General features: G+C 49.4%; 52 protein-coding genes and 1 tRNA gene (2 of these 53 only partly in view). 19 read left to right on the top strand and 34 right to left on the bottom strand.

Annotation, left to right across the window (positions count from 1 at the left end; genetic code table 11):
• The 19 genes from fusA to ACXAGC_RS18710 form a co-directional block, all read right to left on the bottom strand.
• Positions 1-597 carry the 5' portion of an elongation factor G gene (gene fusA, locus ACXAGC_RS18620; protein WP_474846208.1) on the bottom strand. The gene continues 1,506 nt to the left of window position 1, outside the view, so the window shows 597 of its 2,103 coding nt (coding positions 1-597); its start codon is at positions 595-597; its stop codon lies beyond the left edge, outside the window.
• 25 nt (positions 598-622) lie between these two features.
• Positions 623-1,093, bottom strand: a complete 471-nt coding sequence (gene rpsG, locus ACXAGC_RS18625) for a 30S ribosomal protein S7 (RefSeq protein WP_070123208.1) — start codon at positions 1,091-1,093, stop codon at positions 623-625.
• Between the two features lie 77 nt (positions 1,094-1,170).
• Positions 1,171-1,545, bottom strand: a complete 375-nt coding sequence (gene rpsL / locus ACXAGC_RS18630; RefSeq protein WP_070123207.1) for a 30S ribosomal protein S12 — start codon at positions 1,543-1,545, stop codon at positions 1,171-1,173.
• Between the two features lie 303 nt (positions 1,546-1,848).
• Positions 1,849-6,030: a DNA-directed RNA polymerase subunit beta' gene (rpoC, locus tag ACXAGC_RS18635; RefSeq protein WP_119502614.1), complete on the bottom strand. Its 4,182-nt coding sequence runs from the start codon at positions 6,028-6,030 to the stop codon at positions 1,849-1,851.
• 75 nt (positions 6,031-6,105) lie between these two features.
• Complete coding sequence (gene rpoB, locus ACXAGC_RS18640) at positions 6,106-10,134, bottom strand: DNA-directed RNA polymerase subunit beta (protein WP_474846211.1); 4,029 nt, start codon at positions 10,132-10,134, stop codon at positions 6,106-6,108.
• A 281-nt stretch (positions 10,135-10,415) separates the two neighbouring features.
• Entirely contained in the window at positions 10,416-10,790 is a 375-nt protein-coding gene (gene rplL, locus ACXAGC_RS18645; RefSeq protein ID WP_474846213.1) for a 50S ribosomal protein L7/L12, read from the bottom strand.
• Between the two features lie 56 nt (positions 10,791-10,846).
• Positions 10,847-11,365, bottom strand: coding sequence for a 50S ribosomal protein L10 (gene rplJ, locus ACXAGC_RS18650; protein WP_474846215.1), 519 nt, complete (start codon positions 11,363-11,365; stop codon positions 10,847-10,849).
• Between the two features lie 315 nt (positions 11,366-11,680).
• Entirely contained in the window at positions 11,681-12,376 is a 696-nt protein-coding gene (gene rplA, locus ACXAGC_RS18655; RefSeq protein WP_119502618.1) for a 50S ribosomal protein L1, read from the bottom strand.
• A gap of 4 nt (positions 12,377-12,380) precedes the next feature.
• Positions 12,381-12,809 (bottom strand): 50S ribosomal protein L11, encoded by a 429-nt coding sequence (rplK, locus tag ACXAGC_RS18660; RefSeq protein ID WP_070123202.1) that lies wholly within the window; start codon positions 12,807-12,809, stop codon positions 12,381-12,383.
• A 204-nt stretch (positions 12,810-13,013) separates the two neighbouring features.
• Positions 13,014-13,610, bottom strand: coding sequence for a transcription termination/antitermination protein NusG (nusG, locus tag ACXAGC_RS18665; protein WP_119502619.1), 597 nt, complete (start codon positions 13,608-13,610; stop codon positions 13,014-13,016).
• Between the two features lies 1 nt (position 13,611).
• On the bottom strand, positions 13,612-13,989 hold the full coding sequence (secE, locus tag ACXAGC_RS18670) for a preprotein translocase subunit SecE (RefSeq protein WP_119502620.1): 378 nt from the start codon (positions 13,987-13,989) through the stop codon (positions 13,612-13,614).
• 62 nt (positions 13,990-14,051) lie between these two features.
• Positions 14,052-14,128 (bottom strand) — tRNA-Trp (locus ACXAGC_RS18675).
• 242 nt (positions 14,129-14,370) lie between these two features.
• Positions 14,371-16,212 (bottom strand): ABC transporter ATP-binding protein, encoded by a 1,842-nt coding sequence (locus ACXAGC_RS18680; RefSeq protein ID WP_474846217.1) that lies wholly within the window; start codon positions 16,210-16,212, stop codon positions 14,371-14,373.
• Between the two features lie 13 nt (positions 16,213-16,225).
• Positions 16,226-16,840 (bottom strand): RraA family protein, encoded by a 615-nt coding sequence (locus tag ACXAGC_RS18685; protein ID WP_474846219.1) that lies wholly within the window; start codon positions 16,838-16,840, stop codon positions 16,226-16,228.
• A gap of 122 nt (positions 16,841-16,962) precedes the next feature.
• Complete coding sequence (gene dbpA, locus ACXAGC_RS18690; protein WP_474846221.1) at positions 16,963-18,345, bottom strand: ATP-dependent RNA helicase DbpA; 1,383 nt, start codon at positions 18,343-18,345, stop codon at positions 16,963-16,965.
• Entirely contained in the window at positions 18,342-19,916 is a 1,575-nt protein-coding gene (locus ACXAGC_RS18695; RefSeq protein WP_474846223.1) for a substrate-binding periplasmic protein, read from the bottom strand. The genes dbpA and ACXAGC_RS18695 overlap by 4 nt, the downstream gene beginning before the upstream one ends.
• Positions 19,889-20,932, bottom strand: a complete 1,044-nt coding sequence (gene pyrC, locus ACXAGC_RS18700; protein ID WP_119502625.1) for a dihydroorotase — start codon at positions 20,930-20,932, stop codon at positions 19,889-19,891. Before pyrC ends, ACXAGC_RS18695 begins: the two co-directional genes overlap by 28 nt.
• Before the next feature lie 118 nt (positions 20,933-21,050).
• Positions 21,051-21,614, bottom strand: coding sequence for a PhnA domain-containing protein (locus ACXAGC_RS18705; protein ID WP_349591049.1), 564 nt, complete (start codon positions 21,612-21,614; stop codon positions 21,051-21,053).
• A 54-nt stretch (positions 21,615-21,668) separates the two neighbouring features.
• Complete coding sequence (locus ACXAGC_RS18710) at positions 21,669-22,199, bottom strand: lipocalin family protein (RefSeq protein WP_474846225.1); 531 nt, start codon at positions 22,197-22,199, stop codon at positions 21,669-21,671.
• Between the two features lie 120 nt (positions 22,200-22,319).
• Here ACXAGC_RS18710 and ACXAGC_RS18715 point away from each other — a divergent pair, with 120 nt between their 5' ends.
• Positions 22,320-23,273, top strand: coding sequence for an aldo/keto reductase (locus ACXAGC_RS18715; RefSeq protein WP_474846227.1), 954 nt, complete (start codon positions 22,320-22,322; stop codon positions 23,271-23,273).
• Positions 23,274-23,350: 77 nt separating this feature from the next.
• Positions 23,351-23,737 carry an SMU1112c/YaeR family gloxylase I-like metalloprotein gene (gloA2, locus tag ACXAGC_RS18720; protein ID WP_303575512.1) on the top strand — a complete coding sequence of 129 codons (387 nt, stop codon included), beginning with the start codon at positions 23,351-23,353 and terminating at the stop codon, positions 23,735-23,737.
• Between the two features lie 4 nt (positions 23,738-23,741).
• Here gloA2 and ACXAGC_RS18725 read toward each other — a convergent pair whose 3' ends face one another.
• Both ACXAGC_RS18725 and ACXAGC_RS18730 read right to left on the bottom strand, forming a co-directional pair.
• Positions 23,742-24,632 (bottom strand): ROK family protein, encoded by an 891-nt coding sequence (locus tag ACXAGC_RS18725; RefSeq protein WP_474846229.1) that lies wholly within the window; start codon positions 24,630-24,632, stop codon positions 23,742-23,744.
• On the bottom strand, positions 24,619-25,839 hold the full coding sequence (locus ACXAGC_RS18730; RefSeq protein ID WP_474846309.1) for an MFS transporter: 1,221 nt from the start codon (positions 25,837-25,839) through the stop codon (positions 24,619-24,621). The genes ACXAGC_RS18725 and ACXAGC_RS18730 overlap by 14 nt, the downstream gene beginning before the upstream one ends.
• A 357-nt stretch (positions 25,840-26,196) precedes the next feature.
• Here ACXAGC_RS18730 and ACXAGC_RS18735 point away from each other — a divergent pair, with 357 nt between their 5' ends.
• Positions 26,197-28,146, top strand: a complete 1,950-nt coding sequence (locus ACXAGC_RS18735) for an alpha-amylase family protein (protein ID WP_474846231.1) — start codon at positions 26,197-26,199, stop codon at positions 28,144-28,146.
• A 291-nt stretch (positions 28,147-28,437) separates the two neighbouring features.
• Positions 28,438-28,647: a hypothetical protein gene (locus ACXAGC_RS18740; RefSeq protein WP_303575518.1), complete on the top strand. Its 210-nt coding sequence runs from the start codon at positions 28,438-28,440 to the stop codon at positions 28,645-28,647.
• A 53-nt stretch (positions 28,648-28,700) separates the two neighbouring features.
• Here the strand turns inward: ACXAGC_RS18740 and folE are convergent, their stop codons facing one another.
• Positions 28,701-29,387 carry a GTP cyclohydrolase I FolE gene (folE, locus tag ACXAGC_RS18745; RefSeq protein WP_474846233.1) on the bottom strand — a complete coding sequence of 229 codons (687 nt, stop codon included), beginning with the start codon at positions 29,385-29,387 and terminating at the stop codon, positions 28,701-28,703.
• Between the two features lie 131 nt (positions 29,388-29,518).
• Between folE and folM the strand changes: the two genes are divergently transcribed.
• The 3 genes from folM to ACXAGC_RS18760 all read left to right on the top strand — a co-directional run bounded on the left by folM (position 29,519) and on the right by ACXAGC_RS18760 (position 32,267).
• Entirely contained in the window at positions 29,519-30,232 is a 714-nt protein-coding gene (gene folM / locus ACXAGC_RS18750) for a dihydromonapterin reductase (RefSeq protein ID WP_303575522.1), read from the top strand.
• A 78-nt stretch (positions 30,233-30,310) separates the two neighbouring features.
• Positions 30,311-31,381 (top strand): agmatine deiminase family protein, encoded by a 1,071-nt coding sequence (locus ACXAGC_RS18755; protein ID WP_474846235.1) that lies wholly within the window; start codon positions 30,311-30,313, stop codon positions 31,379-31,381.
• Positions 31,374-32,267 (top strand): carbon-nitrogen hydrolase, encoded by an 894-nt coding sequence (locus tag ACXAGC_RS18760; RefSeq protein WP_474846237.1) that lies wholly within the window; start codon positions 31,374-31,376, stop codon positions 32,265-32,267. Before ACXAGC_RS18755 ends, ACXAGC_RS18760 begins: the two co-directional genes overlap by 8 nt.
• 33 nt (positions 32,268-32,300) lie before the next feature.
• On the opposite strand, the gene ACXAGC_RS18765 is transcribed toward ACXAGC_RS18760, so the two are convergent.
• The 3 genes from ACXAGC_RS18765 to ACXAGC_RS18775 form a co-directional block, all read right to left on the bottom strand.
• Positions 32,301-32,588, bottom strand: a complete 288-nt coding sequence (locus tag ACXAGC_RS18765; RefSeq protein ID WP_474846239.1) for a hypothetical protein — start codon at positions 32,586-32,588, stop codon at positions 32,301-32,303.
• 117 nt (positions 32,589-32,705) lie between these two features.
• A complete protein-coding gene (pdeM, locus tag ACXAGC_RS18770) occupies positions 32,706-33,443 on the bottom strand; it encodes a ligase-associated DNA damage response endonuclease PdeM (RefSeq protein ID WP_474846241.1) in 738 nt (245 codons plus the stop codon).
• A 17-nt stretch (positions 33,444-33,460) separates the two neighbouring features.
• Positions 33,461-35,938, bottom strand: coding sequence for a ligase-associated DNA damage response DEXH box helicase (locus ACXAGC_RS18775; protein WP_474846243.1), 2,478 nt, complete (start codon positions 35,936-35,938; stop codon positions 33,461-33,463).
• A gap of 142 nt (positions 35,939-36,080) precedes the next feature.
• Here ACXAGC_RS18775 and ACXAGC_RS18780 point away from each other — a divergent pair, with 142 nt between their 5' ends.
• Both ACXAGC_RS18780 and ACXAGC_RS18785 read left to right on the top strand, forming a co-directional pair.
• Complete coding sequence (locus tag ACXAGC_RS18780) at positions 36,081-37,106, top strand: ligase-associated DNA damage response exonuclease (protein WP_474846245.1); 1,026 nt, start codon at positions 36,081-36,083, stop codon at positions 37,104-37,106.
• On the top strand, positions 37,106-38,704 hold the full coding sequence (locus ACXAGC_RS18785) for a cisplatin damage response ATP-dependent DNA ligase (RefSeq protein WP_474846247.1): 1,599 nt from the start codon (positions 37,106-37,108) through the stop codon (positions 38,702-38,704). Before ACXAGC_RS18780 ends, ACXAGC_RS18785 begins: the two co-directional genes overlap by 1 nt.
• Positions 38,705-38,710: 6 nt before the next feature.
• On the opposite strand, the gene ACXAGC_RS18790 is transcribed toward ACXAGC_RS18785, so the two are convergent.
• Positions 38,711-39,340 carry a tetratricopeptide repeat protein gene (locus tag ACXAGC_RS18790; RefSeq protein ID WP_474846249.1) on the bottom strand — a complete coding sequence of 210 codons (630 nt, stop codon included), beginning with the start codon at positions 39,338-39,340 and terminating at the stop codon, positions 38,711-38,713.
• A gap of 115 nt (positions 39,341-39,455) precedes the next feature.
• Positions 39,456-39,701: a TIGR02647 family protein gene (locus ACXAGC_RS18795; RefSeq protein WP_119502642.1), complete on the bottom strand. Its 246-nt coding sequence runs from the start codon at positions 39,699-39,701 to the stop codon at positions 39,456-39,458.
• A gap of 238 nt (positions 39,702-39,939) precedes the next feature.
• Here ACXAGC_RS18795 and ubiD point away from each other — a divergent pair, with 238 nt between their 5' ends.
• Positions 39,940-41,409, top strand: a complete 1,470-nt coding sequence (gene ubiD / locus ACXAGC_RS18800; RefSeq protein ID WP_474846251.1) for a 4-hydroxy-3-polyprenylbenzoate decarboxylase — start codon at positions 39,940-39,942, stop codon at positions 41,407-41,409.
• Positions 41,410-41,671: 262 nt separating this feature from the next.
• Entirely contained in the window at positions 41,672-42,367 is a 696-nt protein-coding gene (gene fre, locus ACXAGC_RS18805) for an NAD(P)H-flavin reductase (protein ID WP_474846253.1), read from the top strand.
• Positions 42,368-42,384: 17 nt separating this feature from the next.
• Here the strand turns inward: fre and ACXAGC_RS18810 are convergent, their stop codons facing one another.
• Positions 42,385-43,311: a hypothetical protein gene (locus tag ACXAGC_RS18810; RefSeq protein ID WP_474846255.1), complete on the bottom strand. Its 927-nt coding sequence runs from the start codon at positions 43,309-43,311 to the stop codon at positions 42,385-42,387.
• A gap of 67 nt (positions 43,312-43,378) precedes the next feature.
• On the bottom strand, positions 43,379-45,226 hold the full coding sequence (locus tag ACXAGC_RS18815; protein WP_474846257.1) for a hypothetical protein: 1,848 nt from the start codon (positions 45,224-45,226) through the stop codon (positions 43,379-43,381).
• A gap of 446 nt (positions 45,227-45,672) precedes the next feature.
• On the opposite strand from ACXAGC_RS18815, the gene ACXAGC_RS18820 reads away from it, so the two are divergent.
• Entirely contained in the window at positions 45,673-47,007 is a 1,335-nt protein-coding gene (locus ACXAGC_RS18820) for a M28 family metallopeptidase (RefSeq protein ID WP_474846311.1), read from the top strand.
• 192 nt (positions 47,008-47,199) lie between these two features.
• Positions 47,200-48,189, top strand: coding sequence for a substrate-binding periplasmic protein (locus ACXAGC_RS18825; protein ID WP_474846259.1), 990 nt, complete (start codon positions 47,200-47,202; stop codon positions 48,187-48,189).
• A gap of 395 nt (positions 48,190-48,584) precedes the next feature.
• Here the strand turns inward: ACXAGC_RS18825 and ACXAGC_RS18830 are convergent, their stop codons facing one another.
• From ACXAGC_RS18830 to ACXAGC_RS18840, 3 genes are all read right to left on the bottom strand, one after another.
• Positions 48,585-49,697 carry an acyl-CoA dehydrogenase gene (locus ACXAGC_RS18830; protein ID WP_474846313.1) on the bottom strand — a complete coding sequence of 371 codons (1,113 nt, stop codon included), beginning with the start codon at positions 49,695-49,697 and terminating at the stop codon, positions 48,585-48,587.
• A 210-nt stretch (positions 49,698-49,907) separates the two neighbouring features.
• Positions 49,908-50,381, bottom strand: a complete 474-nt coding sequence (locus tag ACXAGC_RS18835) for an Lrp/AsnC family transcriptional regulator (protein WP_181013636.1) — start codon at positions 50,379-50,381, stop codon at positions 49,908-49,910.
• A gap of 32 nt (positions 50,382-50,413) precedes the next feature.
• Entirely contained in the window at positions 50,414-51,010 is a 597-nt protein-coding gene (locus ACXAGC_RS18840) for a LysE family translocator (RefSeq protein WP_474846261.1), read from the bottom strand.
• A 113-nt stretch (positions 51,011-51,123) separates the two neighbouring features.
• Between ACXAGC_RS18840 and ACXAGC_RS18845 the strand changes: the two genes are divergently transcribed.
• Positions 51,124-52,494, top strand: coding sequence for an aminotransferase-like domain-containing protein (locus tag ACXAGC_RS18845; protein ID WP_474846263.1), 1,371 nt, complete (start codon positions 51,124-51,126; stop codon positions 52,492-52,494).
• Positions 52,495-52,641: 147 nt separating this feature from the next.
• On the top strand, positions 52,642-52,767 hold the full coding sequence (locus tag ACXAGC_RS18850; RefSeq protein ID WP_474846265.1) for a hypothetical protein: 126 nt from the start codon (positions 52,642-52,644) through the stop codon (positions 52,765-52,767).
• Positions 52,768-52,769: 2 nt separating this feature from the next.
• On the opposite strand, the gene ACXAGC_RS18855 is transcribed toward ACXAGC_RS18850, so the two are convergent.
• Positions 52,770-53,555, bottom strand: coding sequence for an RMD1 family protein (locus ACXAGC_RS18855; RefSeq protein WP_474846267.1), 786 nt, complete (start codon positions 53,553-53,555; stop codon positions 52,770-52,772).
• A gap of 222 nt (positions 53,556-53,777) precedes the next feature.
• Between ACXAGC_RS18855 and ACXAGC_RS18860 the strand changes: the two genes are divergently transcribed.
• The 3 genes from ACXAGC_RS18860 (at position 53,778) to ACXAGC_RS18870 (ending at position 55,635) form a co-directional block, all read left to right on the top strand.
• Positions 53,778-53,951, top strand: a complete 174-nt coding sequence (locus tag ACXAGC_RS18860; protein WP_119503495.1) for a DUF3012 domain-containing protein — start codon at positions 53,778-53,780, stop codon at positions 53,949-53,951.
• A 352-nt stretch (positions 53,952-54,303) separates the two neighbouring features.
• Positions 54,304-54,807 carry an O-acetyl-ADP-ribose deacetylase gene (locus ACXAGC_RS18865; RefSeq protein ID WP_474846269.1) on the top strand — a complete coding sequence of 168 codons (504 nt, stop codon included), beginning with the start codon at positions 54,304-54,306 and terminating at the stop codon, positions 54,805-54,807.
• Between the two features lie 180 nt (positions 54,808-54,987).
• Positions 54,988-55,635: a YitT family protein gene (locus ACXAGC_RS18870; RefSeq protein WP_474846271.1), complete on the top strand. Its 648-nt coding sequence runs from the start codon at positions 54,988-54,990 to the stop codon at positions 55,633-55,635.
• On the opposite strand, the gene ACXAGC_RS18875 is transcribed toward ACXAGC_RS18870, so the two are convergent.
• Positions 55,632-56,531 carry a glucosamine kinase nucleotide-binding domain-containing protein gene (locus ACXAGC_RS18875; protein ID WP_474846273.1) on the bottom strand — a complete coding sequence of 300 codons (900 nt, stop codon included), beginning with the start codon at positions 56,529-56,531 and terminating at the stop codon, positions 55,632-55,634. The genes ACXAGC_RS18870 and ACXAGC_RS18875 overlap by 4 nt on opposite strands.
• Before the next feature lie 188 nt (positions 56,532-56,719).
• Between ACXAGC_RS18875 and ACXAGC_RS18880 the strand changes: the two genes are divergently transcribed.
• Positions 56,720-57,671, top strand: the 5' portion of a protein-coding gene (locus ACXAGC_RS18880; protein WP_474846275.1) for a LacI family DNA-binding transcriptional regulator. Its footprint extends 92 nt past the window's final position; 952 of the gene's 1,044 nt are visible here — the first part of the coding sequence; its start codon is at positions 56,720-56,722; its stop codon lies beyond the right edge, outside the window.

The raw sequence follows: 57,671 nt of genomic DNA on the forward strand, positions 1-57,671 counted from the left end.
ACCCATGTCTTCAGCATTCCAGTTGATGGCTTTCATCTTGATTAAATCGATGACGCCACGGAATTCTTCCTCTGCACCAATATTCAGTTGAATCGGTACACAGGTTGCGCCCAAACGTTTGCGGATCTGACCCACAACACGTTCAAAATCGGCACCGGCACGGTCCATCTTATTGACGAAAACCATGCGCGGTACACGATATTTATCAGCCTGACGCCAGACTGTTTCTGATTGAGGCTCAACCCCGGAAGACCCACAAAATACAACCACCGCACCATCAAGAACACGCAGAGAACGTTCAACTTCAATGGTGAAGTCAACGTGTCCCGGCGTATCAATGATGTTGATACGGTGTTGTTCGTACTGCTGCTGCATTCCAGACCAGAAGCACGTGGTAGCAGCAGAAGTGATCGTGATACCACGCTCCTGCTCCTGCTCCATCCAGTCCATGGTGGCTGCGCCATCATGCACTTCGCCGATTTTGTGTGATAACCCTGTATAGAACAGGACACGCTCAGTAGTGGTGGTTTTACCCGCATCTACGTGAGCGACAATACCAATATTACGATAACGTTCAATTGGGGTCTTACGAGGCATACGTCTCTCTCAGTTTAAACGTTGATTACCAACGGTAATGTGCGAACGCTTTGTTCGCTTCGGCCATACGGTGAACGTCTTCACGTTTCTTAACCGCAGAACCTTTGTTGTCTGCTGCATCTAACATTTCAGCTGCAAGGCGTTGTGCCATGGACTTTTCGCCACGTTTACGTGCCGCTTCTACCATCCAACGCATACCCAGCGCGTTACGACGAACAGGACGAACTTCTACAGGAACCTGGTAAGTTGAACCACCCACACGGCGTGATTTAACTTCCACTGTAGGACGGATGTTGTCCAGAGCGTCTTCGAACACGTCTAAGTGTGCTTTGCCGGTTTTTTCAGCAACAATATCAAGCGCACCGTAAACAATCTTTTCAGCAACTGATTTCTTGCCGTCGAGCATTACGACATTCATGAATTTAGCAAGCAGTTGTGAACCAAATTTTGGTTCTGGTAGGATTTTACGTTGACCTACGACTCTTCTTCTTGGCATTTTACAATTCTCCGTATGAATTCAGGGAAATCCCAAAACTCTGATTACTTCAGTTTGGCCTTACTAACGGAGAACCGTTAAGATTTAGGCCGCTTCGCACCGTACTTAGAACGGGCTTGACGACGATCGTTAACGCCTGCGCAGTCCAGAGTACCGCGAACAGTGTGATAACGAACACCTGGTAAGTCTTTAACACGACCACCACGGATAAGAACAACGCTGTGCTCTTGCAGGTTGTGGCCTTCACCACCGATGTATGAAGACACTTCGAAACCGTTAGTTAAACGTACACGACATACTTTACGCAGTGCAGAGTTTGGTTTCTTAGGCGTAGTGGTATATACACGAGTACATACACCACGACGTTGTGGGCAAGCTTGCAGTGCAGCTACGTTGCTTTTTGCAACTGGCTGACGACGTGGCTTACGCACTAACTGGTTAACTGTTGCCATTAACTAGCTCCTGTTAGTAAAAAATGAAAACCCGATCCATGGTCGGGTCTGTTAAACGGCCTATTAAATCTGAAGCTTGTTGTAAACGTGCTCTACATTTACCCGCCCCGAAAACAAAAAAACCGCGGCCCTGTTTCAGTATGTCTTCGCTAAATTAAGCGGACTTACCAGAAATTGGGTCGCGGAATTCTAATGATCTCATAAGCCAGTGTCAAGGTGTACAAAGGATAACCAGGCGATTATTCACGTTTGCATACCCTGAATGCACTGAACGGCGAAATATCCACCGTTCAGTGACAAGTCTTACTCGTCTGATGCGTCTCCACCACTCACTTCAGCATTTAATGCTTCAGTCAGTGCCTGTTCCGCTTCAGCAGCAGATACAGACATCTCTTCAATGGCTTCAGCACGTTTCTGCATACGACGCTCGTGGTATGCGAAACCGGTACCTGCAGGGATCAGACGACCAACAATTACGTTTTCTTTCAGACCACGTAAATCGTCTTCTTTGCCTTGTACCGCGGCTTCTGTCAGTACGCGTGTAGTTTCCTGGAACGATGCTGCAGAGATGAATGACTCTGTAGACAGTGACGCCTTAGTAATACCCAGCAACTGTGTTTCATACAGTGCAGGCAGTTTACCGGCTTTTTCCATTTCACGGTTCGCGATCTTAACGTGAGCCACTTCAACCTGTTCCCCTTCCAGGAACTGAGTATCGCCGGCAGCAGTAATAATACACTTACGCAGCATCTGACGGATTACCACCTCGATGTGCTTATCGTTAATTTTTACACCCTGCAGACGGTAAACTTCCTGAACTTCGTTCACGATGTAGTTAGAAACCGCACTGATACCACGCAGACGCAGGATATCGTGTGGAGACTCAGGACCATCGGCCAGAACTTCACCGCGCTCTACAGATTCACCTTCGAACACGTTCAGCTGACGCCACTTAGGAATCATCTCTTCGTAAGCATCGGCACCGTCTTTCGGTGTGATAACCAGACGTTTCTTACCTTTGGTTTCTTTACCGAAACCAATGGTACCGGAGATTTCAGCCAGGATTGCAGGTTCTTTCGGCTTACGCGCTTCGAACAGGTCAGCAACCCGTGGCAGACCACCGGTGATATCACGTGTCTTCGAGCTTTCCTGCGGGATACGTGCTAACACGTCACCGGCATGAGCCAGTTTGCCATCTGCCGCTTCGATAGTGGTGAAGCTTGGCAGACGAATTTCCTGCAGACCCGTTTCTTCGCTTTCAAGAATAAGCTTAGGCTCTTTGGCGTTAACCTTAGCCAGGTCTTTAACCACAATACGGGTCAGACCGGTCAGCTCGTCCTGCTGCATCTCAGTGTTGGAGTCGTCGATATCTGCAAACGAGATCTTAGACGGACGCTCAACAATGATTGGGTGACTATGCGGATCCCAGTTCGCAACGATTTCGCCGGCTTCAACAGCAGCACCATCATCAACAGACAGGATTGCACCGTAAGGCACCTTATAACGCTCTTTCTCACGACCATGGCTGTCGATAACAGTCAGCTCGGTTGAACGTGAAACGATAACCACTTTGTCGTCGGTATTACGAACGAACTTAGCGTTATGCATTTTCAGGCTACCTGCAGTTTTAACCTGCACGCTGTTTTCTGCTGACGCTCTTGATGCCGCACCACCGATGTGGAATGTACGCATGGTAAGCTGTGTACCCGGCTCACCGATTGACTGAGCAGCGATAACACCAACAGATTCACCTTTAGCCACCATATGGCCACGGGCAAGGTCGCGACCGTAACACTTAGCACAAACACCGAAGTCGTTGTCACAAGTGATAACCGAGCGAACCATCATCTGGTCAACAGAATTCTGTTCCAGCATGTCTACCAGCGCTTCGTCCAGCAGCGTGTTACGTTCAACCAGAACTTCGTCAGTACCCGGCTTGATTACGTCTTCTGCTACCACACGACCCAGCACACGCTCACGCAGCGGCTCTACAACGTCACCACCTTCAATCAGTGGTGTCATCTTCACGCCTTCAAACGTGCCACAGTCGTCATTGGTGATAACCAAATCCTGTGCAACATCTACCAGACGACGAGTCAGGTAACCGGAGTTCGCAGTTTTCAGTGCCGTATCGGCAAGACCCTTACGGGCACCGTGAGTTGAGATGAAGTACTGTAGTACGTTCAGACCTTCACGGAAGTTAGCCGTGATAGGTGTTTCGATGATTGAGCCATCCGGCTTAGCCATCAGACCACGCATACCTGCAAGCTGACGAATCTGAGCGGCACTACCACGAGCACCGGAGTCGGCCATCATGTAAACAGAGTTAAATGATGCCTGCTCTTCTTCTTCGCCGTCACGGTTAATAACGGTGTCCGTTTTCAGGTTATCCATCATCGCACGGGCAACTTTTTCGTTGGCGTTCGACCAGATATCGATAACTTTGTTGTAACGCTCACCGGCTGTTACAAGACCGTTCTGGAACTGTTCCTGAATTTCGATAACCTCGGCTTCAGCGCCTTCGATGATATCTTTCTTCGCATCAGGAATAACCATATCGTCGATACCTACAGACGCACCCGCGATCATCGCGTAGTGGAAACCGGTATACATGATTTGGTCAGCTGCAATAACAGTGTCTTTCAGACCCAGCGTACGGTAACACTCGTTAAGCAGTTTAGAAATCTGCTTCTTACCCATTGCCTGGTTGATGATTTCAAACGGCAGCCCCTTAGGCAGGATCAGTGAGAAAATCGCACGGCCAACAGTGGTGTCAGTCAGTGTTACTTTTTCAGTTTTTGTGCCGTCTTCAGCAATGTCATACTCAGTAATACGTACTTTTACGCGTGCATGCAGTTCAGCAGCATCGGTACGGTACGCTTTTTCAGCTTCGTGCGGGCTGGTAAATACCATGCCTTCGCCGCGGCCGTTTACTTTGTCACGGGTCAGGTAATACAGACCCAATACAACGTCCTGTGAAGGTACGATGATTGGCTCACCGTTCGCAGGAGACAGGATGTTGTTGGTAGACATCATCAGGGCGCGTGCTTCTAACTGTGCTTCAATAGTCAGAGGTACGTGAACCGCCATCTGGTCACCGTCGAAGTCAGCGTTATATGCCGCACACACCAGTGGGTGCAGTTGAATCGCTTTACCTTCGATCAGGGTAGGTTCGAAAGCCTGGATACCCAGTCTGTGCAGTGTTGGTGCACGGTTAAGTAACACAGGGTGTTCCCGGATGACTTCATCCAGAACGTCCCATACTTCCGGTGCTTCACGCTCTACCAGCTTCTTAGCAGCTTTGATGGTAGTCGCCAGACCACGACCTTCGAGTTTGCCGTAGATGAATGGCTTGAACAGTTCAAGTGCCATTTTCTTAGGCAGACCACACTGGTGCAAACGCAGTGTAGGACCAACGGTGATTACAGAACGGCCTGAGTAGTCAACACGCTTACCGAGCAGGTTCTGACGGAAACGCCCCTGCTTACCTTTAATCATGTCGGCAAGAGATTTCAGAGGACGTTTGTTAGAACCGGTAATTGCACGACCGCGACGACCGTTATCAAGCAGCGCATCTACCGCTTCCTGAAGCATACGCTTTTCGTTACGTACGATGATATCCGGCGCAGCCAGATCCAACAGACGCTTCAGACGGTTGTTACGGTTGATAACACGACGATACAGATCGTTCAGGTCAGAAGTCGCAAAACGACCGCCGTCCAGTGGTACCAGAGGACGCAGGTCCGGTGGCAGAACTGGCAGTACAGTCATGATCATCCACTCTGGCTTGTTACCAGACTGCTGGAATGACTCAAGCAGCTTCAGACGCTTAGTGATTTTCTTACGCTTAGTTTCAGAGTTGATTGAAGGCAGCTCTTCACGCATTGCAGCAACATCTGCATCTACGTCGAGGACTTTCAACAGATCGAAAACGGCTTCAGCACCCATTTTCGCTTCGAACTCGTCACCGTGCTCTTCAAGTGCATCCAGATATTCTTCTTCGTTCAGAAGCTGGCTGCGCTCTAACGTTGTCATACCAGGTTCGGTAACAACATAAGATTCGAAATACAGTACACGTTCGATATCACGCAGAGTCATATCCAGCATCAGACCGATACGTGACGGCAGTGATTTCAGGAACCAGATGTGGGCAACCGGGCTGGCCAGTTCGATGTGACCCATACGCTCACGACGTACTTTGGTCAGTGTAACTTCAACGCCACACTTCTCACAGATAACACCACGGTGCTTCAGACGCTTATACTTACCGCAAAGACATTCGTAGTCTTTTACAGGTCCGAAAATACGCGCACAGAACAGACCGTCACGCTCAGGCTTGAACGTACGGTAGTTGATGGTTTCAGGCTTCTTAACTTCACCAAATGACCATGAACGAATCATGTCAGGTGATGACAGACCAATTCGAATATTATCGAATTCTTCTGTCTTGTTTTGTTGCTTTAGAAACTTTAATAAGTCTTTCACATTACTCTCCCGGCGGAGTCAGTCTCTATAGCCCGGCGAACCGGGCCATCAAATCATACAATGGCGTTAGCCGTATTACTTTTCTTCCAGCTCGATGTTGATACCGAGTGAACGAATTTCTTTAAGCAATACGTTGAAGGATTCTGGCATGCCAGGCTCCATTCTGTGATCGCCATCAACAATGTTCTTGTACATTTTGGTACGGCCGTTAACGTCATCCGACTTAACAGTCAGCATTTCCTGCAGTGTGTAAGCAGCACCGTATGCTTCCAGTGCCCACACTTCCATCTCACCGAAGCGCTGACCACCGAACTGTGCTTTACCACCCAGAGGCTGCTGTGTAACCAGGCTGTAAGAACCGGTAGAACGGGCGTGCATCTTGTCGTCTACTAAGTGGTTCAGTTTCAGCATGTACATGTAACCTACCGTTACCGGACGTTCGAATTCGCGACCGGTACGGCCGTCGAACAATTGAATCTGTCCGCTTTCTGGTAGGTCAGCCAGTTTCAACATTGCTTTAATTTCTGCTTCTTTCGCACCAGAGAATACTGGTGTCGCAACAGGAACACCTTTACGCAGGTTTTCTGCCAGGCGACGTACTTCGTCATCGGTGAAGCTGTCGATGTCTACTTCCTGGTGATTCTCACCTAAGGTGTAAACTTCTTTCAGGAACTCACGCAGCTTAGCCAGTTCTTCCTGTTCTTTGATCATGCGATCAATCTTCACACCCAGACCGTGAGCCGCCATACCTAAGTGTGTCTCGAGGATTTGACCGATGTTCATACGCGATGGTACACCCAGCGGGTTAAGTACGATGTCTACCGGCGTACCGTTAACATCGTAAGGCATATCTTCTACAGGGATTACTGTTGAGATAACACCTTTGTTACCGTGACGACCAGCCATCTTATCACCAGGCTGGATGTGACGTTTAACCGCAAGGTAAACCTTAACAATCTTCAGCACGCCCGGAGCAAGGTCATCACCCTGGGTGATCTTGCGACGCTTGTTCTCGAACTTCTTATCGAAATCAGATTTGATTTCAATGTGCTGTTCAGCGATTTGATCCAGTTCGTTCTGTGCATCTTCGTTAGTCAGAGGGATCTCTAACCATTTTTCACGAGGCATGCTGTCTAACTTCGCTTCATCAACGCCAGCGTTGATCAGCAAGTTACGTGCACGGGCAAAGATACCGTCAGCCAGGATATTGAATTCGTCAGACAGGTCTTTCTTAACCTGACGTAACTGCATGTCTTCAATTTCCAGTGCACGCTTATCTTTTTCAACACCGTCACGGGTAAAGACTTGTACGTCGATAACAGTACCGTGAACAGAGTTAGGTACACGCAGAGACGTGTCTTTAACGTCAGATGCTTTTTCACCGAAGATAGCACGTAGCAGTTTCTCTTCTGGCGTCAGTTGGGTTTCGCCTTTAGGCGTCACTTTACCAACCAGAATATCGCCGCCTTTCACTTCCGCACCGATATAAACAACGCCGGATTCATCCAGCTTGCCCAGTGCAGCTTCACCCACGTTAGGAATATCAGAAGAAATCTCTTCCGGACCCAGCTTGGTGTCACGAGCAATACAGCTCAGTTCCTGAATGTGGATAGTGGTGAAACGGTCTTCCTGTGCAACACGCTCTGAGATCAGAATCGAGTCTTCGAAGTTGTAACCATTCCAGGGCATGAACGCGATACGCATGTTCTGACCAAGCGCCAGTTCACCCAGGTCTGTAGACGGACCGTCGGCCAGTACGTCACCGGCAACAATCGGGTCACCAACGTTACAGGTAGGTCTCTGGTTGATACAGGTGTTCTGGTTAGAACGGGTGTATTTCGTCAGGTTGTAGATATCGATACCCGCTTCACCCGGAAGCATCTCGTCTTCATCTACTTTGATTACGATGCGGCTCGCATCTACGTAATCAACCATACCACCACGTTTAGCAACAACAGTTACACCAGAGTCAACCGCAACGGTTTTCTCCATACCAGTACCAACCAGCGGCTTATCAGCACGCAGTGTAGGTACTGCCTGACGTTGCATGTTCGCACCCATCAATGCACGGTTAGCGTCATCGTGTTCCAGGAACGGGATAATGCTGGCAGCAACAGAAACGATCTGTTGAGGCGACACGTCCATGTACTTGATTTCTTCTTTTGGCATCAGCGTGGTTTCACCACGGTGACGTGAAGGGATCAGGTCATCAATCAGTGCGCCGTTTTCATCAACTGCAACGTTTGCCTGTGCGATCTTGAACTGACCTTCTTCGATGGCCGACAAATAGTCGATTTCGTCACTGATAACACCATCAATAATACGACGGAACGGTGTTTCCAGGAAACCAAAGTCATTGGTACGAGAAAAGCTCGCCAATGAGTTGATCAGACCGATGTTGGGACCTTCAGGGGTTTCGATTGGACACAGGCGACCGTAGTGTGTCGGGTGAACGTCACGAACCTCAAAGCCTGCACGTTCACGTGTCAGACCACCCGGACCTAATGCAGAAATACGACGCTTGTGCGTTACTTCTGACAGCGGGTTGTTCTGGTCCATGAACTGAGACAGCTGAGAAGAACCGAAGAACTCTTTAACTGCTGCAGAAATAGGCTTCGCGTTGATCAGATCCTGTGGCATTACGTTGTCGAGGTCGCCCAGAGACAGACGCTCTTTAACCGCACGCTCAACACGTACCAGACCTACACGGAACTGGTTCTCGGCCATTTCGCCAACAGAACGGATACGACGGTTACCCAGGTGGTCGATATCATCAACTTCGTCCTTACCGTCACGGATAAGGATAAGTTGCTTCATTACAGAAACGATATCGTCTTTGTCCAACGTACCGGAACCAACCAGTTCTTCACGACCTAAACGACGGTTGAACTTCATACGGCCAACAGATGACAAGTCATAGCGATCTTCAGAGAAGAACAGATTGTCAAACAGCGTTTCAGCAGCATCTTTAGTTGGTGGTTCACCAGGACGCATCATCCGGTAGATTTCTACCAGTGCTTCGAGGCGATTTGTTGAGCTGTCGATACGCAGTGTATCTGAGATGTATGAACCGTGATCCAGTTCGTTGATATACAGAGTTTCAAACTCTTTAACACCGGCCTGGCTTAACTCAGCCATCAATTCCAGTGTTACCTCATCGTTCGCATTAACCAGTACTTCGCCAGTTTCTTCGTTCACGTAAGTACGCGCGAATACACGACCGATGAGGTATTCTGCAGGTACTTCTAACTCAGTGATACCCGCTTTTTCAAGCGCACGGGTGTGACGTGCAGATACACGACGACCGGTTTCAACGATGACTTCGCCTTCGTTGTCTTTGATATCAAACTGTGCAGTTTCACCACGCAGACGATCAGGCACAACTTCCATCAGAAGCTTATTGTCCTGAATGCGGATTTGTACTTTATCGAAGAACAGATCCAGAATTTCTTCTGTCGTCATTTCCAGCGCGCGTAAGATAATCGTTGCAGGCAACTTACGGCGACGGTCAATACGAACGAACAGGTTATCTTTAGGATCGAATTCAAAGTCTAACCACGAACCACGGTAAGGGATAACACGTGCGTTATACAGTACCTTACCGGAAGAGTGAGTCTTCCCTTTGTCGTGATCATAGAACACACCGGGTGAACGGTGTAACTGAGAAACGATTACACGCTCAGTACCGTTGATGACGAACGTACCGTTCTCTGTCATCAATGGAATTTCGCCCATGTACACTTCTTGCTCTTTGATGTCTTTAACCGTACCCGGCGCAGCATCTTTATCGAACAACACTAAACGAAGTTTTACTCTTAATGGGGCTGAATACGTGACGCCTCGAATTTGACATTCTTTAACATCGAAAACCGGTTCGCCCAGACGATAGCTCACATACTGCAGCTCTGAACTGCCAGAGTAGCTCTTAATTGGGAAGACAGAACGGAAAGCAGCTTCCAGTCCGTACTGACCATCTGCATCGATTTCAATAAATTTTTTGAATGAATCTAGCTGAATTGAAAGGAGGTATGGAATTTCCAATACCTGTGGGTGTTTGCCAAAATCCTTACGGATACGTTTCTTTTCGCTATAAGAGTAAACCATGGGTTCCTCAGCCTGCTGATTTTTGACCCAACCTGCTGTCTGAACTAGTCAAACAACAAACTTCCACGACCCTTTTTCGGGGTAATTAAATAGCATACACCAAAATTTAACCAAATAGTTAGTTAAGACTTTGGTTTTCTGCTCATTTATTTAATTTCCGATGTGCTTTTGGTGGATACAGTAAAGGGTTAAAAACTGTACACCCTACAGCGCAAAAAGGCTGGTGGTCAATATTAACCACCAGCCTTGCCGTTTCAGGCAGGTAATCTAAGCAAATTAGATTACTTGATTTCTACTTCTGCACCAGCTTCTTCAAGCTCTTTCTTCAGTGCTTCAGCTTCATCTTTAGCTACGCCTTCTTTGATAGCTTTAGGAGCTGATTCTACCAGTTCTTTAGCTTCTTTCAGACCTAAGCCAGTCGCGCCGCGAACTGCTTTGATTACTGCAACTTTGTTGCCACCGAATGAAGTCATTACAACGTCGAATTCAGTCTTTTCTTCAACAGCAGCAGCTTCGCCGCCTGCAGCAGGACCAGCAACTGCAACAGCAGCCGCAGATACGTTGAATTTTTCTTCAGCTGCTTCGATCAGTTCAACCAGTTCCATTACTGGCATTTCAGCGATCGCGTTTAAGATATCTTCTTTAGTCAGAGCCATTTCTCTAAACTCCCGGGATTAAATAGTTAAAAAAATCAATATGCCAAAAACGCCAATTACTTGGTGTCTTTGACCGCCGCCAATACACGCACAAATTTGGCAGGAACTTCGTTGATAGTTTGAACGAACTTGCCAACTGGTGCTTTGAAGGTCGCAAGAAGTCTTGCAAGCGCTTCGTCGCGGGTAGGCAGGGCTGCTACTGCATCCAGTTTCTCTGGACCAAGTAAACCACTACCAATTGAAAGTGCAGTAACTTTCAGCTTATCGTTAGTCTTACCGAAGTCTTTGAAAAGACGTGCCGCACCGCCTGGTGCGTCGATAGAGAAACCATAGATAAGCGGGCCAGTTAAGGCGCTTTCTAAGTCTGCAAAATTGCTGTCTGCCAATGCACGCTTAGCCAGAGTATTACGTACAACCTTCAGGTATACGCCTTGCTCACGGGCTTTAACACGCAGGTCAGTCAGTTCTGCAACTTCCATCCCACGGTATTCAGCAACGGCTACGGATAGAGCGCGAGACGCAACTTCAGAAACTTCTGCTACGATCTCTTTTTTTGCTGCTAAACCTAGTGCCACTGAGTTCACCTCATAAAATCTGATGTCCGTTCCGGTTACCCTTCCCGTTCATCAGTGTTCACAGATTGATACATCTACTTAAAGTAGCTGTACCGCTCTACGGTGTTCGTTATCCCAGAGAGTCTGAGTCGAAACCACCGTCTGCGCAGGCTGTTGTATTAAGTTAAGCGTTGGTGCAAAAGTTCTCTTACCTCTTTTGCCGCTTAGCGCCTGCGGTCTTGGACGGGAGCTATCGTTATTCGCTTTTGGCGATATACAACAACTCCAACCCATAACCTTTAAGAGACAGACGGGCTATGCCATCTGTAAGAAGTCTTACAGACCTACAGTACCTTTATCAACAGATACGCCAGCGCCCATAGTGGTGCTCAGGCTTACCTTCTTGATGTACAGGCCTTTAGCTGAAGAAGGCTTAGCTTTCTTCAGTGCTTCCAGAAGGGCTTCCAGGTTCTCTTGAATCTGGTTAGCTTCGAAAGCAATTTTGCCGATGCTGGCGTGGATGATACCGTTCTTATCATTACGGTAGCGAACCTGACCAGCTTTAGCGTTCTTAACTGCAGTTGCAACGTCAGGCGTTACAGTGCCAGTTTTAGGGTTAGGCATCAGGCCACGTGGACCTAAGATTTGACCCAGTTGACCAACAACGCGCATTGCGTCAGGGCTGGCAACCACTACGTCAAAGTCCATCTCACCCGCTTTAACTTTCTCAGCCAGGTCGTCCATACCTACGATGTCCGCACCCGCTTCTTTAGCAGCTTCAGCGTTTGCACCCTGAGTGAATACTGCAACACGAACATCTTTACCAGTACCGTTAGGCAGTACAGTTGCACCACGTACGTTCTGATCAGATTTCTTCGCATCGATACCCAGGTTGATAGCAACGTCTACGCTTTCTGCGAACTTAGCAGTAGCCAGTTCTTTCAGCAGAGCAACAGCTTCGTTGATATCGTAATCTTTAGTCGCGTCTACTTTCTCGCGGATCAGGCGAGCGCGTTTAGTCAGTTTAGCCATTCGATTAACCCTCTACGTTCAGACCCATGGCGCGAGCAGAACCCGCGATAGTGCGTACAGCAGCGTCCAGAGAAGCAGCAGTCAGATCAGGCTCTTTAGTCTTGGCAATTTCTTCCAATTGAGCGCGGGTAACTGTACCAACTTTCTCAGTGTTAGGACGGCCAGAACCACTCTTGATGCCAGCTGCTTTTTTCAGCAGATAAGACGCAGGAGGAGTTTTGGTTTCGAATGTGAAAGAACGGTCTTCGTATACAGTAATTTCTACTGGTACCGGAGCGCCTTTCTCAAGACTTTCAGTTTTTGCGTTGAAAGCCTTACAGAATTCCATGATGTTCACACCATGCTGACCCAGTGCAGGACCAACTGGTGGAGAAGGGTTAGCAGCACCTGCTGCAACCTGAAGCTTAATTAAGCCAGTTACTTTCTTAGCCATTTTAATGCTCTCGTTAGTGGGTATAACGCCTCGTAAATACTCGAGAATATTTACTCAATCGGCTTCCCGTTCGGTTTCGAAGGGCGCGTAATGTACAACAAATAGTCGACTTATGCAACCTTAAGTTTGATAAATCCTGAAACAGGGTTCTCATAAAACAGAAAAACCTGCCGGAGCAGGTTTTTTCAAATACGCTATGTGCGATTAACCTTTTTCTACCTGACCAAATTCCAGGTCGACAGGGGTAGAACGGCCGAAGATCAGAACCGATACTTTTACGCGGCTCTTTTCGTAATCCACTTCTTCGACAACGCCGTTGAAGTCTGCGAAAGGACCGTCGGTAACACGAACCACTTCGCCCGGCTCGAACAGAGTTTTTGGTCTTGGCTTGTCTGTATTTTCTTCCAGACGGTTCAGAATCGCATCTGCTTCACGCTTAGTGATAGGCATAGGACGGTCAGAGGTGCCACCGATGAAGCCCAGTACACGAGGTACGCTCTTTACTAAGTGCCATGACTGTTCGTTCATTTCCATTTCTACCAGCACGTAGCCAGGATAGAACTTACGCTCTGACTTACGTTTCTGACCAGCACGCATTTCAACTACTTCTTCAGTAGGTACCAGTACCTGACCAAAGAACTTTTCCATTTCGTGCATTTTGATGTATTCAAGCAGCGTTTTCTTTACGCGGGATTCGTACTGCGAATAAGCCTGAACAACATACCAGCGCTTTTTATTTTCTGGTGCAGCGCTTTCTGATGCTGCCTGATTTTCTTCTGGTGTTTGATTCTCTTCAGACATCTTACACTCCAATTCCGGTGATGAAGGCAACTAAACGTACGATAATGCCGTCAAGGCCCCACAGCAGCAGTGCCATGATTAACGTCGCAGCCATTACGATTAGTGTTGTCTGGTTAGTTTCCTGACGGGTTGGCCAGATAACTTTACGCACTTCCATGCGGGATTCTTTGGCAAATGTCAGAAACGCACTGCCCTTTTCAGTCGTGGCCGCAATAAAGCCGGCTACAGCAACGACTGCAACGGCGACAAGCGCACGTACCAACACTGAAACCTCACCGAACATGTGGTTTGCAGCAATCAAACCGGCCAGTAATGCAAAGATCACTAACCATTTCATCATGTCCAACGGATTGGACGTACTTTCCGTTTTTTCGCTCATTTCACGATCCTAGCAATACTGCGTCGTCAGTCGCTACAACGTTCGCTATAGCATTTTAATTCTGGCAGGGGTGGAGGGACTCGAACCCCCAACCATCGGTTTTGGAGACCGCTGTTCTACCAATTCGAACTACACCCCTGTTGTCTGTACGGACAAATTTCAGTTGCACTTCCCTTGTGAATTCTGAGGCGTTTCTTTAAGGAAAATCGCGGATTCGCAAGGGAGGGACGCGTATTATACCCATCCTCGCTACAGATACAACACTGGCTGTCATCAAAATCCCTCTGGTGCAGCCAGTTTTGAATCACAAGGCCACTTATCTTCTTTCACCGGGGCGCCTTATTCTGCCTCTCCGGTATGGTTTCAATCCGTCTCTTTACCCTATTCTACACCGATAAAGCCGCCGGTCTGGTGCGCCCAGAGTTTCGCATAAATGCCGTTACGGGCAACAAGCTCACTGTGTGTACCCGACTCCACAATTTCTCCCCGGTCCAGCACCAGCAGCCGGTCCATTTGTGCAATGGTAGACAGTCGGTGGGCAATTGCCAGTACGGTTTTATTGTCCATCACTGAATTAAGGCAATCCTGAATCGCTGCTTCAACTTCAGAATCCAGCGCCGAGGTCGCTTCATCCAGGATCAGAATGGGCGCATCTTTTAGTAGTACACGGGCAATGGCGATACGCTGTCTTTGACCGCCGGAAAGTTTCACGCCCCGTTCACCCACGTGGGCGTCATAACCGGTTCGCCCTTCACTGTCGGATAAGGAAAGAATGAAGTCATGGGCTTCAGCTTGCTTCGCCGCTTCTATCATTTCTTCTTCTGTGGCGTCAGTACGCCCGTAGATGATGTTATCCCGCACAGAACGGTGCATCAGAGATGTATCCTGGGTCACCATGCTGATTTTTTCTCTTAACGTCTCCTGGGAAACAGACTTTACCGGTTGTCCGTCAATGCGAATTTCACCACTATTGGTATCGTAAAAACGCATCAGCAGATTAACAAGGGTTGATTTTCCGGCCCCTGAACGCCCTACCAGACCAACCTTTTCACCCGGCTTGATGGCAATATCCAGTTGATTAAACACGTTGATGTCACGATTATCACTACCGGTATAGGAGAAGTTCACGTTATCAAAACGGATAGCGCCTCCTTTCACGGCAAGGGCGTCTGCATCGCCGGCATCTTTCACCTCAACAGGCTTCGCCAGCGTATTCATTCCGTCCTGTACCGTACCGAGATTCTCAAACAGCGATGATACTTCCCACATAACCCAGTGAGACATGCCGTTTAAGCGCAGTACCAGACTGATGGCCACAGCGATATCTCCCGGTGACACAATTTCGTGCATCCACAGGTACACAGACAGTGCGCCGATAGCAAAGATGAGTATGGCATTAGCCAGTTCCACACAGTTTTCCAGAATGGTGACCAGTCGCATTTGCGGATAAACCGTTTGCAGGAAGCCATCCATACTTTCTTTCGCGTAATCCGCTTCTCTCCGGCTGTGAGAGAACAGTTTTACCGTAGTGATATTGGTATAACTATCGACGATACGCCCCGTCATTACGGCTCTTGCATCTGCCTGAGCTTGCGATACCGCTTTCAGCTTCGGTACCAGAATGCGCAAAATACCAATGTAAACGAAGAACCAGATGATGAGTGGCATAGCCAGACGCCAGTCCGTTGAGAAAACCAGTACCACCATTGATATGAAGTACACACAGATGTACACCATCAGATCCAGCAGTTTCATTACGGTTTCGCGGACAGCCAGTGACGTTTGCATCACCTTTGTGGCGACACGGCCGGCAAATTCATTATGAAAGAAACTTAAACTCTGTCCCAGCAGATAACGGTGGGCCTGCCAGCGGATCCGCATGGGATAGTTTCCCATCAGCGATTGCCTGTTGAACAGAGAACGCAACAAAATACAGCCCGGGATTAATACCAGAACCACAAACCCCATTCCCGCCAGGGTCCACATTTCGTCCTGCAGGAATGTGTCACGGTCATGGGCTGAAAACCAGTCTACCAACTGACCCAGAAAGCCGAACAATGCCACTTCCAGCGCAGCAATAATTGCACTCAATAAGGATACAACAGCAATAATGCGCCACATTCCCCGTGAATAATGACGACAAAAAGCAACGATCCCCTCTGGTGGTTGGGTCGGGGCTTCGTCAGGGAACGGCCTGGTCAGCCGTTCAAAAAATGAAAACATGTGAGAGTCCGGGTTATTCTTTAAACCCTAGCTTAGTGAGGATGGATTCCACTTTTTCAAGATGATCATCCTGCCATTGTGCTAATGACACTGATGAATCCTTTTCATTTCTCTTTTTGGCGATATCCAGAACACTTGCTGCATCAGCCAGAGGAATAACCGCGATCCCCTCTTCGTCTGCAACAATGATGTCGCCCGGGTTCACAGTAACCCCACCGCATTCAACCGGCTGATTAAGGGGAGACAATACCTTCTTCGCGCCGGGTTTCGGACATACGCCTCTGGCAAAAACAGGAAATTCCATCTCCCGCACTTCCTGCACATCACGAATTACACCGTCGATAATAAATCCGGCAACACCCCGCTGCTGCGCGATGGCACATACGTTCCCGCCAGCCAGCGCGTACATATCATCGGCCTGCGCGACGATGATATCGCCCGGGTTTGCACGGTATATTGCGGCATGAAGCATAAGATGGTCGCCGGGTTCACACTTAACCGTAAAGGCCGGCCCGGCAATACGTGGCGCGGGTTGCCACAGTGAATGGATGTCGTAATGTATGAACTGACTACGCGGCAATGCATCTGCATAATCGCACACAGAAACGGATAAAAACTCATCGTACATGGAGCCTCCTTTTCAGCCTGAGTGGTGAGTTGCGCTCCCCACTATATCAGGCTGAAAAATAACCGCTGCCAAAAGCGGTGAATGTCCGCCATAAGCGAATCATTGTGTAGTTTACCGTCTTCTTAACCCAGTTTGCGGGCACGCACACGCTTGCCTTTAATCTTCCCTTCCCGGAACAGTTTTAATGCACGCTTCGCACTGCGCTCTTTCACCGAGACGAAGCTCTGAGAGTTCTGCACCTGAATCTTACCAATATCATCAGCAGCAATATCTGCGTCTTTCACCAGCGAGCCAAGGAAGTCACCGGGACGTAATTTTTCTTTTTTACCTGCATTCACATGCAGACAAACATATACAGGGCTGGTGATACGGTTTGCATGAAAACGGAGGCTCTGTGAGCCTTTCAGAGGAATTTTCATTTCCGCGAATGCTTCAATCTTTTCGAAGTGATCCTTCTCGCGCTCACTGACCAGTGTGACCGCCAGACCTTTCGCTCCGGCCCGGCCGGTTCGCCCTACACGGTGTGTATGGGTATCTGCATCTTCGCTGACATCCACGTTAATCACACAGTCGACTTCCTTGATATCCAGACCACGGGCAGCTACGTCCGTTCCCACCAGCACTGACAACGCTTCAGCAGCGAAACGGGCCAGTACGTCGGTACGCTCACGTTGTTCCATTTCCCCCTGCAAACCGGCTACGGAAAATCCGGCAGCAGTCAGCTCATCCACCACTTCGGCCACCCGTTTACGGGTATTACAGAACAAAATCGCTTTGGTTGGCTGAATGGTGGTCAGCACGGCTTTTAAGGCATTGAGACGGGTATGCTCTTCTACTGAATACGCCTGTTGCTCAATATCCGGATTCGCTACCACATCAGCCTTAGCAGTGAAGGTGAGCGGATCAGCGAGATATTTATTCGCCATCCGTTTGATACCGTCGGTCCAGGTAGCAGAAAAGAGTAATGTCTGCACCTGCTCAGCGGTGTAGGAAAAAATTTCATCTACATCGTCTGCAAAACCCATGTCGAGCATGCGGTCAGCTTCATCCAGCACCCGCGATGTCACGCCGCTCAAATCAATCCGGTTTTTCTGTAAATGATCAAGGATGCGGCCGGGCGTACCCACTATCACATGAGCGCCATGTTTCAGAGACTGAATTTGCGGACCCATGGGCTCACCGCCGCACAATGTAAGCACCTTCAGATTCGACATACACTGCCCCACTGCACGATATTGCTCAGCCACCTGTGCAGCCAGTTCCCGTGTGGGACACAGCACCACAACCTGAGTAGTAAATTCCGTGACTTCAACCCGGTTAAGTGTTGCCACCGCAAAAGCCACGGTCTTGCCGCTGCCGGTTTGCCCCTGAGCCATGATATCGCGGCCTTCCAGCGCCTGCGGAAGCGTACCGGCCTGAACCGGCGTCATTGACGGGAATCCAAGCCGGCCCAGAGCGTCCTGAAGCGGGGTGGAAATTGCGTGTAATTCTGAAAATTGTGTCATTGTGTTTTATCGATACTATATAAATACATGATGCCATCCCTGACCGAATAGCGGGTATTGCTGCGCTGGTTAATGTCTCTCGCCCAGCGCTCAGCCCACTGCAAATATTTCTCTGATTGTTTTAACCGGCTGGCAGCTTCTGTGAATTTTTCTACCAGAATCGGATCTGTTCCGGATTTCGACAATACCACCCAGGTAGTCACTTCACTGTGACGGGTAGCTAATTGTATGTTCTTACAACCGGCTGCACTTTGCCTGCATCCGTGGTCCATGGCGCCGGGTGATGCAAATGCCAGGTCAATATCTCCCTGATGCAGAGCTTCAACCACTTCTCCCCATGAATCGAACTCCACCACAGGCAGTCCCGCTTTACGGGCTATATCGCTGCGAAAGTCACGTTTGATTGTTCCTGTGACCTTACCTTTCGGAATATCGTCTATATTCTCCCAGGTTTCGTCGTCCAGCCCGAATAGTCCGTAACTATTTCGGGTTACCGGCGTTATCCAGTGGAAGAGCTCTTCACGCTCCGGGGTTCTGGCCACGGTAAATGCCAGCACATTAGGCTTTTGCAGTGATTCCCGCATTAACCGCTGCCAGGGCACTGGCAGCAAGGGGGCATCGACATCGGCTTCAAGTAACAAAGCGCGCACTAAATCAGCATTATATCCCACCAGTTCCTGCCGCGAATTTAGTTTCGCGAAATCACCGGAGAGCTCCCCTAACACCCAGATATGCTCTGCTTTGTCGATACTCCGGGAGTCTGACAAATACAACACACCATCATCGGTACGGGCGATGAGACCGAAAGCCGTTAATTCATCCTGCACCTCATCGACGAGCTGGCGAAATGCCGGGGTTTGCCTGAACCGTTCTGCCGCCTGCGTGAGGGTCAAAGCCAGCGCATCACTGCCCTCTGTCTTCGGCAGAACCAGGTAACTGACAGGGGTGCCGGTGGTGTAAGCCGGGATAAGTTCATCGCAATCCATCAGGGCTTGCGCGCACACCAGACGGACGCCGGCTGAAGAAAAAAGCACACCTTCAACCCGGTCTCTTAGCAATGTGCCGATAGCCTGTTCCCAGGAATTCACCGCCAGTACGCCGGACACATTGGCTTGTCTGAGCAACTTATGACGGTAGTCATCGCGCATAACTGCAATGGAAGAAAGCTGGTTCAGCGACGATACCCCTGACCGGGCAAAAACACTTTCTTTTTTAATGTACAGTTGATTGGGCGTTGCCGTTACCGGCATGATCCAGTGATATTGGGATTCTCTTTGCGGAGTGCGTACTACCGAGGCCCCCAACTGATGCGGATTCTTTTTCAAATCCGCCAGCATGCGGGCAAAAGGTTCCGGTCTGATACTGTCTTCCAGCCCGGCTTCTGACAACACTCCGCGGATAAGATTGACCGTATACCCGCGTAATTCGCCATCCTGCGTTTCCTCAGAAAACACAGGCACAGGACTGACAATAACCGACAAGGGCTCAGCGTTAACAGAAAAGAGAACGCTGGCCAGAAGACTCAGACCGCCGGTGAGCCATCTTAAGAAAGAGACTGCTCCAGCTTCCATTTAAGTGTCTTCCCTGCATGAAACGGTACCATTTCAGTGCCGTCCGGTAATGTAACCACTTCAGGCACCTGCCACGGAGAATTAACCAGCGTGATGGTGCCTTCATTTAACGGCAAACCATAGAAGTTTGCACCGTGAAGACTGGCAAAGCCTTCAAATTTATCCAGAATATTCAGCTCATCAAATATTTCTGCATAAAGCTCAATAGCACTCCAGGCGCTGTAACAACCGGCACAACCGCAGGCATTTTCTTTACGGTGTCGGGCATGAGGCGCAGAATCTGTGCCCAGGAAAAATTTAGGCGAGCCGGTGGCTACCGCTTCCTGTAACGCCTTCTGGTGAGTATTGCGTTTCAGTACCGGTAAACAATAGTTATGGGGACGTACACCGCCAACCAGTAAATCATTACGGTTCAGCAGAAGGTGTTGGGGCGTAATGGTCGCAGCCACATTATCACTGGCCTGCATCACGAACTCAGCGGCATCGGCCGTGGTGATGTGCTCAAATACAATCTTCAGTTCAGGAAAAGCTGCAACAATAGGACGCAGGTGGGTATCGATAAACACTTTTTCACGGTCGAAAATATCGATGTGATTTTCCGTGACTTCGCCGTGGATCAACAGTAAAAGACCGTGTGCCTGCATGGCTTCGAACACTGGATAAAGTGCTTCAATGGCAGAAACGGCTGCATCAGAGTTAGTCGTTGCACCCGCCGGATATAATTTGCAGGCAACCACCCCGGCTGCTTTTGCCGCTGCAATATCTTCAGCAGTCGTCTGATTGGTCAGATAGAGCGTCATTAACGGCTCAAACTGACTACCCGCAGGTCGCGCTGCTTCAATACGCTGCTTATACGCAGTTGCCATTTCAGCATTGGTGACCGGCGGAACCAGATTCGGCATGACAATCGCTCTCGCGAAGCAACGGGCTGTTGCCGGTACGGTCTCGCCCAGCATATCGCCGTCGCGGAAATGTAAATGCCAGTCATCGGGGGTGCGGATAGTTAACGTCTGCATCGGGTGTATTTTGCCTGTGTTGTCTGTTTCTCTGACTAATTATGCCTGATAAGACGTCACTGTGCACGAATGTCGCGCACCTTGCTCAGGTAAAATGCGCGACAGTCTGACCCGGGTTTCAGGCTTTCTTTGTATAGGCGGCAATAATGACGATGCGGGTACCGTTTACACGGCCTTCAATGTGAAGCGGGTTATCACTTAAGCCAATATTACGTACAGCCGTTCCCCGCTTTGCAGTGAATGTGGCGCCTTTCACGTTCAGATCTTTGACCAGATGAACGGTGTCACCGGCAGCCAGCGCGGTTCCGTTGCAATCCAGTGTCGGCTCACGATTCAGATCCACCAGACCGGCCTCGCCCCAGGCACGCACATTGTCTTCAAGATACGCAATGTCCAGCAAATCCTGAGCCCAAGTCTCTGATTTCAGCTTATTCAGCATGCGCCACGCCGTCACCTGTACCGGTGCAACAGGCGACCACACGGCTTCGTTCAGGCAGCGCCAGTGGTCTGCATTTAATTCACTTTCGCCATTTAACTGGTCACGGCAAACCTGACACGCAGCGATATGCGTATCCGCTTCACTGTCAGGTGAAAAAGGCACTTCGTACAGTGCAACCAGGTCCTGACTGCCACACAACTCACATGCGCTGCCCGCACGGCTCATTACACGATTTTCCACAATTTACTCCGGTGAGGAAAAACCGCAATTGTAGCAGGGTTTTATTTTCCGTGCCGCTCATTCAGCACGGTGCATATCCTGTTTAACGTAGATCAACTCACCGGTGTCGTAACCCATTCCCTCTGCTTTACTTACCAGAGATCGCAGCAAATCCTCCTGCATCGACGGATTGCGGGACAAGATCCACAAATAATCGCGGTCGGGACCGGTCACCATGGCATACTGGTAGTCTTCATCCAGCGCTATCACCACATAGCTGGCATAGAAAGGCCCGAAGAATGACACTTTAAGGTGCGCGGTTTGCTCATCTTCTACAAACAGGGCTTTACCTTCAGCCTCGTCCAATTTGTTATCTTCGCCGTCATATCCCCGGTTGATAACTTTCACACTGCCGTCTTCAGCCAGAGAATAAGTCGCCGTTACCTGTGTAAGACCCTCTTCAAAGGAATGGGGTAATCTTGCAATTTCGTACCAGGTACCAAGATACCTGTCGAGCCGGAAATCTTTTACCGGCTGTATGCCCTCCGGTTTCGATGTACAACCGGAAATCGCAAACAAAGCGAAAATGAAAAAAGTGAATAAACGCATAGCTGGCACTCTTACAATCAAATTAAACATGTTTGGCTTACATACGATTGCAAACCCGATCCGGATACCTGAAAACATGTTAATCTGGCAAAAATAAACAAAACCAATTCAGGACTTTGCATGTTATCTCACTATTTTCCCAACGCGAGTAAACTGGTCTACGGCTGTATGGGCCTCGGCGGTGACTGGGACAGCTCCCCGGTCACCCGTGGACATTACACGCAGGCCAGAGACGTCATCGAAACAGCGCTTGAAAATAACATCACCGTTTTCGATCATGCCGATATTTATACACTGACCAAAGCGGAACAGGTATTCGGGCAAGTACTAAAAGATGCTCCATCGCTGAAAGAGAAGATGATTCTACAATCAAAATGCGCCATCCGCTTTGAAGATGAAGCAGGTCCCAAGCGCTATGACTTTTCTGCCAAATGGATAACGGAATCTGTAGACGGTATTTTGTCCCGTTTAGGCATTGAGCAACTGGATATTTTACTGCTGCACAGACCTGACCCGCTGATTGAACTCAGCGAAGTTGCACAAACCATCCATGATTTGCAGACTTCAGGCAAAATTAAACACCTCGGTGTGTCTAACATGCACGGTCATCAAATTGCATTTTTGCAAAGCGCACTGGATACACCCATTGTCGCCAATCAGCTTGAAATGAGCCTGGCATTCCGCGACTGGGTAGAAGATGGCATTACCACTAACAGTGTCCACAACCGCAACATGGGCTATGCGCCCGGAACCATTGAACATTGTATGCTGAATAAGGTGCAGCTGCAGGCATGGGGAAGCCTGGCACAGGGCCGGTATACCGGCGGCAATGCTGAATTTGAAGAAGATGTTGCCACGGCGGCGCTGGTTACCAAACTGGCAGCAGAGTATGGTGTGTCACCGGAAGCCATTGTACTGGGCTGGCTGATGCGCCATCCTGCCGGCATTCAACCGGTGATCGGTACCACAAACCTGCAACGTATCAGGCAGTGTACAGAGGCAACTAACGTCACCTTAAGCCGTGAACACTGGTACGCTCTGCTTGAGTCAGCCCGCGGCAGTGATGTGCCCTGAGCAGCTGACACCATCTATGCAAGGAGAAGCCCGCCGGTTTCTCCTTTTTTAAGGATTTTATCCCGCTAAGGAACACCATGCTAAACGGCTTTCATCATGTTGCGATAATCTGCAACGACTACCAGGCTTCAAAAGCCTTTTACACAGACATACTGGGTTTCAGTGTTATTGACGAAAATTACCGTGAAGCACGGGATTCATGGAAGTGCGACCTCGCCCTGCCAGATGGCTCTCAGATAGAGTTATTTTCCTTTCCCGGCGCACCGGCAAGACCTTCACGCCCCGAGGCGCAGGGATTAAGGCATCTGGCTTTTAAAGTCAGTGATATTGATAAGGCTGTGGCGCAGCTGACAGCACATGATGTCAGCTGCGAAGATATCCGTACCGATCCCTACACACAAAAACGCTTTACGTTCTTTCAGGATCCCGATGGTTTACCACTGGAACTGTACGAAATTAACTGACACGTTATGCGTCATGGTCCAGCAGCGCCAGCGCGCCATAAATGCCCGAGCGGGTACCCAGCCCCGGCAGACAAATAATGTCGTCCAGACTCTTGCCCTGAGGGAAGACAATGTAGTCCTTCAGGCTGGCTGACGTTTTATAAACAATACGCTCCATCATGCCCGTTTTCTGCATTACACCGCCACCGAACACGATTTTTTGGGCGCTTAAACCTACCATCAGGTTATGGCACAATTGCGCCAGCACGTCGGCAAGTTTATCCCAGGCTTCGTGATCATCCGGCAGCGTATCAGACGGCTGTCCCCAGATTTTACCCAGTGCCGTACCTGATGCCAGACCTTCCACGCAATTACCGTGGAAAGGGCACACACCTTCTATGCCCTTTGGCGGGATGACTTTAAAATGGCCCATTTCAGGATGCACCAGACCATGCAGGGGCTTTCCGTTAATCACCACTCCGCCGCCGACACCGGTACCAACCGTTACATACACAGCCACGCTGGCTTCCTGCGCGGCACCCCAGCGATATTCCGCCAGCGCTGCAGCATTTACGTCTGTATCAATTTCAACCTCACAATCCAGTGCGCTGGCAAAGTAAGGCGCAACAGACGCGAAGCTCCAGTGAGGTTTCGGCGTTTTGGTAATGAAGCCCCAGGTATCGGAGCTTTTATCCAAATCCAACGGACCAAAACTGGCAATTCCCATCTTCGAAAAGTGGTAGCCTCTGGCCCGCTGTGCTTCAAAGAAACTGACACAGGCAGCCAGGGTTTCTTCCGGCGTCGTAGTGGGTATGCGGATTTCTTCAACGATATGCCTGGCAGCATCCACAATAGCGCAATTAAACTTTGTTCCGCCGGCTTCAATAACCGCATAATACTGATCAAGCAGCGCCATATTCACTAGCCTCAATTTTTTCTAACTGACGTTGAGTCGGGTTCTTCAGATAATTAAATAACAGACCGGCAAACAGCAAACTGGCAAACACGGTGGCAACCATAAAGCCATATTTAGCATCACCACCATTTGCGTCACTGACTAGTCCCATAATGAACGGACCGGCCGCTGCTCCGGCTGCAGTGAAAAAGAGTATCACACCCGCCACCGATCCGTGCTGATGTTTAGGAAAGCAACTGATGCCTTTGGAATTAAACGTCGGATAAATCACCGACATAAAGATACCGGTAAGCGGAAACAGATAAAGTGCCACCTGTTTGCCCCCCATCAGACCGCCGGCAAAGCACACAACAATGGCACCGCTGAATAACATCAGAACCAGTGCCCAGTTAAAATGACTCATCATCCAGATCCCGACAAAGCGTCCGGCAGCACGAAGTATGAAAAAAGCGGTAACAGAATAAATGGCCAGAGTTTGGGCCGCGCCGCCGGTATAACAATCATAAGTCGCTCTTAACGAGGCTGCGTCGCACACCAGATAGCTTGGCATCCACACATAAATCGCACTTTCCGCAGCAACATATAAAAAGGCACCGGTGGAAAAACCCAGCGCATAAGGATTTTTAACCAGAGACAAACTTTGACGGACTGAGACTTTTTCAACGCTGTCGTCCTGATTGCGGGTATAAACCGGATACTTCACCCACACCGCAACCACTATCAGAAATGTGCAGATCCCGCCGGCGATAATGTACAGGTACTGCCAGGGCACACCCTTATGAATAAGCCAGGCAACGATCAGCGGGCCGATTATCGCACCCACTCCAAAGAAGGCCTCAGCACCGTTCATGGTAGCGGTATGCTGTTTCGTTGATGAGGAAATATCACCGATAAGCGCCAGCGCACCTGTTTTAAAAATCCCCACCGCAATGCCGGATAAGGTCATCAGGCTGACAATAAAAACAAAGTTGTTGGCGATAAAGAAGCTGTAGCACGCCAGACCGAATACACTTAATCCGATTATGATGGTGGTTTTACGACCAAGGCGGTCAGCAAGAAACCCCAGTAACAAACCAGACATTGCAATACCCAGCATGGGCAGAGAATGCATCAGACTTGCCTGAGCATTAGTGACATCAAAGGCCACTTTCACTTCTTTAATTATTTCGCCCACAGAATCTGATGTCATTGCGAACATCATAAACATTAAGTACGTAAGCCATCGAATGAACTGGCTGTTCGACTGTTGCATACGGCTGCCTCATAAACTGCAGATAAGGCAACCTGTGGCCCCTCACCTGAGGATTAAATTTCAACTATTAACATTTCTTTATCATCACCTCGTCTAAACTTAACCATTTAAACGTGTGAGACTTTTTCGATTAAGTGTAGACAATTTCTCCTGAGACACTAGAAATAAGTCATTCAGAATGTTTTGCAAAAATCACTTAATCGTTTAAGATAAAGTAACAGAACGTACAAACTCTGTAAACATCATTGTGAATCAAATGTGAATTCCAAACCGCCATCTTCCGGTGTTTACAGTGAAAGGCAGGAGTATAAAATGAATTATGCCGCAGACAGCGAACAGTGTTTAAGCCGTATTCTGGCTTCTGTGGATCTGTCCATGCTCAGTAAGCGCGACAGTGCAACCTTTGTCAGTCGTCTGGAAGCCCACTTCCCCACGTTATTCCAACGTTATACCTTTGTGTATGGTCATCAGTATGACTGTTATTACCATCTGCAAAAACTGGTAGAGCTGCTGCGAGACGGACTGAAAGCCCGTAAGCCAAAGTTAAAACAGCAGGATGCTGCCAAGCTGAAGGATCCCCGCTGGTATAAAGGTCAGGAACAAACCGGACTCGCCTGTTACGTCGATCTCATGGGTCCGACACTGAAAGATTTGCACCATAAAATCCCCTACTATAAAGCGCTGGGGATCACCTACATTCATTTAATGCCACTGTACGATTCACCCGAAGGTGACAGTGATGGCGGCTACGCAGTTTCCGATTACCGCAAAGTGAACCCGTCACTGGGTAATATGAAAGATCTTGAAGCTCTGTCAGATGCGTTGCAGGCAGAAGGCATAGACCTGGTGCTGGATTTTGTTTTTAACCACACCTCAGACGAACACGCATGGGCGAAGGCTGCGCTGGCGGGGGATAAAACCTGTCAGAACTATTATTACCTGTTTGATGACCGTACCATTCCTGATCAATATGAGCGGGATTTACGGGAAATTTTCCCTCAGGTTCGCAGAGGCAGCTTCACCTACAACGACACCATGGAAAAATGGGTGTGGACGACGTTCAACAGTTTCCAGTGGGATTTAAATTACAGTAATCCGGAAGTGTTTAACGCCATCACTTCAGAAATGCTGTTTCTGGCAAACATAGGTTGTGCAGGACTGCGTCTGGATGCCCTCGCCTTTATCTGGAAAGACATGGGCACCAATTGCGAAAATCAGCCCAATGCCCACCGCCTGATCCAGGCATTCAACGCCTGCCTTCAAATCGTAGCGCCGGCCGTTGTATTCAAATCAGAAGCGATTGTGCATCCTGACGAGGTGCTGAAGTACATCGATAAGAAAGAGTGCCAGCTGTCTTATAACCCGTTATTAATGGCATTATTGTGGAACAGTCTCGCCACAAGAAAAACACGCCTGCTGACACAATCTCTGAAGAAGAGCTTTGTCATTCCTGACGACACCACATGGGTGAACTATGTGCGTTGTCACGATGATATTGGCTGGACATTCGATGACGGCGTAGCACATGAGATTGGTGTTAACCCTTATGATCACCGTTACTTCCTGAACCAGTATTTCACCGGTCGTTTTGACGGTTCCTTCTCGTCAGGGGTACCTTTTGCAGAAAATCCGTCTAATGGTGACTGCCGTGTATGTGGTTCACTGGCTTCACTTTGCGGACTGGAAAAAGCACTGGTCAGCATGGATCAGAATGCCATCGACACAGCCATAGAACGTATGCTGTTGCTCTACGGCATTACCTTTTCTATCGGCGGTATTCCGCTTATTTATTCCAGCGATGAACTCGGTTTACTGAACGACTACAGCTACCGCGACAACCCGGCGAAGCGTCATGATGACCGCTGGGTAAACCGTATAGCGGTTACTGATGCGCATATTGAAAATGTGATGAACCAGGACAAAGCGCCGGCCGGCCTTAATGAAGCCTGCCAACGAAAAGTCTTTAATGGTCTGAAAACAATGCTGGATATCCGCAGGCAGCATGCTGTTTTCGGTGATGCCCGTACGGAAATCCTGGATACCGGTAATCATCATTGCTTTGGTTTTGTCCGCTATAACCAGCAGGGCCAGAAAATGCTGGGCCTGTGCAATTTCAGCGAGCATGCACAGCAGGTAAGCGGCAATATTTTGAATACTATCGAACATAAACCGGCCCGTGACTTGTTAAGTGACAGCAAGCTCACTGGTCACGAACAGGTTATTTCACTGCGTCCCTATCAGTTAAGCTGGTGGCTTATCTGACCCTCATGCGCCGGCTTCCCCTATGCCGGCGCATTTTCAAACCTTTTTAAGTTATTCATCGTAGTTATTTGAAAACCGGTGGTGAAAAGTTCTTTACAATTCTGTAATTGGACTATAATCCCGTTAGTGCTTTCATCTGATCCTCCTTACTATGTCTCTTGCGGTTTTAGAAGTCCCGGCAACAGACGTGGAGAATTTAGCTGTTAATAACACTGTTAGTTGCAGATGCGACTGATGTATCGATTTCTACGGAACAGAAATCGCGACTTCACTTTAAAATAAGGAAACGTTATGAATGCTACCCTGGAGCAAGAATATCTTTGCCCGCATTGTAGTCATATCAATGCCATTGAACTGGATACGCACCGTGAAATGTACCGTGAAATGTACACCACCTGTGACAAGTGCGGCTCTCATCTGGAAGTGGTACCCGCCGATGGTATCGGCGAGAAAATCAATCTTATTGTCTCTTTAGCGTCTTCTGATATCGCGCTGCGATAATCTTCTCAAGCATGCAAACTGCCTGTGTGCGCAGGCAGTTTTCTTAACCTTAATTAGTCTTTGAAGAATTCCTGACGGAGTAACGGGTCGGTAGTGAATTGTCCGCCGAGTGCAGAGGTTTTCGTGTAGGAATTGGTATCTCTGATCCCGCGGGCTTTTACGCAGTAATGCGTCGCATTAATAGATACCGCCACATCCTCAGTGTCCGCCAGCGTCTGGATAGCCACCAGCACTTGCTGCGTGAGCCGTTCCTGTACCTGAGGTCGCTGGGCAAAGAAGCTCACCAGACGATTCAGTTTCGACAAACCAATCACTGTATCTTTCGGGATATAAGACACTCTTGCCGTGCCGTCGATGGTGACAAAGTGGTGTTCACAGGTACTTGTCAGACTGATATCTGTAACCTGTACAGGTTGATTGAGCTGCATCTTATTCTCAATCACAGTGATCTTAGGAAAATTCCGGTAGTCCAGACCGCCAAATATTTCATTAACGTACATTTTCGCAATGCGCGCCGGTGTTTCAGCCAGACTGTCATCAGTACGATCTAACCCGAGCGTATCCATGATGTCTGTCATCGCCGCCTGAATGCGTGCGCGCTTCTCATCATCAGACAGACCATTGCGCACCATAGGTGTTTCCAGTCCTTTCGCTTCAAGTGCATTTCTTACCTTAATTGCCGCAGGGGACAATCCGGGTTCGATTGCGTCACGTACAACTACTGCTTCATTTGATAACATTAGAAAAATTCCGAACAACCTGATTTTCATTTAACGAAAAAGGCTATACTTACAGACCACTTTTTTCGTCAGATGATAAAAATTTAATGATGAAACCAGGGGCGTTAACCTGATCATCCAAGGAGTTTGCTTTGCCCAGTCCAGTGCTGATAACCGGTGCTTCGCAGCGCGTTGGCCTTGCCATCGCCGAAAACCTGCTCACAAACAACTATCCCGTAATTGTAACATACCGTACTCATAAAGCTTCCATTGAGCGCCTTGAAAAAGCCGGTGCGGTGGCAATTTGTGCAGATTTTAGCACCGATGACGGCATCCTGCGATGTATTGAAGCGGTGAAAAGTCACACAACCAGCCTGCGGGCGGTCATTCACAATGCATCATCATGGGACTCAGAAAAACACAGCAAAGATTATGCGGCCCTGTTTGATGCCATGATGCAAATCCACGCGAAAGCGCCTTATCTGATGAATATGGGATTGAAATCGTTACTGACAACCACAGAAGAAAAAACAGATATCATCCACATAACCGATTTTGTGCAGGACATTGGCAGTGAAAAACACCTGGCTTACGCTGCCAGCAAAGCGGCACTGCATAACCTGACCTTATCATTTGCACAAATGCTCGCGCCGGATGTAAAGGTAAACACCATTGCGCCGGCACTGCTGATGTTTAACGAAGGCGACGATGAAGCCTATAAGCAAAAAGCGCTGGCCAAGTCGCTGATGCAGAGTGAGCCCGGCGCTCAGGCTGCGGTTGATGCAGTGAACTATCTGCTCAATGCATCGTATGTGACCGGAGAGACGTTGCAGGTCAATGGCGGACGCCATCTTAAATTCAACTGATTTCAACGTCTTTTATTTATCGCCATTTTGGGACGGGGTATACTTGCGCCGTCTACTAACTGATTCAACGGAACCGCAATGACGAACACACCTTCACCACTTATTCCTGAGTGGGAAGCCATCGATGCTGTGATCCTCGCCTGGCCCCATGACCAGACTGACTGGGCTCCCTGGCTTGAAGAAACAAGAGCCACTTATCTGCAGGTGATTGAGCAGGTGAATGTCGCCAAAGCCGGTGTCATTCTGCTGTGCCGTGAAAGTGATATTGCCGGCGTGCAAAGCCGCTTACCTGCCAGTGCACGGGTATTAATTGTGTCTGCTGAATTCAATGATACGTGGGCACGGGACTATGCATTTTTAACATGCAGAGCCGCGGGCGATACAACCAGCCCGGGACAACCCGTCGAGTTTCAGTTTAACGGCTGGGGCAATAAATTCGATGCGTCACTGGATAACCGGGTAAACCAGCGTTATCTGGCGGGTATGTGTCAGCTTCCACTGAAAACCAGTGATGTCGTTGCCGAAGGCGGCGCTCTGGAGATTGATGAGAACGGCCACCTGCTGTCAACGGCACAGTGCCTGCAAAATCCTGAGCGCAACGGCAAAATGCCCCTGGCACAATATGATGATGAATTCCGCAAGATGCTGGATTGCTCTGCAGTGACCATTTTTCACCAGGGACACCTTGAAGGCGACGATACCGACGGTCACATTGATACATTGGTGCGTTTTACACCGTCACAAGGTCTGGTTATTCAGGCCGCGGATAACTGCCCCGAAGACAGTCATTTTGCCGGTCTGGCTGCGTTGTGTGAAGAGTGCGCGGATGCGTTCCCTGCCCATGAGCAATTCAGATTGCCGTTACCGGAAATGTATAACGATGACGGTGATCGTCTGCCAGCATCCTATGCGAATTTCCTGATTTGCAATGATGCGGTTTTACTGCCTGTGTATCAGCAGCCTCAGGACGCAGAAGCCATTGCTGTCACGCAGGCCGCCTTCCCTGATCACACCATCGTACCGGTGAATTGTGACACCCTGGTACGACAATACGGCAGTCTGCATTGTATTTCCATGCAGGTTCCGGTTAACACATTGAAGCCTGCTGTACTGGCTCAACTGAATAAAGGAGTGACCCTCTATGCCTAAGAAATCCCTTAAAGTAGGTCTGGTTCAGCAGGCCGTTGCCGGCAACGATAAAGCCACCAACTGGAACAAGAGTGCAGAGCAGGTTGCTAAGCTGGCCGCTGAAGGTTGCGAATGTATTTTATTACAGGAGCTTCATTCAACGCTGTATTTCTGTCAGGAAGAAGACACGAATGCATTTGATCTGGCAGAGCCCATTCCGGGACCGGCTACAGACTTCTTTGGCGAGCTGGCAGAAAAACACAATATTGTGCTGGTAACCTCTTTGTTCGAAAAGCGGGGCTCAGGGCTGTATCACAATACCGCCGTGGTGTTTGACCGCAGCAAAGAAATTGCCGGTAAATACCGCAAAATGCATATTCCTGATGATCCCGGTTTTTACGAGAAGTTTTACTTTACGCCGGGCGACATGGGCTTTAGGCCAATTGAAACCAGTGTGGGTAAACTCGGTGTGCTGGTTTGCTGGGATCAGTGGTATCCGGAAGCAGCCCGCCTGATGGCGATGGCCGGTGCAGATTTATTGTTCTACCCCACCGCTATCGGATGGGATATGACCGATACGGAAGAAGAGCGTCAGCGCCAGCACGGTGCCTGGCATACGATTCAGCGCGCTCACTCTGTTGCCAACTCGTTACCTGTCATTGTGGCAAACCGTACCGGTTTTGAAGCCTCTCCGGTAGAAGGCGACCCGGGCATTCAGTTCTGGGGACAGAGTTTTATTTCCGGCCCCCAAGGTGAAGTGCTTGCACAGGCCTCCGCCGACAAAGAGGAAACGCTGGCGGTAGAACTGGATATGGAAAGAACTGAAAAGGTAAAACGCATCTGGCCTTACTTCCGTGACCGTCGCATTGACGCCTATGAAGATTTAACTAAACGCTGGCGGGATTAAGCTTCCGCCAGCCCGCAGGCTGCCGTCTTGCCTTCAGCGCAAACGGTGGCTTGTGCGCTTATCCAGCTCATCCCCCACAAAATCACTGTCTTTAAATCTGGTCAGCGGAAACCACCTCACCGCATAGATATCATTCCCTGCAAGCAGCATCAGAGAAGGGAAAAATAATACTGCCCCAGCGAAGCGGAATGTAAACTGAAACAGCAGGAATGTGCTTACCAGCATAAACAAGGTTGCACCGTATCGCCATAACCGGCTGACTCTGACAGGTTGCCAGCATTCACGGCACATAAACTTACCGCTGTTAACAAGGGCTTTCATGCAAATACTGCGGCTTTTGCAGCAGGGACAGCGACGATGTGTGTACATAGTGGCAGCGTTCCGGTAGATAACTGCGTGCCAGTGTAGTACACCCGATACAACAGGATAACTGTACTTTCAGTCAGGTTTACAGCGGTATATTTTATTTTCGTACAGTAAAAAACATTGCCTTTCACCAGGCTTCAGCAACGCAGTGAGTACCCCGCTGCTGACATCCAGACCACCGGTGTACTGCCCGAAGGCAGGCATGATAAACAGGCTGTCATCGCTTATAAAACACTTACCGGAGAAACGTTTTCTGCCAACGCAGGTGCGGGCTTTAGGGTGAAAATGGCCGATGATTTGCGCATCCGGAGATTGGGCCCCGGAAGGCGTGTCTGCGGATTCATCCGGTTCGTGCTGCAGCCTGATATTGCCCCAGTGCAAAACAGCCATTGTACGGCCACCGGCACCGGCCGGGATCTCAGGGTCATGGTTGCCGGCTATCCATACCCAGTCTTTAATTTGTGCCGTTAAACCAGCCAGCAGCTTTCTTTCTGCAATGCCCATGCGATCAAAGCCACCGGCATCATGGAAACTGTCCCCCAGGCAGATAACCTGTGCCGGCGCATAGTCTGACAGTATTTCCTGCAGGCGCTGCAATGTCGCCAGACTGTCCAGTTGTGGCAACGGGTTGGCAAACCGGCTCAGATAGCTTCCCTTTTCGAAATGCAGATCGGATACCACCAGCGCGTCCCTGGCCGGGCAATACAGTACGCCCCTGCCATCGGCAATAAACACCTGCTGTGCAAACCTTACCGGCACTGCCCTGTTGTGCGCTACCAGACGGTTAAGCTGTTCTTCTGTTATTGCCACTCAATATCCTGCACTTTCTATCTGTTTCTCCCTGCTTCACCCGGCGCGCCACCACTTAACAAGGCTCTGATGTCTGCCATCATGTCTTCTGCTTCCTGATACAAACTGGCCTGCTCTATCACTGCATGTGCACCGGCGCCTTTCACCTGTTCGCTGCGCACATCCAGTACAATAGGAATGGCCATGGGAGACACTTTGGGTAAAATCACAAAGTGCAGTTTGTCATAAAACCGGATCAGCATGTCAGCCAGCCGTTTCAAATCCAGTAGTTCCCTCTCTGCGTCCGCACGGGTAACAGTCAGTAAAATATGGTCGGGTTCATGTTCCCGCAAGGTATCGTAAATCAGATCAGTGGAAAAGGTGACCTGCTTCATGGTTTTGTTGCTGCTGTGATAGCGTTGTTCTGTCAGGCCGCTGACCACGGCAACCTGCCTGAATGACCGTTTCAGCATCGGTGCATGCAGCATCCAGTCTTCCAGTTCGTCACCCAAAATATCCGGCCGGAACAATTGTTCCAGTTGCGCTTCTGTCACCTTCTCCAGCAAACATACAGACAAACCATAGTCCGTGACAGAAAAGCTCAGCGGTTTTAAACGCATTTTTTCCATGCGTCGCGTCATCAGCATGCCCAGTGTCTGGTTAGCCTTGCGACCCTCGAAGGTATAAAACAACAAGTAGTTTGTTTTGCGGTAAGGAAACTGCTCAATCAGCACCCGCTTGTTGTCGGGCAGGGCCGAGAATGCCTGCTGCAATTCCAGCCACTCCCTTACCTGTGCCGGTAACGTTGACCAGTCTGCCGGCGTATCCAGTATCTGCCTTACGCCCTCAGCCAGAAAAGTAGACATGGGCATTTGCCCGCCGGCGTAGGATGGGATTTTCGGCTCACCGCCTTTGCCGGGCTTGGCGTGCAACTGCATGTCCCGGATAGCTTCGAATTTAAGGATTTCTCCGGCAAACATAAAGGTGTCGCCGGGCACCAGTTGCTGGGCGAAGTACTCTTCCACCTCACCAATAATTTTGCCCTGATTGCCCCGGCGGATGCGCTTTACTTTCAACCGTCCGGCTTCCACTATGGTGCCGATATTTTGCCGGTGACGCTGAATAACCCGTTTGGATGCGGGGCTGTACGTGCCGTCCTCCCGTTTTTCCATCCGCTGGTAACGCTCGTAGGCACGCAGGGCATACCCGCCATCAAAGGTGAACTGCCACAACTTCATGAAATCGGCGTAATCGATACTTTGAAACGGTGCGGCATCCAGTACCTGCCGGTAAATATCCTCCGGGTCTGCGGGCTGACTGCAGGCGCAATTGAGTATAAATTGCGGCAGGATATCCATCGCCCCGGGAAGCAGCGGCTCGCCATCCAGCTCGCCTGCAGCAATGGCATTCATCGCCGCCCTGCATTCCACCGCTTCAAACCGGTTAGCCGGCACCAGCAACGCTTTACTGGGTTCATCCAGCCGGTGATTTGCCCGTCCAATACGCTGTAGCAACCGGCTGACGCCTTTGGGGGCGCCAATCTGTATGACCAGGTCGATATCACCCCAGTCAATCCCCAACTCCAGCGCAGAGGTACTGACAATAGCCCGTAAACTCCCCTGCCCCATCAGGCTTTCGGTTTTGCGGCGTTGATCTTTCGACAAAGAACCGTGGTACAACGCAATAGGTAAACCCTCCCGGTTTTCTTCCCACAGCATCTGAAATACAAGCTCGGCCTGTGCACGGGTATTCACAAACACCAGTGTGGTGCCTGCCAGTTTAATCGCGGTGTAAACTTCTTCCATGGCGTAGCGTGCCATAAAGCCGCCGAACGGCATGCGGTGCTCTGATTCCAGAAGGGTAATTTCAGGCTTCACCGCCTGCGGTACCTGAATCACTTCAGCCGGTTCCCCCGTCCGGCCAAGCCAGCCGGCAATAACCTCAGGGTGTGCAACCGTTGCCGACAATCCGACACGGTGCATATCAGGCGCAAGGGTTTGTAACCTTGCCAGTGCAAGAGAAGTGAAATCGCCACGCTTATTGGCAACCAGGCTGTGAACCTCATCAATGATCACCGTCTTCAAGTTTTTGAATATGGCCGGTGCATCGGCATACGACAGCAAAAGCATCAGTGATTCCGGTGTGGTAAGCAAAATATTCGGCGGTTTGCGCCGCTGACGCTGGCGTTTATGGGATGGGGTGTCTCCGGTACGGGTCTCAATGGTTACCGGCAGATCCATGGCCTCCACCGGTGCCATCAGGTTGCGCTGAATGTCGTTTGTCAGGGCTTTCAAAGGAGATATATACAAGGTGTGCAATCCTGCTACGGGATGGCGGTATAAATCAGCCAGAGAAGGCAGAAAACCGGACAGGGTTTTTCCTGCCCCGGTAGGAGCAATCAGCAGTGTGGCGTTATTGTCCGCGACAGCCGGCAGCATACGACGTTGATAGTCGCGCAGTTGCCAGCCTTTACTTCGTAGCCACTGATAAAAAGGAGGTGGAAGTCTTTTTGCCATAAACCAGTTAGTTACGCATGAACAGCCCTGGTGGTTTCAGTCGCCCGGTATTAAATCAATGTCATGTTCTGGTTTGCTCACAGCACATCTGTTTAAGCGCCCGGAACGTACAACTAAACCAAACAGGTTTACGGAGTACAGGGTGCACCCACAAGACTGGATATCGGTAGAAGAGGCAGGATTATATTGTCATCCTGCGAAGCTTTACATCGACCCGATGCAACCGGCGGAAAACGCCGTGGTTACCCATGGTCATGCTGATCATGCCCGCGCAGGTCATCAACATGTATTCGCTTCAGCTGAAACCCTGGCGATCATGAAAACCCGCTACGGTGAGGAGATGGCAGAACGCACCACTGCGCTTAAGCCGGGCGTTCCCGTGTCATTGGGAGACAGTGCAGACCCTGTCACTATGACCCTCTATCCTGCCGGTCATATTCTTGGCTCTGTCCAGGTGCTGCTGGAGTATCGCGGAAGCCGCCTGGTGATATCCGGTGATTACAAGCGTCGTCACGATCCTACCTGTCCGCCCTTCGAAGTGGTGCCCTGCGATGTGTTCATTACTGAAGCCACCTTCGGTCTGCCGGTATTCACTCACCCGCCAATCAGTCATGAAATCGATAAGTTACTTACATCACTAAGCGTTTTCCCTCACCGATGCCATCTGGTCGGCACCTATGCGCTGGGAAAATGCCAACGGGTGCTTATTGGTTTGCGGGAAGCTGGCTATCACAAACCTGTTTATCTGCATGGCGCACTGCTCAAATTATGCGAGCTCTATCAGCAACAGGGTATAGCACTGGGAGAATTGATTCCGGTCAGTGACGTGGAGGATAAGACCTCTCTTGCCGGCGAAATTGTCTTGGCCCCGCCCTCAGCACTGGCTGATCGCTGGTCCCGTTCCCTGCCAGATGTACGCACCGTGATGGCATCAGGCTGGATGCAGATTCGTGCCCGCGCCCGGCAACGCCAGGTTGAACTGCCCCTGATTATTTCCGATCACTGTGACTGGCCGGAGTTACTGCAAACCATCGAAGAAGTCTCTCCCAAAGAAGTGTGGGTGACTCATGGCCGCGAAGATGCACTGATGTATCAGGCAAATCTGATGGGTTTTAAAGCCAGAGCGCTTTCTATGGTCGGCTACGATGACGATGAGGAAACCGGCTGATGGAAGCATTCAGTGATTTACTTGAACAGCTTTATTTTACCAGCGGCACCAACGCCAAAGCCGCGCTGATTTCCCATTACATTGCTACCACTCCGGATCCGGACAGGGGCTGGGCAATCGCGGCCATCGCCGGTGAACTCAGATTCGATTTTTTTAAGCGCAATACAATAAAAACCTTGATGCTTGAACGCATCGACGAAAATCTTTTTGCCATGAGCTACGACTACGTAGGCGAGATGAGCGAAACGGTGGCGCACCTGTGGCAACCTGAAACTCAGCCCTCAGGCGATGTTGTGCTGCCCGGTCTGAATGAGATTGTCGAATCATTCCGCGAGGCGAAGCGGACAGAAGTAAAACCGTTGCTTACTGCCCTTCTCGATAACATGACAGCCTCTCAGCGCTGGGCGCTGATAAAACTGGGTACACGGGGATTGCGCATAGGGGTTTCTGCCCGCAGCATTAAGCAAATCCTTGCCAGCTACGGTGAAGTGCCTGTAGAAGAAATTGAAGCCCTCTGGCATGGCGTCGAGCCACCTTACACTGAATTGTTGAACTGGCTGGAAAATAAAGGGCCGAAGCCGGATATTTCTGACCGGGTTACCTTTCATCCTGTGATGCTTTCCCACCCTATCGATGATGATACACGGGAAAAACTTGCCGCGGGCGAATGGCAGATTGAACCCAAGTTCGACGGCATCCGTGTGCAACTTGTATCGGCTCCTGCGGGCAAAGCCCTGTTCAGCCGCACCGGTGACGATATCAGTGGTTCGTTTCCGGATCTGCTGGACACCATCGATCATAACCTGGTACTCGATGGTGAATTACTGGTGATGCACGGCGATAAGGTCGATACCTTCAATCAATTACAGCAACGATTAAATAAGAAGAAACCCTCCGCAAAACTTATGCAATCACTGCCGGTAGCAATCATGGCCTATGACCTGCTGGAACTTAATGGCGAGTCACTGATGGCCTTGCCATTAACTGAGCGTCGTCAGCGCCTGGCGGATTACATTAAAAAATATCCGGGGGAGCGCCTGCATTTATCTCCCACCTACAGTGTGAGTGATGTGGCTGAACTGGAGGCACTGCACAGGGATGTCACAGAAGACACCTCCATTGAAGGACTGATGCTGAAACGCAAAGACAGTACCTATGTACCCGGCCGCCCAAAAGGGCTGTGGTATAAATGGAAACGGGATCCCCTGTTAATTGATGCAGTCGTTATGTATGCCCAGCGCGGACACGGCAAACGTTCCAGCTTTTATTCAGACTTCACCTTCGGTGCCCGGGAGGGCGATACACTGCTCCCGGTGGGCAAAGCTTATTCCGGCTTCACTGATGAAGAACTCAAGAAGCTGGATAACTGGGTACGCCGCAATGCAACGGGTCGTTTTGGTCCGGTAAGGGAAGTAAAAAAGGAGCTGGTGGTAGAAGTCGCGTTTGATGCTGTATATCCCTCAAGCCGGCATAAATCAGGGGTAGCTTTACGCTTCCCCCGCATTCACCGTATCCGCTGGGATAAACCTGCCGCAGAGGCCGATACGCTGGAAACCCTCAAGGGCCTGATTGAGAAAGCACCTGAGCAACCAAAGTAAATACTGTCAGGAATCAGCAGGCCGTCTGGCGTTTCTTACCGCTTTCGGGTGCATCAGCTTTTCCAGTTCCGACAAGTATCCGGCGATGTCGCTGTGCGTTTTTTTGTCATCTGTCACTGCGTTATACAGCCAGTGATAGGTATCTTCATAATCGTAAGGGCTGCCGTGACCATCGAGAAACAGTTGCGCAAGTTGCATTTGTGCTTTTAAGTTACCCAGTGCTGAGGCTTCACGGAGATAAATGACTGCACGCTGTTTATCTGTCTGCACCAGGGTGCCTTTGGCATAGTACCGGCCCAGTTGCTCAAGCGCAGCTGGCAATCCCTGTTCCGATGCATCACGGATAAATCCAATCCCGCGCTCAGGTTCGGCATCCACACAGACCCCCCAGGCCAGCATATCGCCCCAGAGAAACTGATAAGCGGGCTCCTTCAGCACTTCTGCGTGGGCTTCAATATCCTGTACCAGCTGACAACGATCGGTGACCACCCGTGTAAGATGCTCATTTTTGTTGATCATGTTGATAAGTTCATCCTGTGTGTACAGTTGCACGGCTTTGATCTCCTGAGCAGAAGACACATTAAGCCCGGCAACACACAGCAATGATGTAAACAAAAGAATTACGCGATTTTTCATGTGAAAACCTGAACTGTCATTAACCCCGGTGCCGGTGAACGATGCCGTCAGTAACAGGCATCGCACCGCTATGTTTAATTTATCGGCGGGGTACGGTAAAGCTTAAGCTGCAAGCTTAGTTCAGTTTCATCGATAATGCTGACTGGATGTGCCGGGCATGCTCTGCCAGGTCTACGCCCAGGTCGGTAAGATAGCCGCCGTCAGGCTGAGTAATGATCCCTTTTGAGTAAAGACGTTCTGCGGCATGAACAACTGACTGGCTGGCGTCGTGATGAATTTTCAGTCCCTGCATGAGACTGGACGCCGGAAATTTAAGAAGAAGATTTAACTCGTCGACCATATCCTGATCTACTAACACCATTACACTCTCCTGACACTGTTATTGTTTGAGTGCACCACAGCAGGGTTAATTGTAAGGCAAATACTGCGGGTACATCCGCTATAACACTACCATTTGCAGCCGCTGTCCAGATTAATTTATATCAACAACCTGCTGCTCAATTAAGTTTATGACACAAACCGGCATCCCCTGAAACGGATCCGGCCGTTAAGTGATATACTCCGGCTACCATTCTCAGGATGCAATAAACACGGAAACGATGAAATACAAAGATCTACGGGATTTTATTGAGCAACTTGAAGCCAGAGGCGAGCTGAAACGCATTACACAGGAAATCGACACCGACCTGGAAATGACGGAAATCGCCGACCGTACATTGCGGGCCAAAGGTCCGGCCCTGTTATTTGAGAACCCGAAAGGGTCAGACATGCCGGTACTGGCAAACCTGTTTGGTACGCCGGAACGTGTAGCACTGGGAATGGGCCAGTCATCAGTATCGGCGCTCAGGGAAGTAGGTAAATTACTTGCCTACTTAAAAGAGCCCGAGCCGCCTAAGGGTTTGAAGGATCTCTGGGAAAAATTACCGGTGTTCAAACAGGTTCTGAACATGCCGGCCAAAGAAGTGAAGAAAGCGCCATGTCAGGAAGTGGTGCTCAGCGGTGATGACGTCGACTTATCTAAGCTGCCGGTTCAGCGCTGCTGGCCGGGCGATGCAGCGCCTTTGATCACCTGGGGATTAACGGTAACAAAAGGTCCGCACAAAAAACGTCAGAATCTGGGTATTTACCGTCAGCAGGTCATCGGGAAAAACAAAGTCATTATGCGCTGGTTATCCCACCGTGGCGGTGCCCTGGATTTTCGTGAATGGTGTCAAACCCATCCCGGCGAACCTTATCCGGTGTCTGTAGCGCTTGGCGCAGATCCGGCCACCATTTTAGGTGCCGTAACCCCGGTGCCGGATACGCTGTCGGAATATGCCTTTGCCGGCTTGTTACGTGGCAGCAAAACAGAAGTGGTAAAATCTCTCAGTAATGACTTGCAGGTGCCGGCCAGTGCTGAAATCGTGCTGGAAGGTTATATCGCTCAGGACGAAGTAGCACCGGAAGGTCCCTACGGTGACCACACCGGCTACTATAACGAAGTCGATTCTTTCCCGGTGTTCACTGTCACCCACATCACCCACCGTCAGAAACCCATTTATCACTCTACGTATACCGGCCGTCCGCCGGATGAGCCTGCGATTCTGGGTGTAGCACTGAACGAAGTGTTCGTGCCTATTTTGCAAAAGCAATTCCCTGAAATCGTCGATTTTTATCTGCCGCCGGAAGGGTGTTCTTACCGCATGGCGGTCGTCACCATGAAAAAGCAGTATCCCGGCCACGCCAAACGGGTGATGATGGGCGTCTGGTCGTTCCTGCGTCAATTCATGTATACCAAATTTGTGATTGTGTGTGATGACGATGTGGACGCCCGTAACTGGGAAGACGTGATATGGGCCATTACCACCAGAATGGACCCTGCAAGAGACACTGTTCTTATTGAGAACACTCCCATTGATTACCTGGATTTTGCCTCTCCGGTTTCCGGTCTGGGGTCTAAAATGGGTATGGATGCCACTAATAAAATGCCGGGTGAAACGGACCGCGAGTGGGGCACGCCTATCGTCATGGATGAAAACGTGAAACAGCGCGTGGATGACATCTGGGACAGTCTTGGTATTATGGACTAATTAGCGGGGAGAGTGTGGGCAAACCATTGGCTGGTGAAGTCTGTGCGAAATTCAAACACGCATTATTCCCAACCTCCGCAAACATATTGTGAGCATAAAGCCGGACGCAGGCGTGAAAGACGGGGAATGTATGTGTAATTAAAGCCCTCCGCAGCAGGGATGCTGCGGTGGAGCGCCCATGGATGGGTTTACCGCGTGTTTTAATTGCACATGCACTCCCCTCTCAGCCTGCGTCAGAACTTCAACCAATCAAAGAGTAACTATGTCGGAATTTCAGTGTAAGGTTACGGCCATCACGCCGTTAACTGAGGTCGTTTATAAAGTTGAGTTAACGCCTGCGCAGCCGGTGGATTTTAAAGCCGGTCAGTACATCATGGTGCATATGGGCGGAAAAGATAAGCGTCCGTTTTCCATCGCTAATCCGGCTTATGACAATGGTCGAATCGAATTGCACATTGGTGCAGATGAGAAAAACGCTTACGCCACCGAAGTCCTCGACAAAATGCGTAATGAAGGTGAAGTCACCTTAAGTGGCGGTCATGGAGAAGCATCACTACAAAGTGATGGTTCAGACATGATTCTTATCGCCGGTGGTACCGGTTTTTCTTATACCTGGTCTATTTTGCAGCAGGCACTGAAAGATCATGCAACCACGCCAGTGACCCTTTACTGGGGCGGACGCAATCAGTCAGATCTCTATCTATTCGATGAACTGACAGCATTAGCGGCTAAGCATGACAATTTCACCTTCGCTCCGGTAGTAGAATTTCCTGAAGAAGGCTGGCAGGGTAAAACCGGTTGGGTTCACAAAGCTGTGATGACTGACTATCCGGATTTATCTGACAAGCAGGTTTATATTGCAGGGCGTTTCGAAATGGCCAAAGTGGCACGGGATGACTTTACAGCATGTGGCCTATCCACCGGTAAACTCTTCGGTGACGCCTACGCCTTCATATAAAGACGCGGGCCTTCTCATCAAGCCAACGTATGTTTCAGAAGCTCCTCATTACAGGGAGCTTTAATTTTAGCTTTGAAGAGCCCGTCATATGCCACCCAGTACCGAAGTGTTTTTCCTGTATTATTTATAAGTGTATCTGCTCCCAGCGAAGTTGGTAATATGACGAAATAAGCATCATTGGTAGTCACTACACTGCTCAATTCTCCTACGGCAACTTCAGAAAAAGCACTTTCCACATTTGAAGGCAAAGTTCCCTGAACGAATTGTCGTCCTTGGCGCATGTTGGCTTGTTTTATGTCCCGTGTTTCACTTCTGATAAATTCTCGAATTTTTTGATATTTGTCTTTGGATTGCAGTATAGAATTTCTCAACTCTGCAATCTTTTTGTACTGATCATGCCCGTTTACAGTCTTAGGCAATTTTAAATAGAAACCGCTGTACAGAGGGTTTTCGGCAAGATAGCTTTTTAAATCTTTGTTTTTCAGGTTCTGACCTTTTTCTCCGAACCACAAATTAAACAATTGTGCAGCTTTAAGCTCCGTTTCCTGTAGATAGCTATATACCGACTCGTTCACGTAATGCCTTGCTATGATGCGAAGATATTCCGTAGCATTCCCGTATATTCGAATATTCGCTTCCCTTTTTTCCGAGAGGTAGTTTCTGTCAGCGTCCGTCAATGATATTCCTGATGACTCTGCATAAACATTAACACTTCTTTCGTAACAAGCCAGAGCTAATGCTTCCGTTCGGACAAGCTCCTCACTAATCTCCTGACCGTTACTTTTCATTATTCTACTCACATAGCGCTGCCATAAACTATATTCGGGTTGGTAGAGCGGCAACCCAAGCATAGTTATTACGGGTTTACTATTCTCTTGGTCATCAGCCAGGCATGGGGTCTGTATAAAAATAAAGAACGCTAAAATTTTACACAATGAATTCACACTAAATCTCCAAACCTCCGCATATGTCATAAAAATGGGCGACAAAAGACGCCCATATTCATAGAAATTATTCGCTGTCGGTTACCTGTAAAGTCACTTTACCGCTATACATACCGGGCTCAATATCAACTTGCACACCATCTACTAGCAAATTTAAATTCATACCATCCAGTGCACTTAGTGTTGCGCCGTCCTCTATGTTGAGTGATGAAATATAAGAGGTAGTTGTCACTGTCCAACTGGATGTGCTGTCCATGAAAACTGAGATCGTATCTTCAGCTTCCACTTCTGTATATTCATGAACAACCTTTCCAATCAGGTTGTAATTGACGTAACCGTCAGATTCAAGAACATCGGTAAAGAAAGAAACCGCATCATCGTAAAACTCCAGATAACCCGGCGTCGCTTCAGATGTTGTAATTGCACCAGTTAATGTCGCTCCTTCTAATGTCAGCGAAAGCGAGCCGTTCGCAGTGTTACCGTTGATAATGTCACCCGTTAGCGTCACGTCCGATAACGTTGCAACAAGTTCAGATGATGCTCCTCCATCATTGAGTTGAGAAGCATCCCCACCCTCAGGAGGTTGATTTCCACCTCCGCTCTCGCTACCAGTATTCAGGCTTTGCAGGTAGGCTCCGTAGGGATCGTCGTTTTCAATCATTTCCAGAAGAACATTATTTGAAGCAACTAATGTGGCGTTATCAATAATAATGGTGGGAAACGAACTTTTTGCCTGAATGACAGCTTCCTGTGTTTCAAATACAGTACCATTCTCAATCCGTAGCTCACCAGTTCCACTATGCAGCATGACACCAATTCTGGCAGACTTTACGTAGGAGCTATCTGTGAATGTAGTGTCACCGGGAGCAGCCATAATGACGCCATAGTCCACAACATCCATATTACATCCGCTGAAATAATCCAGATTATTACCAATAGAATAAGCGCCGTAACCGCTCTCGATAGTTTTGATGTCTGAATTAATGCAGTAAAGCCGGCTGTCACTGGTATCATCGGTCGATAGCACTCCCCATCCCTGTGATGTGATAACAGAATTGATGTAGTAAGCAGTACCATTTCCTACGAGGTTCGTTGATCTGACATTGCCGGTAATACCAAGCATCCACGGCGCTTCCATCATCCGTCCCAAATCCACATTGAACGTATAATCTTCGGGTAGCGTGCCGTTATAGGTTTCTATAACCGCATTGTTGACTGTCATTGTACTATTTCCGCCAACAAACACTGCGGTACGTATCGCACCATTAGTTGTAATCACAGCATCGTTTACCTGCACATTGGCGTAGCCTGAAGACATAATAGCTGCGCCATATCCGGAAAAGTCGTTACCACCGTTTCCGGTAAAATCCATAGTCGGGCTATCTATCAGATAGTCATAAGAATCTGTACTTTCAGCACTACTCGTCACCACAATGCCATTGAAATTTGCTCCGGTAGATGAGATAACCAAGTCACTTGCAGTTGCGTCATCAACTTCCCCCTGAGCCAGAGCTGCCAATACAGATTTCTCAGCTACATAAGCGCCGTCCTCAATATAAACAGCTGTTCTGAAATAATTGGTAATGCTGTCACTGTAAACTACCGGAATAGAGTCTGTAACACTTAAAACAACGTCTCCGGAATACTCACCGCTTGCTATTGCTGTCTCCACAGAATCTACCGTTAATGTGAGCGACTTTCCTTCAGGCGCAGTTACACTTGCGTCCTCTTCTATTATCAGCACATCGTATGAAGTGCTTTTGGTAATCTCCACGGACTCCCCACTAGCTATTGTCAAAGTTACGTCTTCGACAGTGTTTTCATTATTATCTTCGGTAGAATCACTGCCGCATGCAGAAAGAGCCAGAAGTGTGGAAATATATACTGCCGTGTATCGATGAATTGAGTGTTTCATTATTATCGCTCCGCAATACCATTCTTTAATAAAAAGTTAATTTCGCGTAAAAATTAATCGCAAAACTACTATTATCGAAGTGACAAAAAGTATGAAATCGTGATTCTCAATGTATTTAATTCATCAATAAAATTGTAAATTCGCTTCTTTACATAAATAGACTGATGGACTCAAGTGGTTTCCCGCTCCTCAGGATTACAGAGTGGCTTACCCGACTGAACCAGATAAGCTTAAGTTGCCTTACCAAAATATTCGATGAATTAAAGGCTTAGACGGTCGTGCATTGTGTTACCTTTTCAGTTACATAGTAGAATCAATATGAATAAGAGTTAAAAGTATCGGGGCATGTAAAACCGATATCCCGACAGCCACGCAACCATAAGCGTGGCACTTACAACAGGCTTGAAGGAGTGTTTATGCTACCACGCACACTGGTTGCTACTACCATGCTGCTGTCCGCTTCAGCGATAGCAGCCCCCACCGCTAACGACGACCCGCGCCTGCACGATATTGCTAAAGCAATTTCTGCAGACCGCATTGAAAAAGACATCACTACACTAGTGAATTTCGGTACCCGTCACACGTTGTCTGAAACCAAATCAGACACCCGTGGCATTGGTGCGGCCCGTCGCTGGATCCAGAAAGAATTCGAACAAATCTCCGCGGAATGCGGCGGCTGCCTTGAGGTTACCACGGTCAGTGACACCATCAGTGGCGAGAAGCGAATTCCCGATCCGGTGGAAGTGGTCAATGTTATTGCTATCCAACGGGGAACCACCGACCCGGACCGCTACGTGATCATGTCCGGTGACATTGATTCACGGGTATCAGATGTGATGAATTTCACATCAGACAGTCCCGGCGCAAACGACAACGCCTCAGGTGTTGCCGGTACATTAGAAGCGGCACGGGTTCTCAGCCAGTACAAATTTAACGGCACTATTGTCTACGCAGCCCTTTCCGGTGAAGAACAGGGTTTATTCGGCGGTAAAATTCTTGCCGCAAAAGCGCAGAAGGAAGACTGGCGCATAAAGGCCGTGCTGAATAACGATATGATTGGCAATATCGAAGGGGTGAACGGCGTGATCAATAACAGTACCGCCCGCCTGTTCGCTGAAGGAACCAGAGTCACTGAAACTGAGGCAGAAGCCCGTACCCGGCGCTTCACCGGCGGAGAAGTGGATTCTCCCAGCCGTAATCTGGCCCGTTATATTGATAAAATTGCTGATCAGTACATCGAAAATTTAGACACCATGGTGATCTACCGGCTCGACAGATTTGGCCGCGGCGGACACCACCGGCCATTCAATGATTTAGGCTATCCCGGTATCCGCATCATGGAAACCAACGAGAACTATACCCGTCAGCATCAGGACTTACGCACGGAAGACGGCATCGTATATGGCGACACCCTTGATGGCGTTGACTTCGACTATGCAGCCAAACTGACCGGACTGAATGCAGTGAGTCTGGCTGCTATGTCCTGGGCACCCGCTCCGCCGGCAGAGGTATCCATTGAAGGAGCGGTAAAACCTTCCACCACGCTGAAATGGAAAGCCGCCGACAGCAAACAAAACCCTCAGTTAGCCGGTTATAAGCTGTACTGGCGCTACACCGATGCACCGCAGTGGCAATACAGCAAATTTGTCGGCGATGTCACTGAAGCCACACTGGAAAATATTGTCATCGACAACTACTTCTTTGGTGTTGCCAGTGTCAGCAAGGACGGCATTGAAAGCCCGGTGGTCTACCCGGGCGCAGCCGGCAGTTTCGGCGAGTAAGCCTGAAACACAGCTTGCGACCCGTCTCTGCAAGCTGTCCTCACACTATCCTCAGGTTAAAAGCGTGACAGGTTGTCACGCTTTTTCTGTATTAATCCCCCCGGGACGCTACACTTTTACAATAAAGCCGGTTACGGTAGACGACTCTGCCCGAATGACTCCGTACTGGCAGACGTATTTAGGAAGTATTTGATGATAAAGGTATTTAGCGGTTTAATTTTGACGGGCCTGTTTTGTCTGACGACCCCGGCTCAGGCAGAAATAAAACTGGGCGCCTCTCCTCTCGCCACTTACATTGATAACGAAGGTGAGCCTGCCAGGCTGAACAGTATTGTCACTGAGGCCTTCAGGCGTATGGACACGGACGTGACGTTGCAAGTGATGCGCAGGGCCTTTTTAGGCGGTGCACTGACTACCGGCCAGCTTAACGGAGAATATGCGTTTATCAGTCTTGATGACAAACAGAGTAACGCCCTCTATTCAACTCCGTATCTGCCTTTATACCTGTATGCAGCCAGCAAACGTCCTGCGGTAAAAGAAATTAAATTGTTGCCTCAGTTACAGGACAGCCGCACTGCTATCGAAAACCGTTTTGCTAATACCACGCAGATCCGCGCCGTGCGCGAGGTGAAATGGTCCCGTACGCCCACTACATTCGATGCATTTAAACAATTTGCTGATGATCGTACGCCCCTGCTGATGACTTCAGCTTTACTGATTGATGAATTTAACCTTTTACTGCTGGCAGATAATGAGGAACTGGTCTCCCGCTCGGCTGACGCCCTCATCACCAGCGGCTTCCACCTGATGCTGGCAGAGGATACAGCCGCTAACAGAGGCCTGATCTCAACATTTAACAACACCATTTCACAAATGCAATCTGACGGCACCTACAACACGCTGTTAGGAAAGAGCTGGCTGAGTAAAGACATCAACAACGACGGCATTGCCGATTACATTACGTCAGAATCGGTTTTCCACGATACCACCCCGCCCTCAGCCGCAACGGCGTATCCACTGGACTCAACCCGCCCCGCCGCTGCCAGTGTCTATATGATTGACGGCAACCGTTACGATAACTGGCAGGATGCAGTAAACGTGTTACAGGCACTGACACCGGCGGCGACGCAGCTCAGCCTGCTTGATGCCGATATATACAAAAAAATTATCCGGCAGTGGTAGTAAGAAACATTTTATTCTATAAAAAAATTAAACTAGCAAATTCTAACGGAACGCCTACATTTAAAGGGAGTCACCCGATAAATTTATTTTATCGTGGTGAACTAAATTTCTCTGTAACACGTTAGACATATTACTGTCATAATTATATGATAGTGACGGGTAAACCACAGGAGGGCTCATGAATATGCATGCATTAACCAAGTCATTTACGCGGTTTTTTGAGCGGAGCCATCCATATACAGTTGCATACTATATTGGAAGGAAAAATGCTGAGAAGATTTTTGATTGCAAGATCAAGAAGAAATCCAAGCTACTCGCTGACTCAAATCACTAGCGTCAACACCCGATAAACAGGCCTTGTTCACAAGGCCTGTTTTTATTTGTGCCGGAAAAAATTAAAAGAACGCTTGCAGTCCGGTTTGCGCCCTGCCCAGAATTAACCCGTGAATATCGTAAGTCCCCTCATAAGTATTCACTGTTTCCAGATTCAGCATATGCCGCATAACATGGAACTCACCGGCAATCCCGTTGCCTCCGTGCATATCTCTGGCTTTACGCGCAATATCCAGCGCCTTTGAACAGTTATTACGTTTAACCAGTGAAATCATCACGGGATCAAATGCGCCGTCGTCAATCAGTTGCCCCACCCGCAAGCTCCCCTGCAAGCCCAGAGCAATTTCCGTCTGCATATCCGCCAGCTTTGTCTGGAAAAGCTGAGTCTGTGCCAGTGGCCTGCCGAACTGCTTTCTGTCGAAGCCATACTGCCGCGCAGCGTGCCAGCAAAACTCTGCCGCCCCCATGGCTCCCCAGGAAATACCGTACCTGGCCATATTCAGGCAACTGAAAGGCCCCTTCAAACCGCGCACTTCAGGAAACATATTCTCCTGCGGCACAAATACGTTATCCATAACGATTTCGCCGGTAATAGAGGCATTAAGCGACAACTTGCCCTTAATTTCCGGTGCCGACAAACCGGCCATGTCTTTTTCCAGCACAAAACCGCAAATCTCATCGCCCTCATCAGTATTTTTCGCCCATACCACAAAGACATCGGCTACCGGTGAATTAGTGATCCACATTTTATTGCCTGTCAGTCTGTATCCACCCGGCACTTTTTCCGCGCGGGTTTTCATTCCCGCCGGATCCGAACCCGCATCCGGTTCGGTTAAACCAAAGCAACCGATAAATTCACCGGTAGCCAGTTTGGGCAGATATTTTTCTTTCTGTTCAGTGGTACCAAATGTCGCAATGGGATGCATAACCAGCGAAGACTGTACGCTCATGGCGCTGCGGTAGCCGCTGTCGACCCGCTCCACTTCTCTGGCAATCAATCCGTAAGAGACATAATTCACCCCGGCGCAGCCATAACCTTCAATAGTTGCGCCTAGCAAGCCCGTTTCACCGAACTGGCGCATGATGGCCGTATCGAAAGTCGCTGTCCGGTTAGCCTTTTCGATGCCCGGCATCAGTGCCGTCTGGCAGAAGTCCCTGGCCGCGTCACGGAGCATACGCTCTTCGCCGGTCAGCTGCGTTTCAAGATGAAAAATATCATTCCAGTGAGGATTAGCAGAGGCTGTCACGATGAATTCCTGTTGTGCATTTGAACCTGCACACAGTATCACACGGGTGACATCAGCGGATCACCTGTGAAGTGAAAGAAGGAACTGATTGCTGTCAACCTGATACAACACAAAGTATTGCACGTTGTCAGCCTGCGCTCACAGATGAGTCAGGGGCATTTCAGTGGAATATTTGATTTGTTCCATAGCAAAACTGCTGGTGACATCGCTCAAATCGATGCCGGATACCAGCCGCTTGTAGAAGTGATCAAAGCTTTGCATATCAGTAACCAGCACTTTAAGCAGATAATCATACTCGCCGGACATGCGGTAAAACTCGACCACTTCTTCAAAAGAGGAAGCATGGCGGGCAAACTTGTCCAGCCACTGCGCATCGTGACGGGATGCCTTTACCTGCACGAACACTGTCATGGTTAAGCCAAGATGCATAGCACTGAGCAGAGCCACACGCTTGCTGATCAGCCCGTCGTTTTGCAGTCTCTGGATGCGGCGCCAGCACGGTGTCGTCGTCAGCCCCACCTGTTCTGCAATATCGCTTACCGGTGTTTCGCTGTTATTCTGTAACGCCGCTAAAATGGCCTTGTCGGTTTTATCCAGTACTGCTTTTTTCATCTGTGGCGTCCCATATGCGCTGCTTTCGCCTATTATGTCAACCACAGCGCAATTGCCAAGCCTGAAAGCATCACTGCCAGTGAAGTAAAGAAGCTGTAGCGCATTTTCGGGACTTGCAAATATTCGTGGATCACGCTGCCAAGTACCGTCCACAAGCTGTTTGCAGCCAGTCCGCTTAAGCAAAACACAATGATGAGGGCCAGACTGTCTGTGACCACACGGTCGGGTGACACAAACTGGCTGTAGGCGGTGATCAACATCAGCCAGGCTTTGGGGTTCAGCGGGTGCACCAGTATGCCTTTAAAGAATCCGGGGGCTACAGCGCTGGCCCTGCGGGATTCGGCGTGTCTGACCCGCCATAAGCTGTAAGCAAGATAAAGAATGTAGAACGTACCGGCCACTTTAATGAACGTCACCATCACAGGAAACTGCTGAAAAACACTGCCTAACCCGACGCAAATCGCCAGAGCATTAATCACAAACCCTGTTACCACCCCTGCCATTAGCGGCAGCGTGCTGCGTATGCCCAGTTGCACACTGGTGCCCAGCAAGGTCAGATTAGCCGGTCCCGGGGTAAACGTCATACTGACAGCAAACACCACCAGCAAACTCAGATTCTGCAATTCCATTTTCTTTTCTCTTAAACAACGTACTTAACATTACCAACGTGATTGATATACTGATTGAGCAATCAATAAACACAAAAATATAAATTGTTACCCTATCAATGTGAGAGCAGAAAATGTGGAAACCGACAATTGATGCCACCAGCGACAAAAAGCTTTACCTGCAAATTTGCGACGGTGTGGCACAGGCTATTGTCAGCGGAGAGTTGAAGCGGGGCGAGCAGCTTCCCACCGTACGGGCACTGTCAGCGCTGCTGAATGTTACACCGGGAACCATAAACCGTGCCTTTGATGAAGGAGTGCAGCGGGGAATCATTGAGAAAACACAGGGAAAAGGGACGTTTGTAAAACAGCAAAAACAAGGACGGACGATCAGTGCAGCGATGCTGCCCGGACGCAAAGATGTTTTCGACTTCACATTGAATCAGCCGGCCTGCCTGAACATAGAACCCATTCTTTCAACCCACCTTCAGAACCTTGCCCGTCAGAATGATCCCCGCCTGTGGTCGGTTTACGGCGATACCCGCGGACTGCCAGAACACCGGGAGAGTATGGCGGACTGGCTGAATCTGAGGGGAAATAACGCTGACCCGGAGAATCTCTTCCTCCTTGCCGGAGCCCAGCAGGGCTTGTTGTCTTCCCTGATGTTGTTATGCAATAAGGGCGACACGGTAATGGTTCAGGAAACCACTTTCCCCGGGATCCGTGCTATTGCAACACTGCTTGGATTGCAATTGCAGCCAGTGGCCATGGATGAGTACGGACTTGATCTCAACGACTTCAAAGCACGGTGCAAGCAGGCCACCAGCCAGGTGCTGGTTATTCTGCCGACAGCGCACAATCCCACCGGAAAAACCCTCTCTCAAAGTCACCGGGAAAAGCTGGTGAAAATTGCCCGCAAATACGACATTTATCTGGTGGAAGACGATATCTATCTGCATGCAGAACCGGTTGTGTCACTGCAACAGCTTGCGCCAGAACGCACTTTTCACGTATCGGGGTTTTCCAAATGTGTCGCACCGGCGTTAAGGGCCGGCATGCTGGTTTGCCCGCCACAATTTACCGGTAGTCTGGCACGGGTGATACAGGCACAGAACTGGTTTACACCACCGGTAACTACCGAACTGGCTCACAGGCTTCATACAAGCGGCGATGCCGTTACCATTGAGCAGGCCAGGCGGGAAGACTGCATAGAGCGTATTGCGCTGGCCAAAGGGATTCTGGGCGAAAAACGTATTCAGTACGACCCGGTGAATTTGCACATCTGGCTGAAACATTCTCCGCGGCTTGATAATGCCGCCGTGATCAGCCGCCTGAACCAGTTGGGTGTAGATGCACTGCCATCGGTGTTCTTCCATGTGACAGAAACGTCTTCGGCGCATTTACGTCTTTGTCTGGGTAATCTCACTCCTGAGAACTTACAACAAGGTCTGGAGATTATTGCCAGAGAGCTGAACCCGTCCTTGCCGGAACGGGCAATCATCTGATCGCCGATTGCAGCCCGTCAAAGACCGGCCCGGGCAGTTTCCCGGGTTCCAAAATAGTGCCGTTACCCGCCAGCATCTCAGGGCAAGTCGACAATTCTCCGGCCTCTTAAACTGGAAAATACCTTTTTTTCGTCAAAAGAAGTGAATATGGCAAGACTGATGAGCGGTTACATTAAAGGGCTGGATGTAGACGTGAAACCCGTGTGGTTGCGATCATCCGTAAGCGGCGCAAAGAAAATTAAGCCTTCAGCCTTCATCACCGCTGCTCAGTAACTTTACCCCGCCAGTAATATGGTCAGCTCCTGGGCACCGAACATTACAATTTCAAATGCAATCAGGATGATGATGATCCATTCCAGAAACGAAGAATGCTTGTGCTTCAGCTCATCAGCCAGCATCTCAAACAATTCATGAATCACATTCAGTTTGTTCGACAGTAAATCGACTCTCGGACGAATATCCAGATATTTCATTGTGGCATTATAGGCGTCTTCGAACTCAGGGTATTCCCAGAAAAATTCCGGCGTATCCAGCAAACCATAGTGCAAAAAAATATCGCTTTTGGTACTGAAAAGGTGACCGCGAATGCTGGCCAGCTTCTGTCTGCTCAGATTAATTTTACCTGATTCTGCCAGTGCCTTCGGCAAATACGCATATTGCTGAATGGTCTTTTCCGCCTGATATTCATACTGATTCAGTTTGGTCGACTGCGCCAGCGCATGACTGACAGCCAGTCGCATCAATGCCTCACCGGCCGGAAGAGAAATCAGGTCGCCCTGCAATTTGAGTAACTCAGCGCCAGTGTTAAAACGCACATGCTCCTGATGTTCACAGGAAAGGGCATCACTGCTGATTTGCAGGCGGTGCAAAAACGCCAGACGTTCGTCTTCGTCGACGCCCCAAAATACCAGCACGCCGTAGTCAAACAGCCATCCTTCTCCGCCCGGCAGCGGCAAATGCACAGCATCCCGGTAGCGTGTTCCGTGCTGAGACTGGCTTATTGTTGTGGTGTCAGATTCTGATAGTACATACACTGAAACCCGATCATTTGAGAAATCCATACTGGTTTCCGACTGGTTAAAAAACGGGCTGATTATGCGCTTAATTTCAGTTATCACCTAGAAATATAAATCATTAATTTTCATAAAGTTACGATAATTACAACTCATATCTGGCATGCTTTCTCTGGCTCCTCATTGCACGAACACCTTTTTCTCAGATAATTGATTTTGTCACCGCCACTGACTTACTATGAAATACCTGACAAATTACGAGCGTTAATTATGAAAAAAGCTGTTTTCGCATTGATTGCATTAACTTTTACCCTGGCCGGTTGCGCCCCGGAAGTTGGCTCAAAAGCCTGGTGTGCTGATATGAAAGAAAAACCTAAAGGCGACTGGACGGCAAACGAAGCCGGCGACTTTGCCAAACACTGTCTGTTCAGCGACGACGATTAATCGTTACTCCCTTTAACCAGCGGATTGCTGAGCGGTCTCCGGCAATCCGATGTCATCCTGCCGGGCCGGTATCTGACACTGTCCGGCCTTATCCCCTGCGCTTACATTCTCTGTCTATGCTTAACTCTGGCACGGTTCGTGGACTATTTACTCCGGAATATGAGTATTTCTGAATACCGTTTTCACCGGATTCCGGAAAACTGTTTATTCCAATCAAAGGCTTAGCCTTATGCATCACAAATTATATTTTGCAGTAACCGGCGCAGATCTTTTCCGGTTTGTTTGACATGTGTCGCTAAACACCGACAACGTCACAACGGAAACAGCACCGCGAACGGTATTTGGGGACACGATGGCAAGGATCAGGGTTATTGACGGCGATATTACGCAACTGGAAGTGGATGCCGTCGTAAATGCAGCGAATCCGACGCTGCTGGGCGGTGGCGGCGTTGATGGTGCAATCCACCATGCTGCAGGGCCGGAGCTTTTTGAGTATTGCAAAGCAGTTGGCGGATGTAAAACCGGTCAGGCTGTACTGACACCGGGTTTTAATCTTAAAGCGCCGTATATTATTCATACCGTGGGGCCGGTATGGCGCGGCGGCGTGAACCATGAAAGTGACTTGCTTTCCAAGTGCTACCGGAACAGTTTACGCTTGGCGAGTCAGCATAACATTCAAACCATTGCTTTTCCGGCGATAAGTTGCGGCATTTACGGATATCCGGTGAATTTAGCCTGCGAGGTTGCGTTGGGCTCCATCCGCTTTCACGCCAGCGGTACAGCACTGCCTCACACCATCTACCTGGTGTGTTTTGGTGAGGAAGTTAAATCAGGGTTCCGTCAGCTTCTGGGCTGACCCTGACTGGCTGGTATGACTAAACACGTACTGGTAACATTTCATTCACATAAATGCTAAAAGTCGTAAAGATTGCGCACCAGCACCGCACCCACCAGACTGTACAAATAACAAACAAACCCTTACTTCCCTTTTCCCCCTCCGTATAATACGCGCTCTTCAAAAACGGAGGGCTTTCACATGCAAAAACCAAAACACAGTGTGGTTGAAGACATTTTTGCTTTAGTCAGTGCAGGGCTGTTCGTTGCCTTTGGTGTATATTTATTTCAGTCGCAGAACCTGATGGTCGGCGGTGCTGCAGGGCTTGCGCTGCTGGGAACTTATGCATTACCTGTAGACTTCGGGGTGCTGTTTTTCCTGATCAACGTGCCGTTTTATGCCCTTGCGTGGACCCGTATCAGCAAACGCTTCACCATAAACACGTTTATCTCCGTGTCTACCGTCTCAGTACTTACTGATCTTATTCCCCGCTTTGTGGATGTCAGCAGTGCTAATCCGGTTTTCACTGCAATATTCGGCGGGATCCTCATTGGCGTGGGCATGCTGATCATGTTCCGTCATACCTCAAGTCTGGGCGGTCTTGGTATTCTGGCGTTCTATCTTCAGCAACGTTTCTCCATCCGTGCCGGTACTTTTCAGCTGTCAGTAGACACCGTTATTTTGCTGTCTTCACTGCTGGTACTCGGCTGGCGTCTGGTACTGATGTCGGTGCTGGCAGCGTTCTGTCTGAACATGGTGCTGTCCTTAAATCACCGGCCGGAAAGATATACTCTGCCGTCATTATCCAAACAGGATGATAAACTGCCTGGTGCCGGCGAAGCCAGTTAGTCCGGGCGGACGTGCACCGCCCCCCACTCAGGGCCATACTTAGCTTCAATGATCTTCGTCCGGATATCTTCGGGCAGGAATGGTCTTACAGTACCGGCAAGTCCGCCGGCCAGTACCAGTTTTCCCTGACTTTTTTCCATGGCAATACGGGCTATTGATGATAAATAGTCCGTGCCGGAGCGAACAATATCTGAAGCATACACATCGCCCTTTGCCGCACAGTCAAACACAAGTCCGGCGGCGCCGGCAAACTCAGCCGGTTGCGCATAATTAAGTTTGTTCACGAATTCCCGGGGGGTGCCTGCGCTGAAATGTGCACAGACCGTTTCAGACAGCTGTGAGGCCGGCAACACACCATCCAGCGCTTCCAGCGTATGCCGCACCGCTTCACGACCGAACCAGGCACCACTGCCCTTATCACCGATATTAAAACCGTGGCCACCATACTGAATACAGTCTTTGCCACACAGTGCGGCTGCGCAGGAGCCGGTACCGGCAACCAGAACAGCACCGTTCTCACCACCGTGCGCCCCTACCAGCGCAGTATGCAAATCACTGGTGAAACGAAATGAGGCAAAAGGATGCTGCCATTGACTGAGCAGTTCTGCGGCTTCTTTCACCGTTGCACCGGCCAGACCCGCACTCACATGACACTTTGCGAGCACCGCAGCGTCATTCTCATTAATCGCAACGCCTGCATTTTGCAGGGCCAGTAAAACCGACCGGATAATGGCCGGCAGGGCTTCTTTGCCAATCCTGGCCACATTAGCAGGACCGCTTAATCCCTCACCTGCCGGTTCAACGTTTTCATCAAACACAACGGCCTTACACTTAGTGCCGCCGCCATCGACTCCGGCAATATACTGCTGGTTATTCATTTTTTCTTTTATTCTCACGGCTAATGCTCAGGAAGGTACTGCATACCTGCCGGAATAACAATGTGCACCTCAGTTAAAAGAAAATACTAACTTGTACTTGTTGTTTCAAATCCCATGAATAAATTAAATTTCGTTACAGAACAATATAAATGTATTTTTTGTGGCATGATGGGGTTTATGTCCAACGGACTGACAGGATTTTCTGATTGAAAACAACGATCAAGGATGTCGCAGAACTCGCAGGCGTATCCTTTAAAACCGTTTCACGGGTTGTGAACAAAGAACCCAACGTGAGCGAAGAAACCGTTGAAAAAGTGCAGGCTGCTATAAGACAGCTGGATTACCGCCCCAATCCAGCTGCAAGAAACCTCGCCAGTGATAAGTCCTATTCTATAGCCTACGTCTATGACAATCCGAACGCTTATTACGTTATTGATATGCAGAAGGGCTTGTTAAGAGAATGCAGAAACAATGATTACGACCTGCTGATCCATCCTTGCGAAACCTCAAATGAGGATGTCGTCAGCGATATTCTTCAAATGGCAAGCCGCTCAAACCTGGCTGGCCTGATATTGTCTCCGCCATTATCCGAAATGCCGGAATTACTTAATCAGATAGTTCATTCCGGATTGCCGTTTGTGGGTATTGTTTCAGGCGTAGCCCCTTTCGGCATTCAGGGGAAATGGCTGTGTATTGATGATTTTCAGGCTGCCTGCGATATCGTGAATCACCTGATCCGCCAGGGCCACAAACGCATTGGCTTTATCTCAGGCAACAGAAATCACCGCTCCACACTGGAACGGGAACGGGGTTATCTGGATGCACTGGAAAATTACCGCCTGGATACCAGTGCAGAACTGAGGACAGGCAGTGAGTACAATTTCGAAAGTGGTGCGTCGGCTATGAAGCAGTTTCTCGCGCTGAAGAACCCGCCGACAGCGGTGTTTGCCTGTAATGATGAACTCGCCGCCGGCGCTTTACTGGAAGCCAGACTGAATAATATTCAGGTCCCTCAGGACATGGCGATAGCAGGTTTTGAGAACAGTCCGTTTTCGCGGCAAACTTCTCCGGCCATAACGACTGCAGAACAGGATACCGTGGCCATAGCCCGTAAAGCCGCCGGCTTGCTCATCGACACCATTTCACAAAGCAAACGAC

The organism is Alteromonas sp. AWJ4_197 (genome assembly GCF_056160285.1).

Excerpts from the sequence above, each read along its gene's own strand:
- ACXAGC_RS18870 (WP_474846271.1), top strand. The coding sequence starts at position 54,988 with ATGCAAAAACCAAAACACAGTGTGGTTGAAGACATTTTTGCTTTAGTC.
- ACXAGC_RS18790 (WP_474846249.1), bottom strand. The coding sequence starts at position 39,340 with ATGAAAAATCGCGTAATTCTTTTGTTTACATCATTGCTGTGTGTTGCC.
- rpoB (WP_474846211.1), bottom strand. The coding sequence starts at position 10,134 with ATGGTTTACTCTTATAGCGAAAAGAAACGTATCCGTAAGGATTTTGGC.
- pyrC (WP_119502625.1), bottom strand. The coding sequence starts at position 20,932 with ATGCAGACGTTAACTATCCGCACCCCCGATGACTGGCATTTACATTTC.
- rpsG (WP_070123208.1), bottom strand. The coding sequence starts at position 1,093 with ATGCCAAGAAGAAGAGTCGTAGGTCAACGTAAAATCCTACCAGAACCA.
- ACXAGC_RS18760 (WP_474846237.1), top strand. The coding sequence starts at position 31,374 with ATGCCTAAGAAATCCCTTAAAGTAGGTCTGGTTCAGCAGGCCGTTGCC.
- folE (WP_474846233.1), bottom strand. The coding sequence starts at position 29,387 with ATGTTATCAAATGAAGCAGTAGTTGTACGTGACGCAATCGAACCCGGA.
- ACXAGC_RS18685 (WP_474846219.1), bottom strand. The coding sequence starts at position 16,840 with ATGTACGATGAGTTTTTATCCGTTTCTGTGTGCGATTATGCAGATGCA.
- rplL (WP_474846213.1), bottom strand. The coding sequence starts at position 10,790 with ATGGCTCTGACTAAAGAAGATATCTTAAACGCGATCGCTGAAATGCCA.
- ACXAGC_RS18835 (WP_181013636.1), bottom strand. The coding sequence starts at position 50,381 with ATGAAAAAAGCAGTACTGGATAAAACCGACAAGGCCATTTTAGCGGCG.
- fre (WP_474846253.1), top strand. The coding sequence starts at position 41,672 with ATGTCGGAATTTCAGTGTAAGGTTACGGCCATCACGCCGTTAACTGAG.
- ACXAGC_RS18730 (WP_474846309.1), bottom strand. The coding sequence starts at position 25,839 with ATGTTTATGATGTTCGCAATGACATCAGATTCTGTGGGCGAAATAATT.
- dbpA (WP_474846221.1), bottom strand. The coding sequence starts at position 18,345 with ATGACACAATTTTCAGAATTACACGCAATTTCCACCCCGCTTCAGGAC.
- ACXAGC_RS18680 (WP_474846217.1), bottom strand. The coding sequence starts at position 16,212 with ATGTTTTCATTTTTTGAACGGCTGACCAGGCCGTTCCCTGACGAAGCC.
- ACXAGC_RS18840 (WP_474846261.1), bottom strand. The coding sequence starts at position 51,010 with ATGGAATTGCAGAATCTGAGTTTGCTGGTGGTGTTTGCTGTCAGTATG.
- ACXAGC_RS18695 (WP_474846223.1), bottom strand. The coding sequence starts at position 19,916 with ATGGAAGCTGGAGCAGTCTCTTTCTTAAGATGGCTCACCGGCGGTCTG.
- ACXAGC_RS18795 (WP_119502642.1), bottom strand. The coding sequence starts at position 39,701 with ATGGTGTTAGTAGATCAGGATATGGTCGACGAGTTAAATCTTCTTCTT.
- ACXAGC_RS18755 (WP_474846235.1), top strand. The coding sequence starts at position 30,311 with ATGACGAACACACCTTCACCACTTATTCCTGAGTGGGAAGCCATCGAT.
- ACXAGC_RS18815 (WP_474846257.1), bottom strand. The coding sequence starts at position 45,226 with ATGAAACACTCAATTCATCGATACACGGCAGTATATATTTCCACACTT.
- rplA (WP_119502618.1), bottom strand. The coding sequence starts at position 12,376 with ATGGCTAAACTGACTAAACGCGCTCGCCTGATCCGCGAGAAAGTAGAC.
- ubiD (WP_474846251.1), top strand. The coding sequence starts at position 39,940 with ATGAAATACAAAGATCTACGGGATTTTATTGAGCAACTTGAAGCCAGA.
- ACXAGC_RS18710 (WP_474846225.1), bottom strand. The coding sequence starts at position 22,199 with ATGCGTTTATTCACTTTTTTCATTTTCGCTTTGTTTGCGATTTCCGGT.
- ACXAGC_RS18715 (WP_474846227.1), top strand. The coding sequence starts at position 22,320 with ATGTTATCTCACTATTTTCCCAACGCGAGTAAACTGGTCTACGGCTGT.
- ACXAGC_RS18860 (WP_119503495.1), top strand. The coding sequence starts at position 53,778 with ATGAAAAAAGCTGTTTTCGCATTGATTGCATTAACTTTTACCCTGGCC.
- rpsL (WP_070123207.1), bottom strand. The coding sequence starts at position 1,545 with ATGGCAACAGTTAACCAGTTAGTGCGTAAGCCACGTCGTCAGCCAGTT.
- ACXAGC_RS18735 (WP_474846231.1), top strand. The coding sequence starts at position 26,197 with ATGAATTATGCCGCAGACAGCGAACAGTGTTTAAGCCGTATTCTGGCT.
- ACXAGC_RS18740 (WP_303575518.1), top strand. The coding sequence starts at position 28,438 with ATGAATGCTACCCTGGAGCAAGAATATCTTTGCCCGCATTGTAGTCAT.
- ACXAGC_RS18725 (WP_474846229.1), bottom strand. The coding sequence starts at position 24,632 with ATGGCGCTGCTTGATCAGTATTATGCGGTTATTGAAGCCGGCGGAACA.
- ACXAGC_RS18865 (WP_474846269.1), top strand. The coding sequence starts at position 54,304 with ATGGCAAGGATCAGGGTTATTGACGGCGATATTACGCAACTGGAAGTG.
- ACXAGC_RS18820 (WP_474846311.1), top strand. The coding sequence starts at position 45,673 with ATGCTGCTGTCCGCTTCAGCGATAGCAGCCCCCACCGCTAACGACGAC.
- ACXAGC_RS18855 (WP_474846267.1), bottom strand. The coding sequence starts at position 53,555 with ATGGATTTCTCAAATGATCGGGTTTCAGTGTATGTACTATCAGAATCT.
- ACXAGC_RS18785 (WP_474846247.1), top strand. The coding sequence starts at position 37,106 with ATGGAAGCATTCAGTGATTTACTTGAACAGCTTTATTTTACCAGCGGC.
- ACXAGC_RS18825 (WP_474846259.1), top strand. The coding sequence starts at position 47,200 with ATGATAAAGGTATTTAGCGGTTTAATTTTGACGGGCCTGTTTTGTCTG.
- ACXAGC_RS18845 (WP_474846263.1), top strand. The coding sequence starts at position 51,124 with ATGTGGAAACCGACAATTGATGCCACCAGCGACAAAAAGCTTTACCTG.
- nusG (WP_119502619.1), bottom strand. The coding sequence starts at position 13,610 with ATGTCTGAAGAGAATCAAACACCAGAAGAAAATCAGGCAGCATCAGAA.
- gloA2 (WP_303575512.1), top strand. The coding sequence starts at position 23,351 with ATGCTAAACGGCTTTCATCATGTTGCGATAATCTGCAACGACTACCAG.
- ACXAGC_RS18850 (WP_474846265.1), top strand. The coding sequence starts at position 52,642 with ATGGCAAGACTGATGAGCGGTTACATTAAAGGGCTGGATGTAGACGTG.
- ACXAGC_RS18830 (WP_474846313.1), bottom strand. The coding sequence starts at position 49,697 with ATGCTCCGTGACGCGGCCAGGGACTTCTGCCAGACGGCACTGATGCCG.
- ACXAGC_RS18775 (WP_474846243.1), bottom strand. The coding sequence starts at position 35,938 with ATGGCAAAAAGACTTCCACCTCCTTTTTATCAGTGGCTACGAAGTAAA.
- rplK (WP_070123202.1), bottom strand. The coding sequence starts at position 12,809 with ATGGCTAAGAAAGTAACTGGCTTAATTAAGCTTCAGGTTGCAGCAGGT.
- ACXAGC_RS18765 (WP_474846239.1), bottom strand. The coding sequence starts at position 32,588 with ATGAAAGCCCTTGTTAACAGCGGTAAGTTTATGTGCCGTGAATGCTGG.
- secE (WP_119502620.1), bottom strand. The coding sequence starts at position 13,989 with ATGAGCGAAAAAACGGAAAGTACGTCCAATCCGTTGGACATGATGAAA.